The organism is Rhodococcus sp. NPDC003383 (assembly GCF_053589115.1).
Genome location: NZ_JBSFRG010000005.1, coordinates 1 through 56,500, shown reverse-complemented (window position 1 = coordinate 56,500; position 56,500 = coordinate 1). Strand labels below are relative to the sequence as shown.

The 56,500-nt window shown below is 68.9% G+C and carries 55 protein-coding genes, 2 tRNA genes and 1 pseudogene (1 of these 58 cut by a window edge); 35 read left to right on the top strand and 23 right to left on the bottom strand.

The window, feature by feature from the left end; genetic code table 11:
* Positions 1-53, bottom strand: partial view of a hypothetical protein gene (locus tag ACWDTS_RS06440; RefSeq protein ID WP_450108045.1) — the beginning only. The gene continues 292 nt to the left of window position 1, outside the view; the window shows 53 of its 345 coding nt (coding positions 1-53); the start codon lies at positions 51-53; the stop codon falls past the left edge of the window.
* A 78-nt stretch (positions 54-131) separates the two neighbouring features.
* Between ACWDTS_RS06440 and ACWDTS_RS06435 the strand changes: the two genes are divergently transcribed.
* Positions 132-425, top strand: a complete 294-nt coding sequence (locus tag ACWDTS_RS06435; RefSeq protein ID WP_450108046.1) for an antibiotic biosynthesis monooxygenase family protein — start codon at positions 132-134, stop codon at positions 423-425.
* Between the two features lie 90 nt (positions 426-515).
* Here the strand turns inward: ACWDTS_RS06435 and ACWDTS_RS06430 are convergent, their stop codons facing one another.
* Both ACWDTS_RS06430 and ACWDTS_RS06425 read right to left on the bottom strand, forming a co-directional pair.
* Positions 516-1,211 carry an SDR family oxidoreductase gene (locus tag ACWDTS_RS06430; RefSeq protein ID WP_450117833.1) on the bottom strand — a complete coding sequence of 232 codons (696 nt, stop codon included), beginning with the start codon at positions 1,209-1,211 and terminating at the stop codon, positions 516-518.
* A 35-nt stretch (positions 1,212-1,246) separates the two neighbouring features.
* Entirely contained in the window at positions 1,247-2,416 is a 1,170-nt protein-coding gene (locus ACWDTS_RS06425; protein ID WP_450108048.1) for a thiolase family protein, read from the bottom strand.
* Positions 2,417-2,553: 137 nt separating this feature from the next.
* On the opposite strand from ACWDTS_RS06425, the gene ACWDTS_RS06420 reads away from it, so the two are divergent.
* From ACWDTS_RS06420 to ACWDTS_RS06405, 4 genes are all read left to right on the top strand, one after another.
* Complete coding sequence (locus ACWDTS_RS06420; protein WP_450108049.1) at positions 2,554-3,063, top strand: winged helix-turn-helix transcriptional regulator; 510 nt, start codon at positions 2,554-2,556, stop codon at positions 3,061-3,063.
* Positions 3,064-3,248: 185 nt separating this feature from the next.
* A complete protein-coding gene (gene lepA, locus ACWDTS_RS06415; RefSeq protein WP_450117832.1) occupies positions 3,249-5,093 on the top strand; it encodes a translation elongation factor 4 in 1,845 nt (614 codons plus the stop codon).
* Positions 5,094-5,130: 37 nt separating this feature from the next.
* Entirely contained in the window at positions 5,131-6,069 is a 939-nt protein-coding gene (locus ACWDTS_RS06410; RefSeq protein ID WP_450117831.1) for an NAD(P)H-dependent flavin oxidoreductase, read from the top strand.
* Positions 6,070-6,128: 59 nt separating this feature from the next.
* Positions 6,129-7,106 (top strand): ABC transporter substrate-binding protein, encoded by a 978-nt coding sequence (locus ACWDTS_RS06405; protein ID WP_450117830.1) that lies wholly within the window; start codon positions 6,129-6,131, stop codon positions 7,104-7,106.
* A 2-nt stretch (positions 7,107-7,108) separates the two neighbouring features.
* Here the strand turns inward: ACWDTS_RS06405 and ACWDTS_RS06400 are convergent, their stop codons facing one another.
* Entirely contained in the window at positions 7,109-9,076 is a 1,968-nt protein-coding gene (locus ACWDTS_RS06400) for a glycoside hydrolase family 15 protein (RefSeq protein WP_450117829.1), read from the bottom strand.
* An 87-nt stretch (positions 9,077-9,163) separates the two neighbouring features.
* On the opposite strand from ACWDTS_RS06400, the gene ACWDTS_RS06395 reads away from it, so the two are divergent.
* The 6 genes from ACWDTS_RS06395 to ACWDTS_RS06370 all read left to right on the top strand — a co-directional run bounded on the left by ACWDTS_RS06395 (position 9,164) and on the right by ACWDTS_RS06370 (position 13,510).
* Positions 9,164-9,385 carry a hypothetical protein gene (locus ACWDTS_RS06395; RefSeq protein WP_197252179.1) on the top strand — a complete coding sequence of 74 codons (222 nt, stop codon included), beginning with the start codon at positions 9,164-9,166 and terminating at the stop codon, positions 9,383-9,385.
* 123 nt (positions 9,386-9,508) lie between these two features.
* On the top strand, positions 9,509-9,601 hold the full coding sequence (locus ACWDTS_RS06390; protein WP_368862555.1) for an Ms4533A family Cys-rich leader peptide: 93 nt from the start codon (positions 9,509-9,511) through the stop codon (positions 9,599-9,601).
* Positions 9,602-9,780: 179 nt separating this feature from the next.
* Positions 9,781-10,812, top strand: a complete 1,032-nt coding sequence (locus ACWDTS_RS06385) for a sulfate ABC transporter substrate-binding protein (RefSeq protein ID WP_450117828.1) — start codon at positions 9,781-9,783, stop codon at positions 10,810-10,812.
* Positions 10,813-10,872: 60 nt separating this feature from the next.
* On the top strand, positions 10,873-11,697 hold the full coding sequence (cysT, locus tag ACWDTS_RS06380) for a sulfate ABC transporter permease subunit CysT (RefSeq protein WP_248673372.1): 825 nt from the start codon (positions 10,873-10,875) through the stop codon (positions 11,695-11,697).
* The gene (gene cysW, locus ACWDTS_RS06375) at positions 11,694-12,503 is read left to right on the top strand and encodes a sulfate ABC transporter permease subunit CysW (protein ID WP_248673312.1); all 810 of its coding nucleotides are present in this window, start codon (positions 11,694-11,696) and stop codon (positions 12,501-12,503) included. The genes cysT and cysW overlap by 4 nt, the downstream gene beginning before the upstream one ends.
* Positions 12,500-13,510 carry a sulfate/molybdate ABC transporter ATP-binding protein gene (locus ACWDTS_RS06370; RefSeq protein WP_197252175.1) on the top strand — a complete coding sequence of 337 codons (1,011 nt, stop codon included), beginning with the start codon at positions 12,500-12,502 and terminating at the stop codon, positions 13,508-13,510. The genes cysW and ACWDTS_RS06370 overlap by 4 nt, the downstream gene beginning before the upstream one ends.
* A gap of 19 nt (positions 13,511-13,529) precedes the next feature.
* On the opposite strand, the gene ACWDTS_RS06365 is transcribed toward ACWDTS_RS06370, so the two are convergent.
* The 7 genes from ACWDTS_RS06365 to ACWDTS_RS06335 form a co-directional block, all read right to left on the bottom strand.
* Positions 13,530-14,378: a universal stress protein gene (locus ACWDTS_RS06365; RefSeq protein WP_450117827.1), complete on the bottom strand. Its 849-nt coding sequence runs from the start codon at positions 14,376-14,378 to the stop codon at positions 13,530-13,532.
* Between the two features lie 76 nt (positions 14,379-14,454).
* Positions 14,455-15,345, bottom strand: a complete 891-nt coding sequence (gene ppk2 / locus ACWDTS_RS06360; protein WP_450108054.1) for a polyphosphate kinase 2 — start codon at positions 15,343-15,345, stop codon at positions 14,455-14,457.
* Positions 15,346-15,437: 92 nt separating this feature from the next.
* Positions 15,438-16,193 (bottom strand): sirohydrochlorin chelatase, encoded by a 756-nt coding sequence (locus ACWDTS_RS06355; RefSeq protein ID WP_450117826.1) that lies wholly within the window; start codon positions 16,191-16,193, stop codon positions 15,438-15,440.
* The gene (locus ACWDTS_RS06350) at positions 16,190-17,491 is read right to left on the bottom strand and encodes a sulfate adenylyltransferase subunit 1 (protein WP_450108056.1); all 1,302 of its coding nucleotides are present in this window, start codon (positions 17,489-17,491) and stop codon (positions 16,190-16,192) included. The genes ACWDTS_RS06355 and ACWDTS_RS06350 overlap by 4 nt, the downstream gene beginning before the upstream one ends.
* 2 nt (positions 17,492-17,493) lie before the next feature.
* Complete coding sequence (cysD, locus tag ACWDTS_RS06345; protein WP_450117825.1) at positions 17,494-18,438, bottom strand: sulfate adenylyltransferase subunit CysD; 945 nt, start codon at positions 18,436-18,438, stop codon at positions 17,494-17,496.
* Positions 18,435-19,160, bottom strand: a complete 726-nt coding sequence (locus ACWDTS_RS06340; RefSeq protein WP_197252169.1) for a phosphoadenylyl-sulfate reductase — start codon at positions 19,158-19,160, stop codon at positions 18,435-18,437. The genes cysD and ACWDTS_RS06340 overlap by 4 nt, the downstream gene beginning before the upstream one ends.
* Positions 19,157-20,878 (bottom strand): nitrite/sulfite reductase, encoded by a 1,722-nt coding sequence (locus tag ACWDTS_RS06335; RefSeq protein WP_197252168.1) that lies wholly within the window; start codon positions 20,876-20,878, stop codon positions 19,157-19,159. The genes ACWDTS_RS06340 and ACWDTS_RS06335 overlap by 4 nt, the downstream gene beginning before the upstream one ends.
* 371 nt (positions 20,879-21,249) lie before the next feature.
* Between ACWDTS_RS06335 and hemW the strand changes: the two genes are divergently transcribed.
* Positions 21,250-22,473, top strand: coding sequence for a radical SAM family heme chaperone HemW (gene hemW, locus ACWDTS_RS06330; protein WP_450108147.1), 1,224 nt, complete (start codon positions 21,250-21,252; stop codon positions 22,471-22,473).
* Positions 22,474-22,592: 119 nt separating this feature from the next.
* On the opposite strand, the pseudogene ACWDTS_RS06325 reads toward hemW, so the two are convergent.
* Positions 22,593-22,898: pseudogene (locus tag ACWDTS_RS06325) on the bottom strand (type II toxin-antitoxin system VapB family antitoxin); the annotation flags it as partial.
* Positions 22,899-23,072: 174 nt separating this feature from the next.
* Here ACWDTS_RS06325 and hrcA point away from each other — a divergent pair.
* Genes hrcA through ACWDTS_RS06305 form a run of 4 tightly spaced genes read left to right on the top strand, consistent with a single transcriptional unit; the run spans position 23,073 to position 26,853 of the window.
* Positions 23,073-24,116, top strand: coding sequence for a heat-inducible transcriptional repressor HrcA (gene hrcA / locus ACWDTS_RS06320; RefSeq protein ID WP_450117824.1), 1,044 nt, complete (start codon positions 23,073-23,075; stop codon positions 24,114-24,116).
* Between the two features lie 42 nt (positions 24,117-24,158).
* Positions 24,159-25,310, top strand: coding sequence for a molecular chaperone DnaJ (gene dnaJ, locus ACWDTS_RS06315; protein WP_450108057.1), 1,152 nt, complete (start codon positions 24,159-24,161; stop codon positions 25,308-25,310).
* Between the two features lie 9 nt (positions 25,311-25,319).
* Positions 25,320-26,081 carry a 16S rRNA (uracil(1498)-N(3))-methyltransferase gene (locus ACWDTS_RS06310; RefSeq protein WP_450117823.1) on the top strand — a complete coding sequence of 254 codons (762 nt, stop codon included), beginning with the start codon at positions 25,320-25,322 and terminating at the stop codon, positions 26,079-26,081.
* A gap of 10 nt (positions 26,082-26,091) precedes the next feature.
* Positions 26,092-26,853, top strand: a complete 762-nt coding sequence (locus tag ACWDTS_RS06305) for an alpha/beta hydrolase family protein (protein ID WP_450117822.1) — start codon at positions 26,092-26,094, stop codon at positions 26,851-26,853.
* Here the strand turns inward: ACWDTS_RS06305 and ACWDTS_RS06300 are convergent.
* The gene (locus ACWDTS_RS06300) at positions 26,844-28,439 is read right to left on the bottom strand and encodes an MFS transporter (RefSeq protein ID WP_450117821.1); all 1,596 of its coding nucleotides are present in this window, start codon (positions 28,437-28,439) and stop codon (positions 26,844-26,846) included. The genes ACWDTS_RS06305 and ACWDTS_RS06300 overlap by 10 nt on opposite strands.
* A 124-nt stretch (positions 28,440-28,563) precedes the next feature.
* On the opposite strand from ACWDTS_RS06300, the gene ACWDTS_RS06295 reads away from it, so the two are divergent.
* The 6 genes from ACWDTS_RS06295 to ACWDTS_RS06270 all read left to right on the top strand — a co-directional run bounded on the left by ACWDTS_RS06295 (position 28,564) and on the right by ACWDTS_RS06270 (position 35,753).
* The gene (locus tag ACWDTS_RS06295) at positions 28,564-29,229 is read left to right on the top strand and encodes a TetR/AcrR family transcriptional regulator (protein WP_450117820.1); all 666 of its coding nucleotides are present in this window, start codon (positions 28,564-28,566) and stop codon (positions 29,227-29,229) included.
* A gap of 93 nt (positions 29,230-29,322) precedes the next feature.
* The gene (locus tag ACWDTS_RS06290; RefSeq protein WP_450117819.1) at positions 29,323-31,332 is read left to right on the top strand and encodes a PhoH family protein; all 2,010 of its coding nucleotides are present in this window, start codon (positions 29,323-29,325) and stop codon (positions 31,330-31,332) included.
* A gap of 49 nt (positions 31,333-31,381) precedes the next feature.
* On the top strand, positions 31,382-31,924 hold the full coding sequence (gene ybeY, locus ACWDTS_RS06285; protein ID WP_248673304.1) for an rRNA maturation RNase YbeY: 543 nt from the start codon (positions 31,382-31,384) through the stop codon (positions 31,922-31,924).
* A gap of 24 nt (positions 31,925-31,948) precedes the next feature.
* A complete protein-coding gene (locus ACWDTS_RS06280; RefSeq protein WP_450108062.1) occupies positions 31,949-33,256 on the top strand; it encodes a hemolysin family protein in 1,308 nt (435 codons plus the stop codon).
* A 19-nt stretch (positions 33,257-33,275) separates the two neighbouring features.
* A complete protein-coding gene (era, locus tag ACWDTS_RS06275) occupies positions 33,276-34,193 on the top strand; it encodes a GTPase Era (protein ID WP_450117818.1) in 918 nt (305 codons plus the stop codon).
* Between the two features lie 132 nt (positions 34,194-34,325).
* On the top strand, positions 34,326-35,753 hold the full coding sequence (locus ACWDTS_RS06270; RefSeq protein WP_450117817.1) for a wax ester/triacylglycerol synthase domain-containing protein: 1,428 nt from the start codon (positions 34,326-34,328) through the stop codon (positions 35,751-35,753).
* A gap of 4 nt (positions 35,754-35,757) precedes the next feature.
* Here the strand turns inward: ACWDTS_RS06270 and ACWDTS_RS06265 are convergent, their stop codons facing one another.
* Both ACWDTS_RS06265 and ACWDTS_RS06260 read right to left on the bottom strand, forming a co-directional pair.
* Positions 35,758-36,336 (bottom strand): TetR/AcrR family transcriptional regulator, encoded by a 579-nt coding sequence (locus ACWDTS_RS06265; RefSeq protein ID WP_450108064.1) that lies wholly within the window; start codon positions 36,334-36,336, stop codon positions 35,758-35,760.
* A 2-nt stretch (positions 36,337-36,338) separates the two neighbouring features.
* Entirely contained in the window at positions 36,339-37,757 is a 1,419-nt protein-coding gene (locus tag ACWDTS_RS06260; protein ID WP_450117816.1) for an amidase, read from the bottom strand.
* A gap of 142 nt (positions 37,758-37,899) precedes the next feature.
* On the opposite strand from ACWDTS_RS06260, the gene recO reads away from it, so the two are divergent.
* Genes recO through ACWDTS_RS06240 form a run of 4 tightly spaced genes read left to right on the top strand, consistent with a single transcriptional unit; the run spans position 37,900 to position 40,562 of the window.
* On the top strand, positions 37,900-38,769 hold the full coding sequence (recO, locus tag ACWDTS_RS06255) for a DNA repair protein RecO (protein ID WP_450108066.1): 870 nt from the start codon (positions 37,900-37,902) through the stop codon (positions 38,767-38,769).
* Entirely contained in the window at positions 38,726-39,532 is an 807-nt protein-coding gene (locus ACWDTS_RS06250; RefSeq protein WP_197252153.1) for an isoprenyl transferase, read from the top strand. The genes recO and ACWDTS_RS06250 overlap by 44 nt, the downstream gene beginning before the upstream one ends.
* A complete protein-coding gene (locus ACWDTS_RS06245) occupies positions 39,529-39,951 on the top strand; it encodes a hypothetical protein (protein WP_197252152.1) in 423 nt (140 codons plus the stop codon). Before ACWDTS_RS06250 ends, ACWDTS_RS06245 begins: the two co-directional genes overlap by 4 nt.
* On the top strand, positions 39,948-40,562 hold the full coding sequence (locus ACWDTS_RS06240; RefSeq protein ID WP_450108067.1) for a T3SS (YopN, CesT) and YbjN peptide-binding chaperone 1: 615 nt from the start codon (positions 39,948-39,950) through the stop codon (positions 40,560-40,562). The genes ACWDTS_RS06245 and ACWDTS_RS06240 overlap by 4 nt, the downstream gene beginning before the upstream one ends.
* Before the next feature lie 22 nt (positions 40,563-40,584).
* Here ACWDTS_RS06240 and ACWDTS_RS06235 read toward each other — a convergent pair whose 3' ends face one another.
* Together ACWDTS_RS06235 and ACWDTS_RS06230 are read right to left on the bottom strand one after the other, a co-directional pair.
* Positions 40,585-41,013, bottom strand: coding sequence for a Fur family transcriptional regulator (locus ACWDTS_RS06235; RefSeq protein WP_450108068.1), 429 nt, complete (start codon positions 41,011-41,013; stop codon positions 40,585-40,587).
* Positions 41,014-41,020: 7 nt separating this feature from the next.
* Positions 41,021-41,344, bottom strand: coding sequence for an ArsR/SmtB family transcription factor (locus tag ACWDTS_RS06230; RefSeq protein ID WP_248676688.1), 324 nt, complete (start codon positions 41,342-41,344; stop codon positions 41,021-41,023).
* Between the two features lie 175 nt (positions 41,345-41,519).
* Between ACWDTS_RS06230 and ACWDTS_RS06225 the strand changes: the two genes are divergently transcribed.
* Together ACWDTS_RS06225 and ACWDTS_RS06220 are read left to right on the top strand one after the other, a co-directional pair.
* A complete protein-coding gene (locus ACWDTS_RS06225) occupies positions 41,520-42,911 on the top strand; it encodes a glycine--tRNA ligase (RefSeq protein ID WP_248676686.1) in 1,392 nt (463 codons plus the stop codon).
* Positions 42,912-43,060: 149 nt separating this feature from the next.
* Complete coding sequence (locus ACWDTS_RS06220) at positions 43,061-43,633, top strand: ester cyclase (protein WP_450117815.1); 573 nt, start codon at positions 43,061-43,063, stop codon at positions 43,631-43,633.
* Here ACWDTS_RS06220 and ACWDTS_RS06215 read toward each other — a convergent pair.
* Both ACWDTS_RS06215 and ACWDTS_RS06210 read right to left on the bottom strand, forming a co-directional pair.
* Complete coding sequence (locus tag ACWDTS_RS06215) at positions 43,630-44,961, bottom strand: cytochrome P450 (RefSeq protein ID WP_450117814.1); 1,332 nt, start codon at positions 44,959-44,961, stop codon at positions 43,630-43,632. The two genes, ACWDTS_RS06220 and ACWDTS_RS06215, sit on opposite strands and share 4 nt — an antisense overlap.
* 71 nt (positions 44,962-45,032) lie before the next feature.
* Complete coding sequence (locus ACWDTS_RS06210) at positions 45,033-47,063, bottom strand: TPM domain-containing protein (protein ID WP_450117813.1); 2,031 nt, start codon at positions 47,061-47,063, stop codon at positions 45,033-45,035.
* Positions 47,064-47,156: 93 nt separating this feature from the next.
* Here ACWDTS_RS06210 and ACWDTS_RS06205 point away from each other — a divergent pair, with 93 nt between their 5' ends.
* Genes ACWDTS_RS06205 through dnaG form a run of 3 tightly spaced genes read left to right on the top strand, consistent with a single transcriptional unit; the run spans position 47,157 to position 51,087 of the window.
* Positions 47,157-47,849, top strand: coding sequence for a YdcF family protein (locus ACWDTS_RS06205; protein WP_374068734.1), 693 nt, complete (start codon positions 47,157-47,159; stop codon positions 47,847-47,849).
* Between the two features lie 25 nt (positions 47,850-47,874).
* Positions 47,875-49,146: a deoxyguanosinetriphosphate triphosphohydrolase gene (locus tag ACWDTS_RS06200; RefSeq protein WP_248676726.1), complete on the top strand. Its 1,272-nt coding sequence runs from the start codon at positions 47,875-47,877 to the stop codon at positions 49,144-49,146.
* A 27-nt stretch (positions 49,147-49,173) separates the two neighbouring features.
* Positions 49,174-51,087: a DNA primase gene (dnaG, locus tag ACWDTS_RS06195; protein ID WP_450108073.1), complete on the top strand. Its 1,914-nt coding sequence runs from the start codon at positions 49,174-49,176 to the stop codon at positions 51,085-51,087.
* A 4-nt stretch (positions 51,088-51,091) separates the two neighbouring features.
* Here dnaG and ACWDTS_RS06190 read toward each other — a convergent pair whose 3' ends face one another.
* A complete protein-coding gene (locus ACWDTS_RS06190; protein ID WP_197253597.1) occupies positions 51,092-51,337 on the bottom strand; it encodes a hypothetical protein in 246 nt (81 codons plus the stop codon).
* 151 nt (positions 51,338-51,488) lie between these two features.
* Between ACWDTS_RS06190 and ACWDTS_RS06185 the strand changes: the two genes are divergently transcribed.
* Positions 51,489-51,561 (top strand) — tRNA-Asn (locus ACWDTS_RS06185).
* Positions 51,562-51,622: 61 nt separating this feature from the next.
* Here the strand turns inward: ACWDTS_RS06185 and ACWDTS_RS06180 are convergent.
* A complete protein-coding gene (locus ACWDTS_RS06180; protein WP_197253599.1) occupies positions 51,623-52,384 on the bottom strand; it encodes an SDR family NAD(P)-dependent oxidoreductase in 762 nt (253 codons plus the stop codon).
* A 199-nt stretch (positions 52,385-52,583) separates the two neighbouring features.
* Here ACWDTS_RS06180 and ACWDTS_RS06175 point away from each other — a divergent pair.
* Positions 52,584-52,657: transfer RNA gene (locus tag ACWDTS_RS06175), tRNA-Ile, on the top strand.
* Positions 52,658-52,701: 44 nt separating this feature from the next.
* Here the strand turns inward: ACWDTS_RS06175 and ACWDTS_RS06170 are convergent.
* A complete protein-coding gene (locus tag ACWDTS_RS06170) occupies positions 52,702-53,877 on the bottom strand; it encodes a site-specific integrase (RefSeq protein WP_450117812.1) in 1,176 nt (391 codons plus the stop codon).
* The gene (locus ACWDTS_RS06165; protein WP_450117811.1) at positions 53,864-54,439 is read right to left on the bottom strand and encodes a hypothetical protein; all 576 of its coding nucleotides are present in this window, start codon (positions 54,437-54,439) and stop codon (positions 53,864-53,866) included. The genes ACWDTS_RS06170 and ACWDTS_RS06165 overlap by 14 nt, the downstream gene beginning before the upstream one ends.
* 113 nt (positions 54,440-54,552) lie before the next feature.
* On the opposite strand from ACWDTS_RS06165, the gene ACWDTS_RS06160 reads away from it, so the two are divergent.
* Together ACWDTS_RS06160 and ACWDTS_RS06155 are read left to right on the top strand one after the other, a co-directional pair.
* Entirely contained in the window at positions 54,553-54,747 is a 195-nt protein-coding gene (locus ACWDTS_RS06160; protein WP_450117810.1) for a helix-turn-helix transcriptional regulator, read from the top strand.
* A 285-nt stretch (positions 54,748-55,032) separates the two neighbouring features.
* Positions 55,033-56,500, top strand: a 1,468-nt coding sequence (locus ACWDTS_RS06155; protein WP_450117809.1) for an AAA family ATPase, incomplete at its 3' end; no start/stop codon positions are given.

The window sequence follows — 56,500 nt, the reverse complement described above, 5'->3', positions numbered from 1 at the left end:
GCGCGCAGGCCGGCGAGGAGGCGGTCGAAGGCGGGGGTGTCGTCGCTGTACACGACCTCGAGCGTAGGGCCCGGAGCGGGCCGACGGTCGTTGCACACGCCCGGCGCGGTCGGGAGCACTACGCTGCGCAGGTGATTCTCGAACACGCACCGCTGCAGGTGAAACCGGGCATGTCCACCGAGTTCGAAGCAGCCTTCGCTCAGGCCCGGCAGATCATCGCCCGGATGCCCGGCTTCCGCCGGCTGAGCCTGTCCCGCTGCATCGAACGGCCCGGCGCCTACCTGCTGCTCGTCGAATGGGACACCCTCGAGGACCACACCGAGGGATTTCGCGGATCGGCGGACTACCAGCAGTGGCGTCGGCTGCTGCACCACTTCTACGACCCGTTCCCGACCGTCGAACACTACGAGCAGGTCGACGCCTGACACAGACGTGCCCGTCATGACGGTTGGTGTATCGGAATACCGGTACACCAACCGTCGTTTCGGGCGGTATCGACCGAACCGGACGGCTCGTCAGGCGCGGCTCGGGACCCGGCCGGTGGTGGCGGTCGAGAGCACTGCCCTGAACCCGGTCGTCACCTCGTCGGCGAGCGCCTCGTCCACGCCGTCCTCGAGAGCGTCGAGGATGCGGGAGACGACGACGGCGGGGTCGGACTTGGGGACGTCGAGGTGCGCGATCATCGGGGTGTCGGTGTAGGCGAGATGAGCGCCGACCACCTGGGTTCCCTGTCCCGCCAACTCGAGCCGCAGCGTGTTCGTCAGACCCCAGAACGCGGCCTTGGACGGGCTGTACGCCCCGGGCGCCGCCAGCCAGCTCAGCACCGAGTGCACGTCGATCACGGCGCCGCCGCCGCGCCGCGCCAGGGTGGGCGCGACGGCGCGGACGAGTTCGAGCGGCCCGAAGACATTGGTCTCGAACGTGGCCCGGATCTCGTCGATCGGGGAGGTGAGCAGCGAGGATGCACCGGTGATCCCCGCGTTGTTCACGACCACATCCACATCGGTCGCCGCGGCGGCCGCCGCCCGGATCGAATCGGGGTCGGTGACGTCGAGGTGGATCGGGACGACGCGTTCGTCGTGCCAGTCGTGATCGCGCCGCGCTGCGGCGTACACGCGGTGAGCTCCGCGAGCGAGGAACTGGCGGACGAACTCCCGGCCCAGCCCTCCGGTTGCGCCCGTAACGAGCACGGTGCGTCCTTGGATGTTCATGATTCGTTCCTTCGGTGGGTCGGTAGTTTCGGTGGTCACAGCCGTTCGATGACGGTGGCGTTCGCCAATCCTCCGGCCTCGCACATCGTCTGGAGTCCGAAGCGACCGCCGCGCTCATGCAGTGCGTGAATCAGCGTGGTCGTCAGGCGGGCGCCGCTGGCCCCGAGCGGGTGCCCGAGCGCGATGGCACCGCCGTGGACGTTCACCTTGTTCAGGTCTGCGCCGGTCTCCTGAGCCCAGGCGAGCACCACCGACGCGAACGCCTCGTTGACCTCGAACAGGTCGATGTCGTCGAGGGTCAGTCCGGCGCGCGCCAGCACCTTGCGGGTGGCGGGAACGACGGCGGTCAGCATCAGCAGCGGGTCGTCCCCGGCGACCGCGACGCTGTGCACCCGGGCGAGCGGCGTCAGCCCGAGCTGTGCGGCCCGCTCGCTCGTGGTGACCAGCAGCGCCGCGCTGCCGTCGGTGACCTGACTGGCGTTGGCGGCCGTCACGTTCCACTCGATCCGCGGGAACCTGCGCGCCATCGCCTCGTCGAAGTAGGCGGGACGCAACCCGGCCAGGGTTTCCAGGGTGCTGCCGACGCGGATGCCTTCGTCGGTGCGAACCTCGCCGACGGGGCTGATCTCCGCGTCGAACAGACCGTTCTTCGTGGCGGTCGCCGCCCTCGCGTGGCTGCCGAGCGCGAACTCGTCCATCTGCGTGCGGGAGATGCCCCAGCGCGCGGCGATCAGCTCGGCGCTGATGCCCTGGGGCACCAGGCCGTCGGGGTAGCGTTCGGCGAACGCGACGCCGCTCGGATCGGTCGTCCCGAGCATGCTCGATCCCATCGGCACCCGGCTCATCGACTCGACCCCGGCCGCAACGGCGATGTCGTATGCGCCGGCGATCACTCCCTGTGCCGCGAAGTGCAACGCCTGCTGGCTGCTGCCGCACTGCCGGTCGACGGTGGTGGCCGGCACCGATTCCGGATACCCGGCGGCGAGTGCCGCGCGCCGGGTGACGTTGGCGCCCTGCTCGCCGACGGTGCTGACGACGCCGCCGATCACGTCGTCGATCAGGTTCGGGTCGACGCCGCTGCGGTCGACGACGGCGCGGAGGCTGTGGGCCATCAGGTCCACGGGGTGCACGTCGTGCAGCGCACCGGTTTCCCGGCCCCGGCCCAGGGGACTGCGGACGGCCTCGACGATCACTGCGTCTCTCATCGGAGTCCTTCTCGTTCGTGAGCGCCGGGTCGGATCCCGGACGCTCGGTCTGCTGACTGCAACCATCTAGCTATGCAAAACCATACCCAGCAACGACGGATCTGACTATAGCGGCCGAAAGTCAGTATTCTGAGGGCATGGCGATGAAGCTCGAAGGACCCCTCGCGGACCGGTCGGCGTGGGAAACCGGTGAGCACTGCTCGATCAGCCGCGCGATGCGGATCGTCGGAACCCGATCCGCGATGCTGCTACTGCGGGAGGCGTACTACGGCACCACCCGGTTCGACGACTTCGCGCAGCGGGTGGGCATCACCGAGGCCGTCGCCTCGGCGCGGCTGAAGGAACTCGTCGAAGCCGGATTGCTCGCCAAGAGCCCGTACCGGGAACCGGGGCAGCGCACGCGCTACGAATACGTGCTCACCGACATGGGCCGTGATCTGCTGCCCGCAGTGCTCGCGCTCATGCAGTGGGGCGACAAGTATCTGCACGACGACGGCGGACCGCTGCAGCTCGTCGAGGACGCCACGAGCGCGCCGGTCCGGGTGCAGATCCGCAGCGAGGACGGCCACGAGGTCGGGCTCGACGATCTGCGCGTGCGCATCAACCGCCACGGCAAACGGGACGCCCCGAAGCCGTCTGCGTCCTGAGCGAAGTACCGAGCAGAGTCTCGGGCGGACCCCGCCGCGACCCTGGATGTGCCTGCCGAGCGGGGTCCGGGGGATGATGGGAAGGCGCGGATCGTGGCTGATGCGATCCTGTAGCGGGACGAGAACGGGACCGGTCGCGACGACCCGGTCGGTGTCGGTGTGCGAGTGAGACGAGGGAACAAGGCTTGAGCAGCAACTTTGCGGAAAAGACGTTCACGGATCCGTCGAAGATCCGGAACTTCTGCATCATCGCGCACATCGACCACGGCAAATCCACCCTCGCCGACCGGATGCTGCAGCTCACCGGTGTCGTCGAGGAACGCGCGATGCGCGCGCAGTACCTCGACCGGATGGACATCGAGCGCGAACGCGGCATCACCATCAAGGCACAGAACGTGCGGCTGCCCTGGAAGGTCGGCGACGAAGAGTACGTCATGCACCTGATCGACACGCCCGGGCACGTCGACTTCACCTACGAGGTGTCCCGCGCGCTCGAAGCCTGTGAGGGCGCGGTGCTGCTCGTCGACGCGGCGCAGGGCATCGAGGCACAGACCCTCGCGAACCTCTACCTCGCGCTCGACAAGGACCTGACGATCATCCCGGTCCTCAACAAGATCGACCTGCCCGCCGCCGATCCCGACCGCTACGCCGCGGAGATCGCCAACATCATCGGCTGCGAACCCGACGACGTGCTGCGCGTGTCCGGCAAGACCGGTGTGGGTGTGGCGGAACTGCTCGACGAGGTGATCCGGCAGGTCCCGCCGCCCGTCGGGGACCCGGACGCGCCGGCCCGCGCCATGATCTTCGACTCGGTGTACGACACCTACCGCGGTGTCGTCACGTACGTTCGTGTCGTCGACGGCAAGATCGTGCCGCGCGAGAAGATCAAGATGATGTCGACCGGTGCGACCCACGAACTGCTGGAGGTCGGCATCGTCTCGCCCGAACCGAAGGCGACGGCCGGTCTCGGCGTCGGCGAGGTGGGCTACCTCATCACCGGCGTGAAGGACGTGCGCCAGTCGAAGGTCGGCGACACCGTGACGACCGCGCGCAACGGCGCGACCGAACCGCTCACCGGCTACCGCGAGCCGCGCCCGATGGTCTACTCGGGTCTGTACCCGGTGGACGGCTCCGACTACCCGGACCTGCGCGATGCCCTCGACAAGCTGCAGCTCAACGACGCGGCGCTGACCTACGAGCCGGAGACCTCCGTCGCGCTCGGCTTCGGCTTCCGCTGCGGCTTCCTCGGCCTGCTGCACATGGAGATCACCCGCGAACGGCTCGAGCGTGAGTTCGGCCTCGACCTGATCTCGACGGCACCGAACGTCGTGTACCGCGTCGTCCTCGAGGGCGGCCAGGAACACATCGTCACCAACCCGTCCTACTGGCCCGAGGGCAAGGCCCGCGAGATCTACGAGCCGATCGTCAAATGCACGATCATCGCGCCGAGCGAGTTCATCGGCTCGATCATGGAGCTGTGCCAGAGCCGCCGCGGCGAGCTCGGCGGCATGGACTACCTGTCCGAGACCCGCGTCGAGCTGCGCTACACGCTGCCGATGGCCGAGATCATCTTCGACTTCTTCGACTCGCTCAAGTCCCGGACCCGCGGCTACGCGAGCCTCGACTACGAGGAGGCCGGCGAGCAGCAGGCCGCGCTGGTGAAGGTCGACATCCTGCTGCAGGGCGAGGCTGTCGACGCGTTCAGCGCGATCGTGCACAAGGACGCCGCGGCCGCATACGGCAACAAGATGACCACGAAGCTCAAGGAGCTCATCCCGCGCCAGCAGTTCGAGGTGCCGGTGCAGGCCGCGATCGGATCGAAGATCATCGCGCGCGAGAACATCCGCGCCATCCGCAAGGACGTGCTCGCCAAGTGCTACGGCGGCGACATCAGCCGTAAGCGCAAGCTGCTCGAGAAGCAGAAGGAAGGCAAGAAGCGCATGAAGACGATCGGTCGCGTCGACGTGCCGCAGGAAGCGTTCGTCGCGGCGCTGTCGTCGGAGGCTGCATCCGACAAGCCCAAGAAGTAGCCCGAGAAGTAGGTCCGGCCGACGGAAGGAACCCACCGTGCTCGACACCTGGCTCACCCGTGAACTCGGAATCACTGTTCCGCTCGTCGGGGCGCCGATGGTGGGGCGGGCCGGTGGGGCCCTCGCCGGGGCGGTCACCCGCGCCGGCGGCATCGGCCTGATCGGCGCGGCCCGCTTCCACACCGCCGAGTGGCTCGAGGCCGAAGCGCAGACGGCGCGGGAGATCGGTGGGGGGCTGCTCGGGTTCGGCCTGATGACCTGGGCCCTGGCCGACGACGCCACGCTCCTCGGTACGGTGCTCGACCTGCGGCCGCGGGTGGTGTCGCTGTCGTTCGGCGATCCCGCGCCCTACGTGCAACGCGTGCACGACGCGGGGGCGCTGGCCATCTCGCAGATCAACTCGATCGACGATCTGCGGGTCGTCGAGGCGGCGGGAGTCGACGCGGTCGTCGCGCAGGGCCACGAGGCGGGCGGACACACCGGCCGGGTCGGCACGCTGCCGCTGCTGCAGGAGGTTCTCGAGTCGACGTCGCTGCCGGTGCTCGCGGCGGGCGGGATCGCATCGGGCCGCGGTCTGGCGGCGGTGCTCGCGGCCGGCGCCGAGGGAGCGTACGTCGGTACGGCCCTGCTGGCGAGTCCGGAGACCGTCGGGCCGGCCTATGCCCGGCAGAAGCTGGTCGACGCCGGCAGCGGCGACACCGTCTACACCGACATCTTCGACAAGGCGCGGCACATGCCGTGGCCGGAGCGGTGGGGCGGGCGTGCGCTCACCAACGACTTCACCGCGAACTGGCACGGTCGCGGCGCGGACGAGCAGACCCTCGCCGACGCGTACGTCGCCGACGATCCGGACGTCGGGGTCGTGTACGCGGGGGAGGCGGCCGGTCTCGTTCGGGAGCAGCGGCCGGCCGGGGACGTCGTCCGGGACATCGCGACGCAGACGGAGGCGCTGCTCGCCCGGTTCGGCAAGCAATAGCAGCTTCCGCGCTATGTAAGGTAGCCTTCCCTAAATTCGCGAGTACGGGGGAGGGCTTCATGAGGGTTCGATTCGCACTGGCCGCCGCCGTCGCGACCGTCCTCGTCGCAGGTTGTGCGAGCGACGAGGACACGACCGGGACGACCTCGGGGGAGTCCGTCACCGTCGAGCACGTCTACGGCACCACGGCCGTCGACGGCACCCCCGAGCGCATCGTCGCCACCTCCGGGCAGTGGGTCGATGCACTGCTCGAATTCGGGGTCCAGCCGGTGGCGTACCTCAGCGCCGGCAGCATGGGCGACGAGCGCGGCCTGTTCCCGTGGCAGCAGGACGTCGCCGCCGACGCGGTCGCACTCGACGCCGCCTCCCTCCTGACCGGCGGCGACCTCCCCGTCGAGCAGATCGCTTCGCTGCAACCCGATCTCGTACTCGGATCGTGGCTCGTCGATTCCGAGGCGGATTTCGACACGCTGTCCGCCGTCGCGCCGACGGTCGCGCCGCTCGGCGACACCGGCGTCGACCGCTGGGACGAGCAGGTCCGCGTGCTCGGCGAGATCCTCGGGCGCAGCGACGACGCGGAGAAGATCATCTCCGATCGTGAGGCCGAGATCGCGGAGGCCGCACTGCCGGGGCTCGCGGGCCGGACCGGGGTGCTGTCCCAGTATGTGGTCGGGCAGGGACAGTTCGTCGTCGTCGCGGACCCCGAGGACGGCGCTGCCGCGCTGTTCGAGCAGCTGGGCATGACGCTGCCGCCGTCGCTCGTGGAGGAGGCGGGGGTCGGCCAGGGCCGCCTGATGTTCAGCCCGGAGCGGGTCGACGCGCTCGTCGCGGATCTGCTGATCATCCTGCCGAACGGCGGAACCGAACAGGATCTGATGGCGCTGCCCGGCTTCGCCGATCTGCCCGCGGTCACCGGTGGGGGTCTCGCCGTCGTCGACTACCCGACCGTCGCCGCGTTCAACACGCCCTCGTCGCTGTCCATCGGCTACGCGCTCGACACGATCCGGCCGCAGCTCGAGGCGATCGCCGGCGCCTGAGATCAGGACGGGTGGAGATGGGCGGGGTGGAACGCGCCGGTCTGGATCTGCTCCTCCGCGCGGATGACGTGCACCACCGCGTTGATCTGGGCCAGGTGGGTGAACGCCTGCGGGAAGTTGCCCAGGTGACGGCCGGTGTGCGGATCGATCTCCTCGGCATAGAGTTCGAGCGGGCTGGCGAAGCCGAGCAACCGCTCGCACAGCGCGCGGGCCCGCTCCACCTCGCCGATCTCGACCAGTGCCGACACCAGCCAGAACGAACAGATCGTGAAGGTGCCCTCCTCGCCGGCAAGACCGTCGTCGGTGGTCTCGACCCGGTAGCGCAGCACCAGGCCGTGTTCGGTGAGTTCGTCGGCGATGGCGAGCACCGTCGCGCGGACCCGCGGATCGTCGGCCGGCAGGAACCGTAGCAGTGGAATCAGCAGCGCCGACGCATCCAGAGACGGATGCCCGTACCGCTGGGTGAACACCCCGCGTTCGTCGACGCCGTGCGCGAGGACGTCGGCCTTGATCTCGTCGGCCATCTTCTGCCACTGCATCGCGTAGCTCTTCTCGCCCTGCATCACAGCGAGTTTCGCGCCGCGGTCGAGGGCGACCCAGCACATCACCTTCGACGAGACGAAGTGCTGGGGTTCGCCGCGTACCTCCCAGATTCCGCGGTCGGGTTCCCGCCAGTGTTTCAACGCCTCCTCGACCTGGAGTTTCAGCAACGGCCACAGCGAATCGGGTACGTGCTCACGGGATTTGACGTGGAGGTAGACCGAATCGAGCATGGTGCCCCAGATGTCGTGCTGCGACTGGTGGTAGGCGCCGTTGCCGATCCGCACCGGCCTGGCCTCGTCGTAGCCGCACATATGGTTGAGTTCGGATTCCTCGAGGGTACGTTCCCCGCCGACCCCGTACATCACCTGGAGCGGACGGGGAACGCCGTGCTGGTCACGGCTCGCGTCGGAGATGAACGAGAAGAAGTCGTCGGCCTCCCGGTCGAGTCCCAGCGTGTACAGGCCCCACAGAGCGAACGTCGAATCACGCACCCACGCGTAGCGGTAGTCCCAGTTGCGTTCACCGCCGGGAGTTTCCGGCAGCGAGGTGGTCGACGCCGCGAGCAGTGCCCCGGTCGGCGCGTAGGTCAGGCCCTTCAACGTCAGCGCACTGCGCTGCAGATAGCTGCGCCACGGATGATCCGGGAATCGGCCCGTGGTGATCCACTCGCGCCAGAAGTCTGCGGTGGCAGCCATTTTCGCGGCCGCCTCCGCGAACGTCTTCGGAGCCGGGTGGTCGGACCACGACAGGGCCACGAACACACTGTCACCCTTGTACATCCGGGTGCGAGCGCGCGCCTCACGTCCTTCGAGACCCAGGCGCATATCGGTCGTCAGGCGAAGTTCCGGATGCGAACCGGCCGTTTCCGGCCGGCAGCGCGCGGTCGCCTCCTCGTACACCTTGCCGGTGTACTCCCACATCGTGGACTCCCGGTTGTAGTCGAACGCAGGCTCGCAGCTCATCTCGAACTCCACGGTGCCGCTCACGCAGCGGATCGTGCGCAGCAACACGTGCTCGGCATCCCAGTCCGGCGGCGTCCGGCGATGCGTGCGCGACCGGTCGTCGACCGCGTGCCACGGACCCATCACCAGCGCGTCGCGTACCACGATCCAGCCGGTCTCGGTCTGCCAGGTGGTCTCGAGAATCAGCCCACCGGGAAGGTAGCGGCGCGCTGCGGGCACGGTGTGTCCGTGCGGGCCGATCCGGAAATGCCCCGCGCTGCGGTCGAGGATCGAACCGAACACGCTCGGCGAATCCGGCCGGGGCAGGCACATCCACTCGACGGCGCCGTTGCGGGCGACCAGGCAGGTCGTCTCGCAGTCCGACAGGAACGCGTAGTCGTCGATCGGCGGATACGGGCTCCGGTGGAGTATCGGCGGCGGCCGGTCGTCGGGATCGGGGTCGTCGAAGTCGATCGTGGCTCCCATCACACAATTCTCGGTCCGGCGCGCTCCGCCTGCACGGGGAACGGCCGAGGATTCGGTGGTCGTGGAGCCGCCGTCTAAGGTGGGTGCGTGGACCGGGTGGCATCGTGGTGGGACGGATTCGAGCTGTGGCTCGCCGGACTGTCCTTCGTGCCGCAGGCCGCATTGGTACTGCTCGTGATGGTGCCGCTGTGCGCCGGCGCGGCCTGGCTGCTCGACCGCGTTCTCGCAGGGGTGTTCGCGGCCGTCGGACGCCGCGAACACGATGTGCCCGTCCCCGCCACGACCGAACCGACGACGAAGGACCGCTGACATGCCGCGCTCACGCGTGACCCTGGCGCTGATCGCGCTGCTCGCCATCGTCGTCGTCGCCTGGTTTCTCACCCGCTGACCGCGCGGTCGGGCATGATCGGCGGCTCTGCTAGAGTCTCCGGCGTGTCCGTAACCACACTGCCCCGCGTGCGCCACGAGCTGGCGCTGATCGCTGTCGGCAGCTTGTCGGTTGCCGACGTCAGCTGTTGTCGCTGATCGATCCTTCCCGACCCGCGGCATCGCCGCACCGGCTTCCGGGCAATCTCGATCGATCTTCCGTGTGCCGATCCCCGGTATCCGCCGGACGCCTCGGGTAGTGCGCACGGAGCCTTCCGGTGCCGATTTCTGCGGGTCACCACCTCCGTACACCGCTCTTGTAGGAAGGCCCCTGTCCCATGAAGAAACGTTCTGCCCTCGTGTTCGCGGCCCTCGCGGCAGCCACCGCGACCGCGCTGTCCGCTTGCGCGGGCGGCGCGAGCGACACCGTCGGCGGTGAGGACAGCGCGGCGGACGGCTCCGGCGGCACCGTCAACCTGTACGCCTACGCGGTCCCGAAGCCCGGCTTCGACCTGATCATCCCCGCTTTCAACGCCACCGAAGAGGGCGAGGGCGTTGCCTTCCAGCAGTCCTACGGCGCCTCCGGCGACCAGTCGCGCAAGGTCAAGGACGGTGCGGCCGCCGACTTCGTCAACTTCTCCGTCGAACCCGACATCACCCGCCTCGTCGACGCGGGTCTCGTCGACGCGGACTGGAACACCGGTGCCTACAACGGCATTCCCTTCGGCTCCGTCGTGACGATCGTGGTCCGCGAGGGCAACCCGAAGAACATCCAGGACTGGGACGACCTGCTCCAGCCGGGTCTCGAGGTCGTGACCCCCAATCCGTTCAGCTCGGGATCGGCCAAGTGGAACCTGCTCGCGCCGTACGCCGCGAAGAGCGAGGGCGGGGCCAACCCCCAGGCCGGCCTGGACTTCGTCAACCAGCTCGTGACCGAGCACGTCAAGATCCAGCCGAAGTCCGGCCGCGAAGCGACCGAGGCGTTCCTGCAGGGCTCCGGTGACGTTCTGCTCAGCTACGAGAACGAGGCCCTGTTCGCCGAACGCAACGGGGACCCCGTCGAGCACGTCACCCCGCCGGTCACGTTCAAGATCGAGAACCCGGCCGCGGTGCTGACGAACTCCCCGAACGCGGACAAGGCCCAGGCGTTCAACGACTACCTGTACACCACCGAGGCGCAGCGCCTGTGGGCGCAGGCCGGATTCCGTCCGGTCGACCCGGCCGTCGCCGAGGAGTTTGCGGCCGACTTCCCGCAGCCGCAGAAGCTGTGGACCATCGCAGACCTCGGCGGCTGGTCTGCCGTCGACGCCGACCTGTTCAAGCAGGGCACCGGCTCGATCGCCGTGATCTACGACAACGCCACGAAGTAGGCCCGTTCCGTGAGTACCACCGAGACACGCCCCGGGGCGGGAGCACCAGCTCCCGCCCCGGTGGCGCGCCGCCGGAAGCCGCTGTTCGCCTTCACCGGAACGGTCGGCCCACTCGGCGTCGGCGTCGCCACCCTGTGGCTGAGCATCATCGTCCTGCTGCCGCTCGCGGCACTGACCACCCACGCGTTCGCCGACGGGCTGTCCGGCTTCGTCGACGCTCTCACCGCCCCGGCCGCGCTGGCCACGCTGCGGATCACCGTCGTCGTGTCGGTGATCGTCGCGTTGATCAACGCGGTGATGGGAACCCTCATCGCCTGGGTGCTGGTGCGCGACGAGTTCCCGGGCAAGAAGGTCGTCAACGCGCTGATCGACCTGCCGTTCGCGCTGCCCACGATCGTCGCCAGCATCGTGCTGCTGTCGCTGTACGGGCCGATGAGCCCGATCGGCCTGCACCTGAACGCAACCCAGCCCGGTCTGATCATCGCGCTCGCGTTCGTGACGCTGCCGTTCGTGGTCCGGGCCGTGCAACCGGTGCTGCTCGAAACCGATCGGGAGGTCGAGGAGGCGGCGGCGTCGCTCGGTGCCGACAACTTCACCATCTTCCGTTCCGTCGTCCTGCCGACCCTCGGGCCCGCCATCCTCGGCGGTGCCGGTCTCGCATTCGCCCGCGCCATCGGCGAATACGGCTCGATCGTGCTCATCGGCGGCAACATCCCGTACAAGACGCAGATGGCGTCGCAGTACATCCAGCAGCAGATCGAGATCGACCGGCCGGTCAACGCCGCCGCCGTGTCGGTCGCTCTGCTGTTCATCGCGTTCGTCGCGCTGTTCGTGCTGCGGGTCGTCGCGAACCGCGGCCGGCGCCGAGAGGAGAACGACGCGTGAAACTCTCCGCGTTCACCCGGATCTCCCTGCGCACCGTCGCGCTGGGTTACCTCTTCTTCCTGTTGCTCGTGCCGATCGGCGTCATCCTGTACCGCACGTTCGAGAACGGCATCATGGCGTTCGTCGAGTCGATCAGCACGCCGGCCGCGATCTCGGCACTGAACCTGTCGCTGCTCATCGTCGCGATCGTGGTGCCGCTCAACGTCGTCTTCGGCATCGTCGTCGCGCTCGCGCTCGTGCGCGGCCGCTTCCCGGGTCGCGGTCTGCTGCAGTCGGTCGTGGACCTGCCGTTCGCGGTGTCACCGATCGTGGTCGGTGTCGCCCTGATCATGTTGTGGGGCGCCGGCGGCTGGTTCGGCGGCCTCGAGTCCCTCGGACTCAAGGTGATCTTCGGCCTGCCCGGCATGGTGATCGCCACGATCTTCGTGACGTTGCCGTTCGTGGTGCGGGAGGTCGAACCGGTCCTGCACGAGATCGGCGAGGAACAGGAACAGGCCGCCGCCACCCTCGGTGCGAACGCGTGGCAGACGTTCTGGCGGATCACGCTGCCGGCCATCCGCTGGGGCCTGACCTACGGCATCGTGCTCACCGTCGCCCGCGCACTCGGCGAATTCGGTGCGGTCATCATGGTGTCGTCCGGGTTCCCCGGTGTCTCCCAGACGTTGACGCTGCTGGTGCACGCCCGGTACATCGATGACCACAACACCTTCGGTGCCTACAGTGCCGCGACCCTGCTCATGGCCATCGCCGTGCTCGTGCTGCTGCTGATGACCCTGCTCGACCGCAAGAGGAGTGCCGACAAATGATCACCGTCACCGGGGCCCGCAAGAACTACGGGGATTTCGCGGCGCTCGACAACGTCGACATCGAGATTCCCTCCGGTTCGCTGACCGCGCTGCTCGGCCCGTCCGGCTCCGGCAAGTCGACGTTGCTGCGGTCGATCGCGGGTCTCGAGACCCTCGACTCCGGCACCGTGCACATCGCGGGCAAGGACGTCACCGACGTGACGCCGCAGAAGCGCGACATCGGGTTCGTGTTCCAGCACTACGCCGCGTTCAAGCACATGACCGTGCGGGAGAACGTCGCGTTCGGCCTGAAGATCCGCAAGCGCCCGAAGGCCGAGATCGACAAGAAGGTGGGGGAGCTGCTCGAAATCGTCGGGCTCGACGGATTCCAGCAGCGCTACCCGGCGCAGCTGTCCGGTGGTCAGCGTCAGCGTATGGCCCTGGCCCGCGCGCTCGCCGTCGACCCGCAGGTGCTGCTGCTCGACGAGCCGTTCGGCGCGCTGGACGCGAAGGTCCGCGCCGATCTGCGCACCTGGCTGCGCCGGCTGCACGACGAGGTGCACGTGACGACCGTGCTGGTCACCCACGACCAGGAGGAAGCGCTCGACATCGCCGACCGGATCGCGGTCCTCAACCGTGGCCGGATCGAGCAGGTCGGGACGCCCGAGGATCTCTACGATCGCCCCGACAACGACTTCGTGATGTCGTTCCTCGGCAGCGTCTCCAAGCTCAACGGGCAGCTGGTGCGGCCGCACGACATCCGGCTCGGTCGCACCCCGGAACTCGCCGAGGCTCGGAGCGAGGGCACCGCCGAGTCGCTGGGGATCACCCGCGCGACTGTCGAACGGGTCGTGCACCTCGGATTCGAGGTGCGGGTGGAGCTGCACAACGAAGCCACCGGCGAATCGTTCACCGCGCAGGTCACGCGCGGCGACGCGCAGGCCCTGGGGCTGCGTCCGGGGGAGACCGTCTACGCCCGCGCCACCCGGCCGCCCGCCCTCGACGAGGTCGTGGTGACCGGCGTCTGACGATCGCCGCCCGGTCCGGTCAGCTCTCCCGGGCGACCAGGACCGGGCACAGCGCGTGATGCAGCAGCGACTGGCTGGTGGATCCGAGCACCGCGGCGGTCATCGGGCTGCGGCCGTGGCTGCCGACGACGACCAGCTGCGACCGCGCGGAATGCTCGAGCAGCGCCTCCTCCGGCTTGCCGCGCTCGACGCTGTGCGTGACCTCCACGTCGGGGTAGCGGCTCCGCCATCCGGCGAGGCTCTCGGCCACCATCGCGGTCTGCTGTTTCACGTAGTCCTCCCAGTCGATGAACCGGGAACCCTCCCCGTAGGTGAGGGTGGACTGTTCGGTCCAGCTGTGGACGGCGACCAAGGGGGCACCGACGAACGCCGCGAACTCGAAGGCGTGCTCGATCGCCTTGACGCTGAGTTCACTGCCGTCGACCCCGACGGCCACGGGACGGCCGTTGACCGCCTCGGGGGGCGGTTCGCCGCGCCACGACACGACCGGGCACTTCGCGTGATTGGTCGTGTACACGACGTCGGAGCCGTGGAACATCGACTGCCACTCCGTGGTCGTCAGGTGACCGAGCACGATCATCCGGGCCGTTCCGGACTTCTCGACCAGCACCTTCTGCGGTGTGCCGTGTTCGATGTCGCGTTCGATCTCGACCCCACCCGGTCCGGCCCGCACCGCGGTCTCGGCGACGTCGAGGAGTCCTTCGGGGTCGCCGTAGTCGCCCCCGGATCCGTTCGGTTGCACATGGAGCAGGTGGAGAGGCTCGCCGAACCGTTGCGCGACGGAGGCTGCCCAGCGCGCGGCACCCAGCGCGCTGTCCGATCCGTCGATGCCCGCCACGATTCCGCGTCTGATCGATGCTGTGCTCATGGTGGTGACTCCTTGGACTCCCATCCAGTGTGAGCCAGATCCCACGATCTTGTCAGCATTCCGCACGCGAGGCGGATCAGTCTCCGACGGCGTGCTTTCCGCGTTGCACGATCTTCGGGTCGGGGTCGAACACCACCTGCCGGTCCTTGTCGTCGTAGTCGAACCTGTTCAGGAAGTGCCGCATCGCGTTGATGCGTGCGCGCTTCTTGTCGTTGGATTTGATCGTGGTCCACGGCGCGTGGTCGGTGTCCGTCCGTCGGAACATCTCCTCCTTCGCCTCGGTGTACTTCTCCCACTTGTCCAGTGACTCGAGGTCCATGTTCGACAGCTTCCAGCGGCGGACCGGATCGAGCTGGCGGATCGCGAACCGGGTGCGCTGCTCGTTGCGGGTCACCGAGAACCAGAACTTGGTCAGGGAGATCCCGGCGTCGATGATCAGCTGCTCGAACAGCGGCACGTGCGTCATGAAGTTCTCGTACTCGTCGTCGGTGCAGAAGCCCATCACCCGTTCCACACCGGCGCGGTTGTACCAGGACCGGTCGAACAAGACGAGCTCACCGGCCGTGGGGAAGTGGGCGATGTATCGCTGCAGGTACCACTGACCGCTCTCGCGTTCGGACGGTTTGCTCAGCGCGACCACCCGGGCGTGCCGCACGTTGATGTACTCCTGGAAGCGTTTGATCGTGCCGCCCTTGCCGGCGGCGTCACGGCCTTCGAACACGATGATGTGCTTGGAACCGTTCTCGAGCGACCAGGACTGGAACTTCAGGAGCTCGATCTGCAGCAGGTACTTCTCGACCTCGTAGGTCGCGCGGTCCATGCGGTGGTCGTACGGGTAGTTCTCCCGCCAGGTGTCGACGGCGCGGCCGTCGATGTCGATGAGATCGGGGTCTTCCCCGTGGTCGTCGCGCACGGAGAACCCCTCGGTGCGGAGCCGGTCGATGTAGTGGCGCAATTCGCTCTGCACGGGAGTCTCCTGGTCCTCGGTGCAACGGGGAACGGCATCCGTTGTAACCGTTGCAGATGAACCAGGGTAGAACGACACGCGGCCGCGCGGGCTCAGGCGCTGCGCAGTACCCGGGTGCGCTCGGTGTCCGCGAGTGCCTCGTGGTACCGGCGCTCGACGAGGAATCCGACGGCGTCGCCGGTGGCGAGGGGAGCGGCGAACCGGACGTCGGGGAAGGCGGACCGCGCGGCGTCGCAGGTGCGGTCCCACAGGAGACCGGGAGCGAGCAGCCACGGCGCGACGACGAGCCGGCGGGCACCGGCCTCGCGGAGTTCGGTGAGCGCGTCGACGACACCGGGGGCCGACGTCGCGAAGCATGCCCGCACGTGGGTCCAGGAGGTGCCGTCGAGCAGTCGTGGCGCGACGGCGGCGGTTGTCGCGTCGGCGCCGGGTCGCCGGGAACCGACCGCGCACATCGCGATTCCCACGGACGGGTCGAGGCGCGAGACGCCGGTCGCGGCCACGTGGTCCCGTGCCGCCGCGGTCAGCAGACGGTCGGCGCCGAGGACGTCGGTGCACACCACATCGAGACGGGGGTGCCGGACGCGGGCGTCGGCGAGGATACCGGGCAGATCCACGCGCGCGTGGAATGCGCTGCCCAGCAACAGCGGAACGACGACCACGCGCCGATGCCCCTCGGCGGCGACGGCGTCGAGGGCCTGCCGCACCGAGGGCGCGTTGAGATCCAGGAATGCCAGGCGCACGGACCAGCCGGGTCGTCGCGCCCGCAACGCCGCGAGCGCGGCAGCCATGGCCTGCGCGGAGCGCGGGTCACGGCTGCCGTGCGCGACGGCGATCACCGGGATCATGCCGGGACGGATTCCCCGAGCTCGATCTGAGCCAGACCGTTGCCCACCAGGCCGGCGGCGAGCGTGTTCCCACCCGCCGGATCGACGAGCAGGAAGCTGCCGGTGCGGCGGTTCACGGTGTAGTCGTCGGCCGGGATCGGCTCCGCGACGCGCACCGAGATGCGGGCGATCTCGTTGAGCTCCACCGTGTCCGGGTGGGGGATCGACGTCAGGTTCTGCTCGTCGAAACGCTCCTCGAGCGCGCCGACGATGGCCTGGGTCGTGCGGGTGCCGTGCTTGAGCAGCAGCCGGGCGCCGGGGCGCAGCGGCTTCTCGGCGAGCCAGCACACGGTCGCCTCGAACTCGCCGAGCGGCTCGGGTGCCTTCTCGGGAGACGCGATGAGGTCACCGCGGGAGATGTCGACGTCGTCGGCCAGGATCAATGTGACCGAGCGACCCGCGTGCGCGACGTCGAGTTCGCCGTCCGCGGTGTCGATGCGCTCGACGGTGGTGCGGATGCCCGAGGGCAGCACGACGACCTCGTCGCCGGGACGCACCGAACCGGACGCGATCTGCCCGGCGTAGCCGCGGTAGTCGGGGTACTCGGCGGTGCGGGGGCGGATCACGTACTGGACCGCGAAGCGCAGGCCGGACTCGTGACGGCCGTGCACGTCGGCGTCGACGGGGACGGACTCGAGGTGCTCGATGAGCGTCGGGCCGTCGTAGTACGGGGTGTTCTCCGAGCGGGTCGCGACGTTGTCGCCGTGCAGTGCGGAGACCGGGATCTCCTGCACGTCCTCGGGCGCCCAGCCCAGCGACGAGGTCAGCTCGTTGAACTCGGCGGAGATCTGCGCGAACACCGTCGCCGGATCCTCGACGAGGTCGATCTTGTTCACCGCGAGCACCAGCTTCGGCACACCGAGCAGCGCGAGGACAGCGGCGTGCTTGCGGGTCTGCGAGATCACACCCTTGCGGGCGTCGACGAGCAGCACCACGAGCTGCGCGGTGGACGCACCGGAGACGGTGTTGCGGGTGTACTGGACGTGGCCCGGGGTGTCCGCGAGCACGAAGCTGCGCTTCGGGGTCGCGAAGTACCGGTAGGCGACGTCGATGGTGATGCCCTGTTCGCGTTCGGCGCGCAGGCCGTCGACGAGCAGAGACAGGTCGGGGGTGTCGAGACCCTTGTCGACCGAAGCGCGGGTGACCGCGTCGATCTGGTCGGCCAGGACGGACTTGGTGTCGTACAGCAGGCGGCCCACCAGGGTGGACTTGCCGTCGTCGACGCTGCCCGCTGTTGCGAGTCGAAGCAGGTCGCTCATGATCAGAAATAGCCCTCTCGCTTGCGGTCTTCCATGGCCGCTTCGGAAACTCGGTCGTCACCGCGGGTCGCACCGCGCTCGGTCAGGCGGGACGCGGCGACCTCGGCGAGGATCTCCTCGTTGGTCGAGGCCTCGGACAGGATCGCGCCGGTGGTGGACCCGTCGCCGACGGTGCGGTACCGCACCGAACGGGTCTCGAGTTCCTCGCCCTCGGCGGGGCCGCCCCACACGCCGGGGGTCATCCACATGCCGTCGCGCCGGTACACCGGACGCTGGTGCGCGTAGTAGATGCTCGCGAGCTCGACGTCGTCGCGGGCGATGTACCGCCAGATGTCGAGTTCGGTGAAGTTGCTGAGCGGGAACACCCGGACGTGCTCGCCGGGAGCGTGCTTGCCGTTGTACAGGTTCCACAGCTCGGGACGCTGACGCTTCGGATCCCACTGCCCGAATGCGTTGCGCAGCGAGAAGATCCGCTCCTTGGCGCGGGCGCGTTCCTCGTCGCGGCGGCCGCCGCCGAACACCGCGTCGAAGCGGTTCTCGGAGATGGCGTCGAGCAGCGGAACGGTCTGCAGCGGGTTGCGGATGCCGTCGGGCCGCTCGGAGAGGCGGCCGTCGGCGAGGTAGTCCTCGACCTTCGCGACGTGCAGGCGCAGGTTGTACTTCTCGACGACGTGGTCGCGGAAGGCCAGAACCTCGGGCAGGTTGTGTCCCGTGTCGACGTGCAGCAGCGCGAACGGCAGCGGCGCGGGCCAGAAGGCCTTGAGCGCGAGGTGCAGCAGCACCGTCGAGTCCTTGCCGCCGGAGAACAGGATCACCGGACGTTCGAACTCGCCGGCGACCTCACGGAAGACGTGGATCGCCTCCGACTCGAGCGCGTCGAGAGTGTCGAACTTGTTGCCGTCCAACTTGATTCGGGATTCCGAAAGGTTCGTGTCGATGAGTGTCATGAGGAGTGCAACCCGCATTCGGTCTTGGCTCGGCCGGCCCACCGTCCGCTGCGCGGATCGGCTCCGGGAAGTGGTTTGACGGTGCAGGGGGCGCATCCGATGGACGGATAGCCCTCGTCGACCAGGGGATTGACGAGAATCCCGTGCTCGTCGATGTAGTTCTGCATGTCCTCGTCCGACCACGCGGCGATCGGGTTGATCTTCACCAACCCGAACGCCTCGTCGAACGAGACGAGCGGCGCGTTGGCCCGAGTCGGGGCCTCGACCCGGCGGATGCCGGTGACCCACGCGCGGTAACCCTTCAGGGTTTCCTTCAGCGGCACCACCTTCCGCAACCGGCAGCACTCGTTCGGATCACGCGCGAACAGATCCTTGCCGAGCAACTCGTCCTGCTCGGCCACCGAGTGCGCCGCCTTCGCCTCGACGAGATTCACCCCGTACACCTGGGTGACGGCGTCCCGGGTGCCGAGCGTCTCGGCGAAGTGGTACCCGGTGTCGAGGAACAGCACGTCCACGCCCGGCCGCACCTGCGCGGCGAGATGCACGAGCACCCCGTCCTGCATGTTCGACGCGACGACGTAGCCGCTGCGGTCGCCGCTCACTGCGGAACCGAAGGTCTCCTCGGTCCATTGCAGCAATTCCAGTGCCGAGGCGCCTTCGAGGCTCGCAGCCCCCTGCGCGGCGAGAATTCGAAGGTCCTCGGTGGTCTCTGTGGTGGTCATCGAAGGTCCGCCTCCTCTGCGCGCACGGCCCACTGAGCGAACCGCTCACCCTCGGACCGCTGTTTGACGAAGTTGCGCACCACTCGCTCGATGTAGTCGCCGAGCTCGGTGCTGTTCACCTTGTGCTGCCGCAGTTTCCGGCCGAAACCGCTGTCCAGGCCGAGGCTGCCGCCGAGATGCACCTGGTAGCCCTCGACCTGGTTGCCCTCGCCGTCGTCGACGAGCTGGCCCTTGAACCCGATGTCCGCGATCTGCGACCGGCCGCACGAATTCGGGCAGCCGTTGATGTTGATGGTGATCGGGACGTCGAGCTGCGCGTTGATGTCCGCGAGCCGCTCCTCGAGTTCCGGTGCGAGCACCTGGGAACGCTTGCGGGTCTCGACGAACGACAGCTTGCAGAACTCGATGCCGCTGCACGCCAGCAGATTCCGCCGCCACGCGGACGGACGGGCCTGCAGGCCGAGCGGTTCGAGCTCGGCGATGAGCTCGTCGACCTTGTCGTCGGGGACGTCGAGGACGATCAGCTTCTGGTACGGGGTGAAACGGATCCGGTCCGAACCGATCCGCTCGACCGCATCGGCGACCTTCGTCAGGATGGTGCCGGACACGCGGCCCGCGATGGGGGAGAACCCGACGGCGTTGAGGCCGTTGCGCAGCTTCTGCACGCCGACGTGATCGATGGGGCGGGCGGGCTGTTCCGGCGCAGGGCCGTCGATCAGCGGGCGCTTCAGGTACTCCGTCTCGAGAACTTCGCGGAACTTCTCGATGCCCCAGTCCTTGATGAGGAACTTCAGGCGGGCCTTGGACCGCAGCCGGCGGTAACCGTAGTCGCGGAACACCGCGACGACGCCTTCCCACACGTCCGGAACCTCGTCGAGCGGGATCCAGGCGCCGACCCGCTGCGCGAGCATCGGGTTCGTGGACAGACCGCCACCGACCCACAGGTCGAAGCCGGGACCGTGCTCGGGGTGCTCGACGCCGATGAACGCGACGTCGTTGATCTCGTGCACGACGTCCTGCTGTCCGGAGATCGCGGTCTTGAACTTGCGCGGCAGGTTCGAGTACTGCGGGTCGCCGATGTAGCGACGGACGATCTCGTCGATCGCCGGGGTGCCGTCGATGATCTCGTCGAGGGACTCACCGGCGAGCGGGGAACCGAGCACCACGCGCGGGCAGTCGCCGCACGCCTCGGTGGTCTTCAGGCCCACCGACTCGAGGCGCCGCCAGATCTCCGGGACGTTCTCGACCTCGATCCAGTGGTACTGGACGTTCTGCCGGTCGGACAGGTCGGCGGTGTCGCGGCCGAACTCGGTGGAGATGCCGCCGATGGTGCGCACCTGCTCGACGTTGAGCGCGCCGCCGTCGCAGCGCACCCGCATCATGAAGTACTTGGCCTCGAGCAGATCGATGTTCTCGTCACCGGTGTAGGTGCCGTCGTAGCCCTGCTCACGCTGGGTGTAGAGACCCCACCAGCGGAACCGGCCGCGCAGATCGGACTTGTCGATGCTGTCGAAACCCTGGTGCGCGTAGATCTCCTCGATCCGGCGGCGCACGTTGAGCGGATTGTCGTCCTTCTTGGTCTGCTCGTTGGCGTTGAGCGGCTCGCGGTAACCGAGAGCCCACTGGCCTTCGGCCCGGCGCTTGGCCGGGCGTGCCGCCCGCGGCCGTGCGGGAGCGGCGGGATCTCCGGCGGGGGAGACGTCGGTGGTCGACGACATGCAGGGACTCCTGGGATTTGGCGAGGGACCGGGTCGGGGACGTCGCTGTGGGCTGTACTTCGCGCAGACATGCCTCGACCCGGCAGGATCTGGGGGCTTGCCGGGGGTGGTGCCGGCCGGCGGCAGTAGGTGACTGACTACCGACAGTCGGCGCAGGAACAGACGGCACAAGGCTGACAGCAGGACGCGCAGACGCGCTTGAAGTCGACGTGGCGGCGAGCCACGAGTCGCACTCCGAGTCCGGTCATGGCGACCATTGTGCCATGTCACGGGGGCGAAGCCGAATCCTGGACGACATTTCCACCCAAATCGCGGGAAATACCGAGGTCACCGCACCGCGGCCGGTCGGCGGCCCGCCCGGCTCTGGAACACTGGAAGCCGTGAGCGAGACGAGAACGGGCAACGCAACCGCGACCGACGACGGATTCGAACTCCCGGCCGCGGCCCGCGCCGGAGTCGGCAGCAGGCCGTTCGGGGTGTACGTGCACGTGCCCTTCTGCGCGACCCGCTGCGGCTACTGCGACTTCAACACGTACACCGCGGGCGAGCTGGGGTCGTCGGCGTCCCCGCAGTCCTGGCTCGCGGGCCTGCGGCGTGAACTCGACATCGCCGCGGACATGCTCGGCGCACCCGCCGCGGACACCGTGTTCGTCGGTGGCGGCACCCCGTCGCTGCTCGGCGCGGACGGCCTCGCCGACGTGCTCGGCGCCGTCCGATCCAGCTTCGGGGTCGCCCCCGGCGCCGAGGTGACCACCGAATCCAACCCGGAATCGACCGGACCCGAGTTCTTCGCCCGGATTCGCGACGCCGGTTACACCCGCGTGTCGTTGGGCATGCAATCCGCCGCCTCGCACGTACTGGCCGTGCTCGACCGCACCCACACCCCGGGACGGCCCGTCGCGGCGGCTCGGGAGGCCCGCGCCGCCGGGTTCGAGCACGTCAACCTCGACCTCATCTACGGCACCCCCGGCGAACGCGACGAGGACCTCGACCGGTCCCTCGACGCCGTGCTCGAGGCCGGCGTCGACCATGTGTCCGCGTACGCGCTGATCGTCGAGGACGGCACCGCCCTCGCGCGGAAGGTGCGCCGCGGGGAACTGCCCGCACCCGACGACGACATCCTCGCGGCCCGCTACGAACGCATCGATTCGCGGCTCGAGGAAGCCGGGCTGACCTGGTACGAAGTGTCCAACTGGGCGCGAGCCGGCGACCCGTCCGCGCGGTGCGCGCACAATCTCGGGTACTGGGACGGCGGCGACTGGTGGGGCGCGGGCCCCGGCGCGCACAGCCACGTCGGTGGAGTGCGCTGGTGGAACGTCAAACATCCCGCCCGCTACGCCGACACCCTCGCCCAGGGACGGCTACCGGTCGGCGGCAGCGAGCAACTCACCGCCGACGACACCCACACCGAACTCGTCATGCTCACCGTCCGGCTGCGCACCGGCCTGCCGTGGGCGGCACTGGGCGCGTCGGAACGGGACGCCGCACGGACGGTCGTCGCGGACGGGCTCGCCGATCTGCGCGGCGATCACCTGGTGCTCACCGACCGGGGCCGGCTTCTCGCCGACGCGGTGGTCCGCTCGATCCTCGTCTAGCTGCCGTTTCGCCCGTCGGGCAGGCCGGTGTCGAGGTCGATCCAGCTCGCCTCGGTGCTCGGAACCCCCGTGCCGGGAACTCCCGAACCCGGGATCTCGGCACCCGGACCGAGCGAACCGCCCGGAGTCAGCGCGTCGTAGTCGAACACCCGCGCGTGCATGACGGTGCGGTTGCGCAGCGCCGACCGCACCGCGCGATGCAGGCCGTCCTCGAGATACAGGACGCCCTGCCACTGCACGGCATGCGGGAACAGATCGCCGTAGAAGGTGGAATCCTCCGACAGCAGCCGATCGAGTTCGAGGACCTTCGTGGTGGTGACGATCTCGTCGAGCCGAACCTGCCGAGGTGGGATCCGAGACCAGTCGCGCAGCGACAGGCCGTGATCGGGATACGGTTTGCCGTCCCGGACACCCTTGAAAATCATGAATCCACAGTACGACGGACCCACGGCACCGCCGCGGCCTCGGGACAGTCCCTCGGGACAGTGCGCAGCGGCGACTAGACTGGAACGACGAGGCACACTGCGCGCGGCGCCGCGTGCGGGTAGCGCGTGGGCCCGAACCGTGAAGTGTGGCGACAGATACGGAGGTGGGCGGGGATGTCGAGCACCGAGGAACGGCGATTCCAGGTGTTGCGCGCGATCGTTGCGGACTATGTCGCCACCAAGGAACCCATCGGGTCGAAGACGCTCGTCGAGCGGCACAACCTCGGCGTGTCCAGCGCGACCGTCCGCAACGACATGGCCGTACTCGAGGCGGAGGGATACATCACCCAGCCGCACACGAGCTCGGGACGCGTGCCCACCGACAAGGGCTACCGCCAGTTCGTCGATCGGATCGCCGATGTCAAACCGCTCTCGACCGCCGAACGCCGCGCGATCCTCCAGTTCCTCGAATCCGGTGTCGATCTCGACGACGTGCTGCGCCGCGGGGTGCGGTTGCTCGCACAGCTGACCCGGCAGGTCGCGGTCGTGCAGTACCCGACGCTGTCGGCATCGTCGGTGCGTCACCTCGAGGTCGTCGCACTGACCCCGGCCCGGCTGCTGCTGGTGCTCATCACCGATTCGGGCCGGGTCGATCAGCGCATCGTCGAACTCGGCGATGTCGTCGACGACGAGGACCTGTCCCGACTGCGCGAGCTGCTCGGCTCGGCGCTGTGCGGCAAGCGGCTCGCCGCGGCGTCGATCGCCGTGTCGGAACTGGCCGAGGAGGCCCCCGACGATCTGCGCGACGCGGTGATCCGCTGCGCGACGGTCCTCGTCGAGACGCTCGTCGAGCATCCCGAGGAGCGACTGGTGCTCGGCGGCACCGCCAACCTGACCCGCAACGCCGCCGACTTCGACGGTCACGCGGGGGTGCCCGGGTCGCTGCGTGCCGTCCTCGAGGCCCTCGAGGAGCAGGTCGTGGTGCTCAAGCTGCTCGCGGCCAGCCAGGACGCGGGTCGGGTGACCGTCCGGATCGGCGAGGAGACGCAGGTCGCGGAGATGCGTGGGACGTCGGTGGTGTCCACCGGCTACGGCGCCGCCGGTACCGTATTCGGCGGCCTCGGTGTGCTGGGCCCCACTCGGATGGACTATCCGGGAACCATCGCGTCGGTTGCGGCCGTTGCGAGATACATCGGTGAGGTGCTCGGCGAACGCTGAGCACCGTTCATGTGTGTAGAGAAGTAAGGACGAGAACCTAACGTGGCACGGGACTACTACGCGACGCTCGGCGTGTCGAAGAACGCGACCGACCAGGAGATCAAGCGCGCGTACCGCAAGCTGGCGCGTGAGCATCACCCGGATGTGAACCCGGACGAGTCGGCGCAGAAGCGCTTCCAGGAGATCTCCGCGGCCTACGAGGTGCTGTCGGATCCGGAGAAGCGGCGCATCGTCGACCTCGGCGGCGATCCGCTGGCGTCCGGAGGCGGCGGTGCGGGCGGCTTCGCCGGCGCCGGGTTCGGTGGTCTCGGCGACGTATTCGAGGCGTTCTTCGGTGGCGGCGCGGGCGGCGGCGCGCGCGGGCCTCGCGGTCGCGTGCAGCCCGGTGCCGATTCGCTGCTGCGTACGCGCCTGACGCTCGAGGAATGCGCGACCGGTGTCACCAAGACCATCACCGTCGACACCGCGATCCTGTGCGACGGCTGCGCCGGATCGGGCACCAACGGCGATTCGAAGCCGGTCGTCTGCGCGACCTGTGGCGGCGCCGGCGAGGTCCAGTCCGTGCAGCGTTCGTTCCTCGGCCAGGTCATGACGTCCCGTCCGTGCCCGACCTGCCGCGGTGCAGGCGAGACCATCCCGGACCCGTGCCGCAAGTGCGGCGGCGACGGCCGCGTGCGGTCGCGCCGCGACATCACCGTCAAGGTGCCCGCCGGTGTCGGCAACGGCATGCGCATCCGCCTCGCCGCGCAGGGTGAGGTCGGTCCCGGCGGCGGCCCCGCCGGCGACCTGTACGTCGAGGTGATCGAGCAGCAGCACGACGTGTTCGTCCGCGACGGCGACGATCTGCACTGCACGATCCGGGTGCCGATGATCGACGCGGCGCTGGGCACCACCGTCACCGTCGACACGATCCTCGACGGCCCCACCGAGATCACGGTGGACGCCGGCACACAGCCCGGCTCGGTCGCGGTGCTGCGCGGACACGGCATGCCGAAGCTGCGGTCGGGCACCCGCGGCGATCTGCACGCCCACCTCGAGGTCGTCGTGCCGACCAAGCTGGACCACAAGACGACCAAGCTGCTCGAGGACCTGCGTCGCCACAACGAACGCGACCGCGCCGAGGTCGTGTCCAACAGCTCGCAGCACTCCGGGGGCCTGTTCTCCCGGCTGCGCGACGCGTTCAGCGCCCGTTAGGCGACGGCGGTGGCCGCGACCCTGTTCTATCTGGACCCCCTGCCCGGCACCGGTGAGGTCGCCGTGCTCGACGGCAAGGAAGGCCGGCACGCGGCGACGGTCCGGCGCATCGCGGTCGGGGAGCGGCTCGTGCTCTCCGACGGTCGCGGCGGTGTCGCCGACGTCGAGGTGAGTGCCGTGGCGAAGGACCGGCTCGAGGCGACCGTCCTGGATCGCCGGGAGCTGGCCGCACCGTCCCCGTCGGTCACCGTCGTGCAGGCGCTGCCCAAGTCGGAGCGGTCGGAGCTGGCCGTCGAACTCGCCACCGAAGCGGGCGCGGACGCGTTCGTGCCGTGGCAGGCCGCGCGGTGCGTCGCGCGCTGGGACGGCCCCAAGGCCGACAAGGGTGTGGCCCGCTGGCAGGCCGTCGCGGTCGCGGCGGCCAAGCAGTCCCGCCGGGCACACATTCCGCCCGTCGCGCCGGTCACCCGCACCGCCGGAGTCGTGGCGCTCGTCCGCGAGACGGTCGCGCGCGGCGGAGTCGTCGCGGTGCTGCACGAGTCGGCGACCGCACCGTTCGCGTCGCTGCCGCTCGCGGACGCGTCCGAGCTGGTGCTCGTCGTCGGGCCCGAAGGAGGTCTCGACGACAGCGAGGTCGCGACGTTGACGGAGGCGGGGGCGACGCCCGTGCTGCTCGGCCCGACGGTGCTGCGCACGTCCACGGCCGCCGCGGTGGCGCTCGGAGCGATCGGAGTGCTGTCCGGTCGCTGGGGCGCACGCCCGCTCGACTAGCGTTTCGGCCATGTCGCGGACCCGCATCGCCTACGGCTCGGAACCCCAGCAGTTCGGTCATCTCTACCTCCCGGACGGTGCGGCCGGGAACGGGCCGGTGCCGGTCGTGATGGTGATCCACGGCGGGTACTGGAACGGCAACTACCACCTCAACCTGGGCACGCCACTCGCGACGGAACTGGCCCGGCGCGGCGTCGCCGCGTGGAACATCGAATACCGCCGTCTCGGCGCGGGCGGACGGTGGCCGGAGATGTCCGCCGATGTCGTCGCTGCGCTCGACGCGACCGCGACGCTCGTGGCGGACCACGCCCGCGCCGCGGGCATCGAACTCGACCCGACGCAGGTGCGGGTCGTCGGGCACTCGGCCGGCGGCCAGCTCGCGGTGTGGCTCGCGGGTGAGGACACGACGGTGCGGCCGTCGCTGGTGGTCGGTCAGGCCGCGGCTCTGGACCTGGCGTCGGCGGGGGAGCGGGGGCGGCGCGTCGACTATCTCGAGGACCTGTTCGGCGAGCCGTTCGAGGACAACCCGCACGTGTATCGGTCGGCGTCGCCGCGGCATCGCGTGCCGATCGGCCGGCCGATCGTGCTGGTCCACGGATCCGAGGACGAGCAGGTGCCCGCGAAGGTCGCGGCGCGTTACGCCGACGCTGCCCGCGAGGCCGGTGACGAAGTGGCCCTGCACGTCGTCGACGGGGAGGACCACTTCGCGTTCCTGAACAAGGACAGCGTCTGCTGGAAGCTGTCGCTGGACCTACTGCTCGATCAGGCCTGACCGGTCCCGACGGGCACCCGCCCGGGCAGGATCACCGTGACGACGACGGTGCCGACCGCCAGCGCGATGCCCCCGACCAGCGCGGCGTCGACGATCGCGTGGGCGAACGCCGCGCTCGACGCATCGAGCAACGGCTGCGCGTAGGACTTCGCGAACGGATTCGCGGCCAGTTCCTCCGCGACGATCGCGGCACCACCGACCGAATCACCGGCCGCCTCGAGCGCGAGTGCCGCCTTGTCGGCCAGGTCGCCGGTGAGGTTGTTCAGCGGCAGACCGGACAGGAATCCGGCGATCTCGTCGTGGTACGACGTCGCGAGCACCGACCCGAGCAGCGCGATGCCGACGGATCCACCGAACTCGACGGCGGTGTCGTTGAGGCCGCCGGCCGCGCCCAGATCGGTGTCGGGGAATCCGCCCATGATCAGGTCGGTCGCGGGCGGGGTCGCCAGGCCGATGCCGAGACCGACGAGCAGCAGCGACGCCAGGAAGATGCCGTAGCCGGAGGTCGGTTCGAGCGCGGCGAGCAGCAACACTCCGGCGGAGGTCGCGACCATTCCGCATGCCACGAGGATGCGGGCACCGAACCGCGGAACGAGGCGACCGCCCAGCGCGGCGCCGACCGACACCGACCCCGCGAGCGGCAGCAGACGCAGGCCCGTCTCGAGCGGTCCGTAGCCGAGCACGAACTGGAACTGCTGGGCGACGAAGTAGATGAGCCCGAAGGTCGCGAAGAACAGCAGCAGCACCGAGATGCACGCGCCGCCGACCGCGCGGTCGGCGACCCGCCGCAGGTTCAGCAGCGGCTGCGGGTGCCGCAACTCCCACGCGACGAATGCGACCGCCGCGACGACCGACGTCCCGAGCGCCCCGAGTGCGGAGAGGCTCCAGCCGAAGTGGAAGCCGTCGATGATCGCGTAGACGACGCCACCGACGGCGACCACGGACAGGGCGCCGCCGATCCAGTCGACGCGGGTGAGGCCGTCGGCCTTCGAGGCCGGAACCAGCGCGAGGGATGCGACCGCGGCGAACGCGGCGATGGGAACGTTGATCAGGAACGTCGATCCCCACGAATGGCTCTCGAGGAGCCACCCGGCCAGCAGCGGCCCGAGTGCGATGGCGAGACCGGACGTCGCGGCCCATGCGGCGATCGCGCGTGCCCGCTCGGAAGCCGGGAACATGGCCACCAGCAGCGACAGGGTCGCGGGCATGATCACGGCAGCGCCGGTGCCCATGACGATGCGCGCGACGATCACCGCGGTCGCGCTGTCGGCGAGGCTGCCTGCGATCGCGCCGGCCGCGAAGATCGCCAGGCCGGCCAGGAGCGCGGCCCGGCGGCCGTAGCGGTCGCCGAGCACGCCGCACAGCAGCATCAGCGCCGCGTAGGGGACGGTGTAGCCGTCGATGATCCACTGCATGTCGGCGCTGGTGAGGGCGAGTTCGCGGAGCATGCTCGGCGCCGCGACGATGAGCGCGGTGTTGGCCATGACGACGATCAGCAGGCTCAGGCACAGCACCGCCAACCCGGCCCAGCGGCGTGGATAAGGCGGTGCGGGTGTGGACGCCGCGTGACCGGTGACTGTCGTCATGGACCTCTCCTCCGGGTGATCTCGAACACCAATTGCACAACTGTGTGCAACCTAGATTTCTGCACACGGGTGTGCAACTAAACTTGATCGAGGTCACAGATGTTCGGTGGAAGAGGTGTGCAACGTGCAGGAACCCGTCGCGCGACAGGCGAATTCGCACACGCCACCGGCACGGACCCGGACGAACGCCAACCGGCGCCGCATCCTCGACGCGGCGATGGAGTCCTTCGCAGCCGATCCCGACGCGAGTATGGACGACGTCGCCCGTGCCGCCGGCGTCGTCCGGCGCACGGTCTACGCGCACTTCCCGAACCGCGATGCCCTCGTCGACGGCATCGCCGCCGACGCCGCCGCGGAACTGGCCGCCGCGGTCGACCTCGCCGAACCCGAGGATCCCGACGTGGCGCTGGCGGTCGGTGCGCTCCGGACCTGGCCGGTCGGGGACCGGTACCGGTTGCTGCTGTCCTTCGCCCGCAAGGAAGTGGGCGAACAATGTATCGCCGACCTCGTCGCGCCGCTGCGCACCCGCACGCTCGACATCGTCGAACGCGGACGCGCCGCGGGGATTTTCTCCGACTATCTGCCGTCGGTGGTGCTGGTCGGGATGATGGAAGGCCTCACGATGGCGACCCTCGAACAGGCAAATCTGGGCCTGGTCCGCGACTCGGGCGAGAGCATCGCGCTGGGTGTGCTGGTGCTGGCCGGGGTTTCCCCGGAACGCACCGCCCGGGTCGTCGAACAGGCCCGCCGGTGGCTGCACGAGCATGCCCCCGACCAGGCCCGGGGGTAATGCGGTGAATGTCGGTACTGCCCAGGGCTAGACTGGCACGATCACGACGACCGTCGTGTGGGAGCCGAACGGAAAGCAGGCCGTACCGTCCACGTGAGTGAATCAGACGACATCCGCGACTCCGCGGAACCTGAACGGACCATCGTCCGATCCAGTCTCGACCTGCCGCCGGAAGCGGCGGCTCCGCTGCTCGGGGCGGCCGACGAGAATCTCGTCGCGCTCGAGCGCGTGCTCGATGCGGACATCCACGTGCGCGGCAATTCGGTCACCCTCACCGGGACTCCCGCCGAGGTCGCCCTCGCGGAACGGGTCCTCGGCGAACTCGTCACGATCGTCGGCCGTGGCCAGCCCCTGACCCCCGACGCCGTGCGCCGCACCGTGGGCATGCTCACCCAGGGGCTGTCCGAATCGCCGGCCGACGTGCTGAGCCTGGACATCCTGTCGCGGCGCGGCAAGACGATCCGGCCCAAGACGCTCAATCAGAAGCGCTACGTCGACGCGATCGATGCCAACACCATCGTCTTCGGCGTCGGCCCCGCCGGTACCGGCAAGACCTATCTCGCGATGGCGAAGGCCGTGCAGGCCTTGCAGACCAAGCAAGTCACCCGCATCATCCTGACCCGCCCGGCCGTCGAGGCCGGCGAACGTCTCGGATTCCTGCCGGGCACCCTGCACGAGAAGATCGATCCTTACCTCCGTCCGCTGCACGACGCGCTGCACGACATGATGGATCCGGAGGCGATCCCGAAGCTCATGCAGGCCGGCGTCATCGAGGTCGCGCCGCTGGCGTATATGCGTGGCCGGGCGCAGCCGTTGTCCACCAAGGTCCTCACGCCCGAGGGGTTCCGTCCGATCGGCGACGTGAAGGTCGGCGACGAGGTGATCGGTTCGGACGGTCGGCCGACCGAAGTGCTCGGCGTCTACCCGCAGGGATTCAAGGACATCGTGCGGGTGACCACCCAGGACGGGGCGTCCACCCTCTGCTCGACCGATCACCTGTGGTCGGTCTACACCCGTGCCGACCGGAGGCGCGGCAAGGGGCCGCGGGTGCTCGAGGCCAAGGAGATGATCGGCAATCTCCGTGCCGCGCACTACCACCGCTACGAGATTCCGATGCTCGCCGCGCCGGTCGAGTTCGCTCCCGTGCCGGTGCCGCTGGATCCGTACGCGCTGGGCCTGATGCTCGGGGACTGCTGCATGGCCGGCGTGGCTACGCCGAGCTTCACCACTGCCGACCCGGAGCTGGTCGAGGCAGTCTGGGGCACGAAGTCGCCGACCAAGTTCGTGCCGAAGGAGTACCTGCACAATTCGGCCGACGTGCGCCTCGCCGTCTTACAGGGTCTTCTCGACTCCGATGGTGGACCGGTCATTCAGACCGGTCGGACGTGCCGAGTGCAGTACGCGACTGTGTCGGATCAACTGCGCGACGACGTCCTCTTCCTCGTGCAGTCGTTGGGCGGCGTCGCATACAGCCGCACCCGGCCTGCCGAAGGTCGGAAGCCCGGAAACGCCCGCGGTCGCGACGTCGAGTACCGGCACGACGCGCACATCGTCGACATCCGTCTGCCCGAAGGATGCGTGCCGTTCCGGCTCCGAAGGAAAGCAGAGAAGTACGCGGAGAACAGCCCCAAGACACCTCGGCGGTACATCGAGAGCATCGAATCCGCCGGTACCGAGGAGGCGGTCTGCATCAGGGTCGCCGCTGCCGACTCGCTGTACGTCACAGAGGATTTCCTACTGACGCACAACACCCTGAACGACGCCTTCATCATCCTCGACGAGGCCCAGAACACCACCGCCGAGCAGATGAAGATGTTCCTGACCCGCCTCGGCTTCGGCTCGAAAATCGTTGTCACCGGCGACATCACCCAGGTCGACCTGCCCGGTGGTGCTCGTTCGGGCCTGCGCGCCGCCACCGAGATCCTCGACGACATCGACGGAATCCACTTCGCGACGCTCGACAGCAGCGATGTGGTGCGACACAAGCTCGTGTCCGACATCGTCGACGCCTACGGCCGCTACGAAGCCCAGCGTTCCGGCGAGGTCGCCCTCGGCAACCGGGCACAGCGGCGCGCCACGCAGCACCGGGTGCAGCGCCGATGAGCCACCCCCACTTCCGAATCCCGTCAGCAGTGCAGAAGGAACGACACCGATGAGCATCGAGATCTCCAACGAATCCGGGATGGACGTCGTCGAGGAGAACCTGCTCGACGTCGCCCGCTTCGTGATCGCGCGGATGGACGTGCACCCCGCGGCGGAGCTGTCGATGGTGCTCGTCGACTCCGATGCCATGGCCGATCTGCACATGCGGTGGATGGACCTGCCGGGTCCCACCGACGTGATGTCGTTCCCGATGGACGAACTCGAACCGGGCGGTCGCCCGGACGCACCCGAACCGGGTCCGTCGATGCTCGGTGACATCGTGCTGTGCCCGTCGTTCGCGGCGGATCAGGCCGCCAAGGCCGGGCATTCCCTCGACCACGAACTCGCCCTGCTCACCGTGCACGGCATGCTGCACCTGCTCGGCTACGACCACGCCGAACCCGAGGAGGAGAAGGAGATGTTCGGTCTCCAGAACCAGCTCCTCGAGGAGTGGTACGAGGAACTGCGCCGCGCCGAACACGAGGCCCGGCTCGCCGCCCGCGACCAGCAGCTGCTCGGCAAGGTCGGTCTGTCCGACAATCCCGAGCAGTAGCGGGGCCGTCGTGGGAGCAAACGCATGAGCGCCCTCGCACTCGTGGCGATCGCGGTCGTCCTGGTGCCGCTCGGCGGGCTGTTCGCCGCCGTCGATTCCGCGCTGAACACCGTCTCCGCCGCGCGCGTCGACGAACTCGCCAAGGACGAACGGCCGGGAGCACAGCGGCTGAGGCAGATCCTCGAGGATCGCCCCCGCTACGTCAATCTCATGGTCCTGCTTCGGATCCTGTGCGAGATCACCGCGACGGTGGTGCTCGCCGGGGCACTGCTCGAGGTCCTGGACCGCACGTGGGCGCTGGTCGTGAGCGCCACGGTCATGGTGCTCGTCGACTACGTCGTCATCGGGGTCGGGCCGCGCACGCTCGGCCGCCAGCACGCCTATCCGATCGCACTGGCCGCGACGATCCCGCTGCGGTTCCTCGGCGTGCTGTTCGGCCCGATCGGCCGGCTGCTCATCCTCATCGGCAATGCCCTCACCCCGGGCCGCGGCTTCCGGAACGGCCCGTTCGCCAACGAGATCGAACTGCGCGAACTCGTCGACCTGGCGCAGGAACGCGGCGTCGTCGCCGACGACGAACGCCGCATGATCCAGTCGGTGTTCGATCTCGGCGACACCACCGCCCGCGAAGTGATGGTGCCGCGCCCGGAGATGGTGTGGATCGAGGAGGACAAGACGGCGGGGCAGGCGACTTCGCTCGCCGTGCGCAGCGGTCACTCCCGCATCCCGGTCATCGGCGAGAACGTCGACGACATCCGTGGCGTCGTCTACCTCAAGGACCTCGTCCAGCAGACCTACTACTCGCGCGACGGCGGACGCAGCGTCAAGGTCGCCGACGTGATGCGGCCTGCGGTCTTCGTCCCGGATTCGAAACGGCTCGACGACCTGCTCGCGGAGATGCAGCGCGACCGCAACCACATGGCGGTGCTCGTCGACGAATACGGCGGCATCGCGGGACTGGTCACCATCGAGGACGTCATCGAGGAGATCGTCGGGGAGATCGCCGACGAATACGACGCCGACGAGACCCCCGATGTCGAGGACCTCGGCGACGGCACCTACCGGGTGTCCGCGCGTCTGCCCGTCGAGGACCTCGGTGAACTGTTCGACATCGAAATCGACGATGACGAGGTCGACACCGTCGGTGGTCTCCTGGGCTTCGAACTCGGCCGGGTGCCGCTGCCGGGTTCGGAGGTCACCACCCGCGGGCTGATCCTGCGTGGCGAAGGCGGTCCGAACGCGCGCGGTCGGGTGCGGATCAACACCGTGCACGTCCAGCGCGCCCCGGCCGACGAGCCCGAGCCCGAAACCGCCGAGGAATCCGAACGATGACCCACACCCAGGAGCTTGCATGACCGACACCGACTTCCGTTCCGGCTTCGTGTGTTTCGTGGGCCGTCCGAACACCGGCAAGTCCACGCTCACCAACGCTCTGGTCGGCAGCAAGATCGCCATCACCTCGTCGCGGCCGCAGACCACCCGGCACACCATCCGCGGGATCGTGCACCGCGACCACGCACAGCTGATCCTCGTCGACACTCCGGGTCTGCACCGGCCTCGTACGCTACTCGGGCAGCGGCTCAACGACCTTGTGCGCGATACCTATTCGGAGGTCGACGCGATCTGCCTGTGCATTCCCGCCGACGAGAAGATCGGCCCCGGTGACCGGTGGATCCTCGATCAGGTGCGCAACGTCGCGCCGCGCACGACGCTCATCGGCGTCGTCACCAAGATCGACAAGGTCGGTAAGGAACAGGTCGCCGCGCAGTTGCTGGCGGTGTCGAAGCTGCTCGGTCCCGACGCCGACGTCGTGCCGGTGTCGGCGGCGTCCGGGGAACAGGTCGAGGTGCTCGTCGACGTGCTCGCCTCGCACATGGAACCCGGCCCGGCCTTCTATCCGGACGGCGAGCTCACCGACGAGCCCGAGGAAACCCTCATGGCCGAGCTCATCCGCGAGGCCGCGCTCGAGGGCCTCGGCGACGAACTTCCGCACTCGCTGGCCGTCGTCATCGAAGAGGTGGTCGAGCGTGAAGGCCGCACCGAGAAGCAGGGCGAGATGCTCGACGTGCACGCCCTGCTGTACGTGGAGCGGCCGAGCCAGAAGGGCATCGTCATCGGCAAGGGCGGCGCGCGACTGCGCGAGGTCGGTACCGCGGCCCGTAAGCAGATCGAGAAGCTTCTCGGCGTGAAGATCTATCTCGACCTGCACGTGAAGGTCGCCAAGGACTGGCAGCGCGACCCCAAGCAGCTCGGGCGGCTCGGCTTCTGACACGCCCGGTCCGGCTCCGCCCCGCCCCGCTCGAACCCCGAGAAGGTACGGTCGTTCGGGTGCGTCACTAAATTTGACGCATCCGAGAGAACACCGATCAGTGACCGAAGTCGCTTCACGGGGGAAGAGACCATGGGCAGGAAATCGGGAACCGAGCTCGCGGCGCGTGACGCCGTGTATGTCTACGGGGACCGCGCGAACCGGGGAGACACTCCCAGCGTCATGACGCATTTCTACGTCTTCGACACACGGCAGGGGAGTACGCCGATCGCGACCCACGCCGAGGCCGTCGACTGGATCCTCGAGCGCACCCACCGGACCCCCGCGCTGCGCAGGCGCCTGCAGCGGGTGCCGTGGGACCTCGGCTATCCGTACTGGGTCGAGGCCGCCGTCGACCCGGATCACCACATCGACTTCCGCCGGATCGGGCACACGACCCGCCCCCACCTGCACCGGCTGTTCGCCTCGCTCGCGGAACAGCCCCTCGACTTCGGCCGCCCCCTCTGGAAACTCCACGTGCTGTCCGACGTGCGGGGCGTCGGCGCCCTCCCGGACCACGCGACCGTCGTCGTGCTGCGGGTCCACCACTCGATAGCCGACGGAAAGGGCGCGGTGCAGATCGCGCGCGCCCTGTTCGACGACCCGGCTGCGGAACCATCCCGGGGCGGCACCCCGGTCCCGGTTCCCGGCCCGGTCGCGGCGGTCCGGAAACTGCCCGGCGACTACGTGCGCTACGCGGGGGCGGTTCGCCGGTGGATGAGGGGCCGACGGTCGCTCCGTGCGCTGGTCGCCTCCGGTGAGATCGCCCAGCCCAGGACCCCACGCCCGCGCACCCGGTTCAACGTCGTGGACGACAGCACCCGCCTGTTCGGCCGGGTCCGGTTCGAGCTGCGGGACGTCCGGGCCCTCGGGCATGCCACCGGGACGACCGTCAACGACGTGATACTGGCGGTGGTCTCGGACGCGGTGGGCACCTACCTCGCGGAGCGGGGTGAGACGCCGGCGGCCTCGCTGGCCGCCCATGTTCCGATCTCGGTCGGGGCCAGGTCCGGTCTGGTGGCCGAGAACAAGATCAGCGATCTGCACGTCGATCTGCACACCGACCGGACCGATCCGCTGACGCGGCTGCATCTGATCCACGAGTCGGTGGCCCGCGAGAAGGACCGGGTGTGGCGACCGGAGTGGATCGCCGTCGAATCGTCACTCGACGCGGTGCCGTCCCTGTGCATGCGGTACTCGCTGTGGCGGGCCGTGCGCAAGGCGGTCGTGTCGACCTGCGGCCGTGCCGGGGCGACGAACACAGGCCTGTCGAACGTGCCACGCGGCTCCGCCGACGCCCTGCGGTTCGGGGACAGTCCCGCCGTGGGCGGATTCAGCGTGCCCTGCCTCAACCGGCTCGTCGGCCTGATGCACTCGGTCGTGACGCTCGGTGACGCACTCGACCTGACCTTCTCGACGAAGCAGGCGGTGATGCCGGACCCCGAGGCGTACGAGCATCTGCTGGAGGGCGCCTTCGACCGCCTGTGGTCGGCCGTTCCCGCGACCGCGTCGGCGTTGTAGCGGTCTACGACTGCGGGTGAGCCCCGCCGGTGAGGACGGCGCCCTGCAGCAGCAACAACACCGACGTCGACAGGTCGCTGCCACCGCCGGTCGACAAGCGCCGCAACTGAAGTCCGGCGACGGTCGCGACCAGGGTCGGCGCGACCGCCGCGGGATCCGGCAGCCCGAGTTCGGTGAGGATCGCGACCGTCAGCTCGTCGTACGCCGCCCAGCAGCGGTCCGCGGCGGCGCGGAGTTCGGGGTCGCGGCCGGCCTGGACGTACAACTCGAACGGCGCGATCCGCTCGGCGGAGAACGCGAGGTCCTCGGCGACGCGTTCGGCGAGTCCGGCGGCCTCGGCGAGCGAAACACCTTGATTGCGATGGGATTCGGCGATCTCGCGCAGCCGGGTCGTCTCCTCGGCGACGAACGTCTCGAGCGCCGCCCGCAGCAGGTCGGGCTGGCTCGGGAAGTGGTAGGTGATCGAGCCGAGCGAGACGTTCGCGTGCGCGGCGATGCGCCGGTTGGTGACTCCGGCGACGCCGTCGGTTCCGATCAGATGCAGGGTCGAGGCGACGATGCGGTCGCGGACGGACGTGGACACCGTCACCACCAGCGTTCCGGGATCGCCTCGTGCCAGCGCAGCGACGACTCCAATTGGGCGGCAAGGGAAATCAGCAGCGGTTCGGAGTTCGCGGGACCGAGCAGCTGGGCGCCGATGGGCAGGCCCGCGTCGGTGAAACCGGCCGGCACGTTGATCCCCGGCCAGCCGAGCACGTTCCACGGCCACGCGTAGGGGCATGCGGCGGTGATGACCTTGTCGGTCTGCCAGCCGCCGATGTCGTCGATCGCTTCGATCGGGAGCGGGGGCATCGCCGTGGTGGGGGCCAGGACCACGTCGAACCCGTCGAAGATCGCGCCGACCCGCCGTCGCAACCGCGGTTCGTAGGCGCGTGCCGCGCGCAGCGGTGCACCGCCGAGCAGGCGTCCGGTGCGGGCGTTGGCACGGGTGCGGACGTCGGCGAGGGACGGGTCGGGAAGCCGGTGCAGCCAGTCGTCGAGACCGGCCATCGAGCGGGGCAGGAAGTTCAGGCCGAACGTGATGCCGTAGTCGGGGTCGGCGACGGTGACCTCGTGGCCGAGGTCGCGGAGGGCCCGGGCGATCGAATCGACGCCGACGCGGACCTCGGGGGTGAGGTGGGTGCGTGTCGCGGTGAACGGGGTGCGCAGCGCCAGCGCGATGCGCAGACGTCCGGGGTCCCGGTCGACGGCGTCGGTGACGGTGACCGGATCGACGTGGTGGCGGTCGCCGGGGTGGTTGCCGGACACCGCGTCGAACAGCAGGGCGGCGTCGACGACGGTGCGCGCGAGGACGCCGTGGGTGGTCAGCCCGTTGAACGCCTCGGGGTCGGGCCACATCGAGATCCGCCCGCGTTGCGGTTTGATGCCGACCAGGTGGCTCCACGCGGCGGGGATGCGGACGGAACCGGCGCCGTCGGAGCCGAGGGCGGCCGAGACGAGCCCGGCGGCCACCGCGGCGGCGCTGCCTCCGGAGGACCCGCCCGGCGTGTGCTCGCGCGACCACGGGTTGCGGGTGTGCCCGAACGCGATGCCGCCGGTGAGCGGCCACTGGCCCAGTTCGGGCGAGTGGGTCTTGCCGACGATGACGGCCCCGGCTTCGCGCAGGCGTCGTACGACCTCGGCGTCGTAGTCCTGGGGCGGGAATTCGCCGGCGCAGCCGAAGGCCGTGGGTTCGCCGGCGATGTCGGTGTCGTCCTTGACCGCGATCGGCACTCCGAGCAGCGGGTGACGGTCGCCGCACGCACGTCGGCGGTCGGCCTCGGCGGCCTCGGCGAGCGCGGCTTCGCGTCGGACCACCCGGAACGCGTTGAGCGTGCCCTGCGTGGCCTCGATCCGCTCGAGCGCGGCCCGGGTCAGTTGCACCGACGTGACGGTGCCGTCCGCGAGCGCGGCGGCTTCGGCGGCGAGTCCGGCCGCGCGGGTGTCTTCCCTGGAAGTGGTCATCGAACGCCCCCTGTTCGTTCGAACGAACAATAACGCGTTCCAGTTGGGCGGGCAAGCCCGCCCGTGTGCCTTTGTGGCGGTCCCGGGCGCCGGAAAGGCGCACGACCCCTCGCCTGTCCGCCCCGCATGAAAGACTCACGGAGTGAGGTTGTATCGGGACAACGCGGTGGTGCTCCGCCAGCACAAATTGGGTGAGGCGGATCGCATCGTCACCCTGCTCACTCGCCGTCACGGGCTGGTGCGAGCCGTCGCGAAGGGCGTGCGCCGCACCCGATCGAAGTTCGGTGCCCGGCTCGAACCGTTCGCGCACATCGACGTTCAGCTGCATCCCGGCCGCTCGCTCGACATCGTCACGCAGGTACAGACCCTCGACGCCTTCGCGGCCGACATCGTCGACGACTACAGCCGGTACACGACCGCCTGCGCGATCCTCGAAACCGCCGAGCGGCTCGCCGGCGAGGAACGTGCCCCGGCGCCGCGCCTGCACGCGCTGACCGTCGGTGCGCTGCGTGCCCTGTGCGACCGGATCCGCCCACCGGAGCTGATCCTCGACGCCTACCTGCTGCGAGCCATGACCTACGCCGGTTGGGCGCCCGCGATCGGCCGTTGCGCCCGCTGCGACCGGCCCGGTCCGCACACCGCGTTCCACGTCGCCGCCGGGGGAGCGGTCTGCGTGCATTGCCGGCCGCCCGGCGCGGCTACCCCGGCACCGGGTGTCCTCGCCCTGATGGACGCCCTGAACCACGGGCGGTGGGACGGCACCGAGACCGCCGACCCGGCGGTGCGCAGCCAGGCCAGCGGCCTGATCGCCGCGCACCTGCAGTGGCACCTCGAACGGCGGCTGCGCACGCTACCGCTCGTCGAGCGTTCCACCGACCGTCCGGCAGCCGGTGCTGTAGGGCGTGACGCCGGTGCTGTAGGGCGTGACGCCGGTGCCGTGGGGCCCGACGCCGATGCTGTCAGGCAGGATGAAGACCGTGATTCGACGACGCGCCCCGCAAGCATCGCCTGACCGCGCGATCCGGCCACCGGCCCCCCACCCGTCCGGTGCCCGGCCCCCGATCCTGCAGCCCGAGTTGATCCCCCGGCACGTCGCGCTCGTCATGGACGGCAACGGCCGCTGGGCGCAGGAACGCGGACTGCCGCGCACCGCCGGACACGAACGCGGTGAGGCCGTGCTCATGGACACCGTCGAAGGCTGCATCGAGATCGGTGTCAAATGGCTCTCGGCGTACGCGTTCTCCACGGAGAACTGGAAGCGCAGCCCCGAGGAGGTGCGCTTTCTCATGGGCTTCAACCGCGACGTGATCCGCCGCCGCCGCGACGAGATGCACGAGATGGGCGTGCGGGTGCGCTGGGCGGGCCGCCGGCCCCGGCTGTGGCGCAGCGTCATCAAGGAACTCGAGATCGCCGAGGAACTCACCAAGGACAACGACGTGATGACCCTGGTCATGTGCGTCAACTACGGCGGACGTGCCGAGATCGCCGACGCCGCGCGCGAGATCGCGCGACGCGTCGCGGCGGGTGAGATCGACCCCGAGAAGATCACCGAGGCGACGATCGAACGGTACCTCGACGAACCCGACATGCCCGACGTGGACCTGTTCTTGCGCCCGTCCGGCGAGCAGCGCACGTCGAACTTCCTGTTGTGGCAGGCCGCCTACGCCGAGTTCGTGTTCCAGGACAAGAACTTCCCCGACTTCGACCGCCGCGACCTGTGGGCCGCGTGCGTCGAATACGCCTCCCGTGACCGCAGGTTCGGTGGAGTCAAGTGAACGAACTGCGGGATCGGATCGGCGCGGCCCTCGCCTCGTTCGTCGACTTGCACGAGCCGTCGGTCGACGGTGACGACTCGTTCGGATTCGACTACGCGGGCGTGCCCTGTGCCCTGCGGGTGGTCACGCTCACCGAGGGGCTCGACGTCGTGTCGCTGACGAGCGTGCTCGGGTGGGACCTCGCCCTCGACGACGATCTGCGGGCCCGCATCGCGTCCGCGGCGGACGCGGTGCAGTTCGGATCGGTGCACGCGGTCGAGCGGGAGACCGACGCCGACGTGGTGCTGCGCTATTCCTTCCCGGTGACCGGACTGGGCGACACGGCTCTGACGACGATGCTGCTGCTGGTGCTCGGCGGTGCGGCCGACGCGCGCACCGCGATCGTCGAACCCGAAGCCGGAACCGAGGGGGAGCGGTGAGCAAGAAGAACGGGCGCAAGAAGGGTGCGAACAAGAAGCGGGCGGGTGCCGAGGTTGTGAGCACCGGGACCGCGGGCGGCGCGCAGTCGCTCGAGGAATTGTGGGCCGTGCCGGTGGACACCGAGGACGACGACGCATTGCGCGACGCGGTTCGACGGATCCTGGCGGACGTGCTCGACGAGGCGCCGGAACCGGACGAGGACGGCGACCTACCGATCTGGCTCGGTGATGTGATCACCTACGCGTCCGTCGACGCCGAGGACGCCGTCGTGGAACTGCGCACGTTCCTGGCCGAAAGGATCGCCGGACGGACCCGTGCCGCCGAGGTGCTCGGCGACCTCCAGTCCGAGTGGCCGGACTTCAAGTTCGTGCTGCACAAGGACCGGGTGACGGCCGAGCAGCGTGTCCCCGCGTCGCCGTTGGTCCCGATGCACCTGATCCGTGCGGTCGGGGCGATCGTGCCGCTCGTCGAGGAGGCCCGCGTGCTGGCGTCCCGCCTCGGTGGCGAAGCGTGCGTGTTCGACGGCGAGGCCACCGGAACCGATCGTGCGGTCGGCGGAAACCTGCTCGCCGACGCCGGGTGCGACTGCGGAAACTGCGCCTGCGGCTGAGCCTCGGCCGGATACGTCCGGCTCAGCGCGACTGCTCGCCGTCCGCAGCGGCGCAGTCGCGGCACGTGCCGAAGATCTCGATGGTGTGGCTGACATCGGCGAACCCGTTGGATTCGGCGATCTCGTGGGACCAGCGCTCGACCTCCGGTCCGTCCACCTCGACGGTGAATCCGCAGGTGCGGCACACCAGGTGGTGATGGTGGCCCGACGAACAGCGCCGGTACAGCGACTCGCCGGTGTCGGTGCGCAGCACGTCGACGCTGCCGGCTTCCGCGAGCGACTGGAGGGTCCGGTACACGGTGGTCAGTCCGATGCCGTCTCCGCGCTTGCGCAGTGCGTCGTGCAGGTCCTGCGCCGACCGGAACTCCTCGATGTCCTCGAGCAGGGCCACGATCGCGCTGCGCTGCCTGGTGGAACGGACCCCGACGACGGGCTTGCGGGCAGAGGTCACGGCGAGGTCAACCTTCCTGAACGTGGGCGATGGCGTCGACGACGATGTGGGCGAGATGGTCGTCGGCGAGGCGGTACAGCACTTCGCGGCCGGACCGTTCCCCGCGCACGACCCCGGCCGACTTGAGCACCCGCAGGTGCTGGCTGATCAGCGGTTGCGTCACGCCGAGCGCCCCGACCAGTTCGTGCACGCAGCGTTCGGATTCGCGCAGTTGCAGCACGATGGCGATGCGGACCGGCGCGGACAGCGCGCGCAACAGTTCGCCGGCGAGCGTGAGCGTGTGGTGTGACGGAGGCGTGAGGTGTTCGTCCCGGCACTCGTGCTTGTCGATGGGGACGCTCAACGGTTCTCCTTCGACGGGCGGTAGTGTTAATGCAAACCGATTCCATTTTGATATGCACGAATGTGCATGTCAACCGGCTCGGAATTCGACCTGCAGGAGCGGAGCGATAGGCTTACCGGCGACGTATGTTGCGAACCACGCATCGAAGATGGAGAGAACCCGAGTGGCACCCAAATCCAAGATCGATACCGTCGCCAACCTCGCCAAGCGCCGGGGCCTGGTCTACCCGTGCGGTGAGATCTACGGCGGTACGAAGTCGGCCTGGGACTACGGGCCGCTCGGCGTGGAGCTCAAGGAGAACATCAAGAAGCAGTGGTGGCGCAACATGGTCACCAGCCGCGAGGACGTCGTCGGCCTCGACTCCTCGGTGATCCTGCCGCGCCAGGTGTGGGTCGCCTCCGGCCACGTCGGTGTGTTCAACGACCCGCTGGTCGAGTGCCTGAGCTGTCACAAGCGGCACCGGCAGGACCACCTGCAGGAGGGTTACGCCGAGAAGAACAAGCTCGACGATCCCGACTCGGTGCCGATGTCCGACATTCCGTGCCCGGACTGCGGCACCAAGGGTCAGTGGACCGAGCCGCGCGACTTCAACATGATGCTGAAGACGTACCTCGGCCCGATCGAAAGCGAAGAGGGCCTGCACTACCTGCGCCCGGAGACCGCCCAGGGCATCTTCGTGAACTTCGCGAACGTGCTCACCACCTCGCGCAAGAAGCCGCCGTTCGGCATCGGCCAGATCGGCAAGAGCTTCCGCAACGAGATCACCCCGGGCAACTTCATCTTCCGGACCCGCGAGTTCGAGCAGATGGAGATGGAGTTCTTCGTCAAGCCGGGCGAGGACGAGGAATGGCACCAGTACTGGATCGACTACCGGATGGACTGGTACACGGGGCTGGGCATCAACAAGGACAACCTGCGCCTGTACGAGCACCCGCAGGACAAGCTGTCGCACTACTCGAAGCGCACCGTCGACATCGAGTACCGCTTCCACTTCCAGGGCAGCGAGTGGGGTGAGCTCGAGGGCGTCGCCAACCGCACCGACTTCGACCTCGCGACGCACGCGAAGCACTCGGGCACCGACCTGAGCTACTTCGATCAGACGACGAACGAGCGCTACACGCCGTACGTCATCGAGCCGGCGGCGGGTCTGACCCGGTCACTGATGGCCTTCCTCGTCGACGCGTACACCGAGGACGAGGCTCCGAACGCCAAGGGCGGTGTCGACAAGCGCACCGTGCTGCGCCTGGACCGCCGGCTCGCTCCGGTCAAGGCCGCGGTGCTGCCCCTGAGCCGCAACGCCGACCTGAGTCCCAAGGCCAAGGACCTCGCCGCCCAGCTGCGCCGCAACTGGAACGTCGAGTTCGACGACGCCGGTGCCATCGGCCGCCGCTACCGTCGCCAAGACGAGATCGGTACCCCGTTCTGCATCACCGTCGACTTCGACACGCTCGAGGACCAGGCCGTCACGATCCGCGAGCGCGACACCATGGCGCAGGAGCGCGTCGCGCTCGATCAGGTCGAGGGCTACCTCGCCCAGCGCCTGATCGGCGCCTGACCCGCCGAGCGGGGACTTCGTGCCGGCCGGGCCGGGAGGTGATCGCACTCCCGGCCCGGTCCGGATGGTCGACTCGTCACGTGGGCGGCGGCGTGCGGCGTTAGCCTGAGGAGGCAACCGCCTCGTCGCACACCGTGCCTGGAGCAGAGATGCCCGATACCGGTAGTACCCCGACCACGAGCAGTACCCCGACCACGAGCCGTACCCCGACCACGACTGTCACCGACCCACCGACGGACGCCTCCAATGCGGATCTCGTCCGATGGGCGATCGGTCGAATCAACGCCGAGGACATCGACAGTCTGCGCAACCGTCTCTGGACGGCCGAGTCCGTCGTGTACTTCCCGACCGGGTCGTGTCGCGGTGCCACCGAGATCGGCGCCTACTTCGACCGCGTCTACTCCGCGGTGACCGACTTCGCCATGGAGATCTCGGCGATCGCCGAGTCCGGTGACGACGTCCTGGTCCACTGGCGTCTGAGCGGCCGCCACACCGGCACCCTCTTCGGGGTCGCCGGTACCGGGCGGCACGTCGAGCTCGAGGGTTTCGACCACTTCGTCCTCGCAGGCGGCAAGGTCGTCACCAACACGGTGCGCTACGACCAGATGGAGTTCGCCCGCCAGATCAAGATGTTGCCGCCCGACGGATCGATTCCGGATCGCGTGACGAAGGCAATCTTCAATGCCGCTACGCGGATAGCGCGTCTCGCGCGTCGCCGTTAGCGGCCCCGAGCAACCACCGGTTCGGCGAGACCCTGTCCCTCGCACACGGTCTGGAGCCGCGCGAGTGTCGCGTCGAGGCCGGGGCCGAGCCTCGGGCCGGGTGTGAAGGTAGCCGGGAGATGCCGCATCCCCTGGATGATGCCGATCGTCTCGTAGTGCACGGCCTCGTCTGCAGCGCAACGGAAGTCGGGAATCCGATCGAGGACGGCCAGAAGCATCCGCTTGAACACCGTGCGGGCCACGTTCGATCCGATGCATCGGTGGATGCCCAGCCCGAAACTGAAGTGCCGGTTACCTTTCCGTTCGAGGTCGACGGTGTCGGGATCTTCGAACAGCGACGGGTCGCGATTGGCCATCGCCCACGACAGCCACAGTCGCTCACCTTCGCGGAGGTCGACACCGGCGTATTCGTAGTCGGCGCAGATGGTTCGGCCGTCTCCCGGGGTCGGTGTGAAATACCGCAGGAACTCCTCGGTCGCCGAATCGAGCAGGGTGCCGCGCTCGCGGTCGAGACGGGCACGTTCATCCGGATGCTCCGAAAGCCACTCGAACGCATGGGCGGTCAGGGCCGTCGTCGTGTCGAATCCGCCGCCGATCAACAGGTTCAGCATCCCGAGGATCTCGATGTCCGGCGGCGTCTGCCCGTCGACCTCGGCGCGGACGAGTGCGTCGACCAGCCCCGGCCGCGGCGACTCCCGCACCTCGAGGATCGTGGCGAACAGATCCGTGCCCATCGCCCGGTGCAGTTCGAGGACCCGGTCGCGATCCGGCGAATCCGGCGGCGTGTACAGCGCCGCGTGGGCGGGTTCGCTGTAGACCTCCCACTTGTGCAGCGGAATCCCCAGCATCGCCAAGGTCAGCACGGCCGGAACGATGTTCGCGAGGTCGTCGACGAAATCGATGTGCCCGCTCGCGATCTTCTCGTCCATGCACGCGTGGGTGACCTCGTCGACGAACGGGATCCAGCGCGCGACCGCAGCCGGTGACAGATACGGGTTGAGGATCTGCCGGTACGCCTGGTGTTCGGGTGGATCCATCTCGAGGATGCCCGAGCGGATCGGGTTCTCCGCGTGCGGGATCGTGATACCCACATAGCCGCGCCGGACCCCGTTCACGTCGTTGTCGTTGGAGACGACCTGCGACCGCGCCAGGTGGAAGACCTCCTCGGCGCCCGCGGCGACCCAGTGCCCGCCGTGGGTGTCGGTCCACGCCAGGGGACAGTGCGCCTGCATCTCCTTGGTGATCGCTTCGAACCGGTCGCGGTACTCCGGCGCGTGCCGATCGAAATGGAACCGCTTCTTCCCCTGCTCGGTGTTCGTCACGACCACAGCCCCCCGTCGGCGATGGGCAGAAGGCTAGCAGTGCCGTCGCCGACGGGAACCGGATTCGCTGACTTCGGTCAGAAACGTCCGCCGCTGCTGCGGCCGATGCGGCCCGAGCTGCTGGGCCCGCCGAACGAACCGGGTCCGCGACCGCCGCCCCCGCGGTAGCCGCCGCGCCGCGAGTGGCCGCCCCCGCCCCCGCCGCGCAGGATGCTGTCGATCAGGATGCCGCCGAGGATCGCGCCGGTCATGTCGTTGCCCGAGCTGCGCGGCTGCTGACGCTGCTCCCACTGCCGCACGTCGCTCTGCGCGGCCCACAACGCCTTCGCGCCCAGCTGTGTCGCGGCCTGCGCGTGCTGCAACGCCTGCGCCGTATCGGTCGAGGCGAGCTGCTGCGCCGCCTGCAGGTGCCGTTGTGCCTCCGACAGCCGGGTGCGGGCCTCGGCGCCGACCGCGCCGCGCCGCGTGCCGATGAAGTCGGCCGCGGACGTGACCTGCGATTGCGCGGCCGTCAGATCCTGCTGCAGCTTCTGCCGGGTGCGCTCGGCCTGTTCCTGCGCCTCGCGGGTGCGGGCGAGCACCGCGTCGAGCGTGGCGTCGGCCTCGGCGACGCGGGTGAAACTGCCCAGGGGGTCGGACGCCTGCGCGGCACGCGCGTGGGCGAGAGCCTCGGTCGCCGCGGCCTTCGCCTTCGCCAGGTCCGCACCGCCGCTCGCCGCGAGCTGTTCGGCGGCGGCGACACCCTGCTCCAGGTCCGCGATCGCCGCGGGCAGCGTCGCCATCGCGTGCCGGATGTCGGCCTCCGCGTGATCGACACCGTCGAGCAGCGTCGACGCCTGCGTCAGCGCGCCCTCGGCCGCCCGGATCGCACCGACCGCCGGACCCTGCTTCCCGACCGGCAACGCGACAGCGTCGCGACCGTCGGCGATGGACTTCTCGGCGAACGCGAGCTGCTCACGCGCGAGCGCGGTGTTCTGCGCGACCGGCGCGAGCGTCTCGGCGGGGAACTCGGCGCGCAGCGCGGTCAGCACCGCCTCGGACGCGGGCACCCGCGCGGTGAGGGTCACGACCTGCTGGGTGAGCGCGTCGAGTCGGGCCGGGGCGTCGAGCAGCAGATCACGCATCCCGTCGAATTCGGTGACCCGCGCGTCGAGTTCGCGTCCGGCGCGCCCGCACGTGGAGATCAGATCGACGAGCATGTCGCGGCGTTGCTGCGGGGTCTCGGGAATCGCGTCGTCGAGGCGCTGCCGGATCTCGAAGGCTTTCGCGAGCGCGGCCTGGGCCTGGGCGAAGGCCGTCGCGAACGGGGCGACGGCCTGCTCGCCGAACTCGCCGCGCGCCAGTTCGAGTTCCTCGGCGCTGGTGCGCACTGCGTTGTCGGTGTCGACGAGGATGTCCTTCGCGCGGGCGTCGAGGACGTCGAGCGGCAGTGCCGCCAGAGCGGCGGTGTCGGTCGGGTCGATCCCGGCCGCGGCCTGGGCACCGGCCTCGGCACGCTTGCGCTTCGACCGCCGTGTGTACAGGTAGACGCCCCCCGCTCCGGCTACGACGACACCGCCACCGACGATCAGCGGCGTCATCGACGCAGGGGAGAGAGCGTCGTCCAGGCCCTCGGCCGCGGCGATGGCGGCACCGGCCCAGTCCTCCTCCACCAGTTGCGGCCGCACCTGGTTCGTGGCGATCGACTCGACCTCCGCGTCGGAGACGTCGGTCACGTCGTTCGACACCCAGAAGCTGTAATCGCGGTCGGTGGTGGCGACGGCCAACAGCGCCGTCTTCGGCCCGAATCCGCTCGCCTTCGCCGTGGCCTCGGTCCAGTCGGCGCCGGACATCCCGGAGAAGCTCGGTACGTACGCGACCCACAACTGCACCTGGTGCTCGCCGTACAACCGGTCCAGTGCCGACTGGACCTCGGCCTTCGCGTTCGCGTCCAGCACGCCGGAGGAGTCGGTGATCTGCCCGGGCAGGCGCAGCGGGGTGTCGGCGGACGCCGCCCCGGGCCACAACAACAGCACCAGCAGTGCCAGCACAGCGGGCACAGCCGCGAGGATCGGGCGGGGGACCGGTCGGGTGGGTGCCGCAGCGGCAGCGGACGAGTACACGGGCATGGCGTCGAATCTAACGGTCGCGGGAGCGGTGCGCGTGCGCGTGCGTGGCGCGTCGTCGGCCGAACCCGGCGCGGGCGCTGGCAGAATCGTGGGGTGAGTACCGCAGCCCGCCGATCCCGGCCGAACCCGCCGCCCGCCTCGCAGCGTCGCGGCGTCGGTGCGGGTTTCGCACGGTGGACCCGGCGGATCGTGGTCGGCGTGATCCTTGCCGCGATCGCGGTCGTCGCCGGCACCGCGGTGCGGGTCTGGCAGGTCGCCCGGATCGACGACTGGAGCCACGCCGACGCGATCGTCGTCCTCGGTGCCGCCCAGTACTCGGGGACACCGTCGTCGGTGTTCGAAGCCCGGCTCGAACAGGCCGTGCAGCTGTACGAGAACGGGGTGTCCGACACGGTCGTGACCGTCGGCGGCAAGCAGGAAGGCGACCTCTACACCGAGGCCGCGGCCGGCAAGAACTATCTGATGTCGCGCGGGGTGCCGGGCGAGGCGATCCTCGCGGTCGAGGAAGGCACCGACACGCTGCTCAGCGTCGAGGCGGTCAGCCGGGAGATGCACGAGCGGGGCATGTCGTCGGCGGTGCTGGTCAGCGATCCGTGGCATTCGCTGCGGACCCGCACCATGGCGCGCGACGCCGGGCTCGAGGCGTGGACCGCCCCGACCCGGACGGGACCGGCGGTGTTCACCCGCGAATCGCAGATCCACGGCATCGCCCGGGAAACCGGAGCCCTGGTCTGGTACCAGTTGACGCACGGCTCGGCGGACTTTCCCTACACCGCCGCGCAGTGAGTTCCGGCGCAGCTGAGGAGGGTGGATGCAGGGCTACACCGAACACGAACTCGAGCGCCGCGTCGTCGAGGCCCCCAAACGGTCGGGAATCGCCGGTGCGGAGGCCGCGGCCGCCGAACGCACCCCGTTCGCGCGGGACCGCGCGCGTGTCCAGCACTGCGCCGCGCTGCGCCGGCTGGCAGACAAGACGCAGGTCGTCGGGCCCCGCGACGGCGACACCCCGCGCACACGGCTGACCCACTCGATGGAGGTCGCGCAGATCGGCCGGAGCATCGCGGAGGGACTCGGTGCCGACCCCGACCTGGTCGATCTCGCCGGTCTCGCCCACGACATCGGGCACCCGCCGTACGGGCACAACGGTGAACGGGCCCTCGACGAGGTCGCGGCGAGCTGCGGCGGCTTCGAGGGGAACGCGCAGAACCTGCGCATCCTGACCAGCCTGGAACCGAAGATCCTGTACCCGGACGGGCACAGCGCCGGGCTGAACCTCACCCGCGCGACCCTCGACGCGACCCTGAAGTATCCGTGGACCCGCCCCCGGCCCGGCGCGAAGTTCGGTGCGTACGACGACGACGCCGAGGTCCTCGCGTGGATCCGGAAGGGCGCACCGGACCGGAAGAAGTGCCTCGAGGCGCAGATCATGGACTGGTCCGACGACGTCGCCTATTCGGTGCACGACGTCGAGGACGGTGTCATCGACGGCCGCATCGACCTGCGGGTGCTGTCCGACCCGGCGTCCGTGCAGGGACTCGTCGACGTCGGCATGCGCGAGTTCTCCGACCTGGTCCCGGACGAATTGGTCGAGGCCGCCGAGCGGTTGTCCCGGATGCCGGTGATCCTCGGCGTCGGCGTCTACGACGGCACTCTCGCCAGTTCGGTTGCGCTGAAGAGACTCACCAGCGAACTCGTCGGCCGCTACGCCACCGCCGCGATCAGCGGCACCCGCGAGGTCACGGGCGGGGAACCGGTCAGCCGCTACGCCGCGGACCTCGTGGTGCCGCCGCTCGTCGCCGCCGAGGTCGCGCTGCTCAAGACCATGGCACTGCAGTTCGTCATGTCCGACGGGGCGCACCGCAAGCGCCAGGAACGCCAGCGTGAACGCATCCACCGGGTCGCCGAATGGTTGCTGCGCACCGCCCCCGTCGGTCTCGATCCGCTGTTCGTCCCGGCATGGGAGGACGCGAAGGACGACGCGGCGCGCGTGCGGGTCGTCGTCGACCAGATCGCCTCGTGCACCGAGTCCCGGCTGGAGCGGATCGACAAGGACAGTCTGGCCGCGCAGGCGGGCTGGGGGTAGCGGTCGGCGAGCGCTTAGACTCGTCCCGTGGCCGGCCGAATTTCCGACAGAGACATCGCGGCCATCCGCGACCGCATTCGCATCGAGGACGTCGTCGGCGACTATGTCGCGCTCAAACGCGGCGGTGCCGACTCGATGAAGGGCCTGTGCCCGTTCCACGACGAGAAGTCCCCGTCGTTCCACGTCCGGCCCAACCACGGCCATTTCCACTGCTTCGGTTGCGGCGAGGGCGGCGACGTCTACTCGTTCCTGCAGAAGATCGAGCACATCAGCTTCGTCGAAGCGGTCGAGCAGTGCGCCGAACGGGTCGGCTACACCATCAACTACGAGGGCGGTGGCCCGTCCGTCCAGCGCGACCGCGGTACCCGTGCCCGGCTGATCGCCGCGAACGCTGCCGCACAGGCCTTCTACGCCGAACAGTTGCGCACCCCGGACGCGCAGGCAGCGCGCGACTACCTGACCGAACGCAACTTCGACGCTGCCGCCGCGCAGATGTTCGGCTGCGGCTACGCGCCCGCCGGGTGGGACGCGCTCACCAAGCACCTGCTGTCGAAGGGTTTCGAGTTCGCCGAACTCGAGGCGGCGGGGCTGTCGAAGCAGGGCCGCCGCGGTCCCATCGACCGCTTCCACCGCCGCCTGCTGTGGCCCATCCGCAATCTCGCCGGCGACGTCATCGGCTTCGGCGCGCGGCGGCTGTTCGACGACGACACCCTCGCCGCGAAGTACGTCAACACCCCGGAAACGGTGTTGTACAAGAAGTCCCAGGTGCTCTTCGGTCTCGATCTCGCGAAACGTGAGATCGCCAAGTCGCATCAGGCGGTGATCGTCGAGGGCTACACCGACGTGATGGCGATGCACCTGGCCGGTGTGAAAACCGCTGTGGCGTCCTGTGGTACGGCCTTCGGCGACGAACACCTGTCGATGCTGCGGCGACTGCTCATGGACGACAGCTACTTCCGCGGCGAGATCATCTACACCTTCGACGGTGACGCGGCCGGGCAGGCCGCGGCGATGAAGGCGTTCGAGGGCGATCAGAAGACCGCAGCCAAGACGTTCGTGGCGATCGCGCCGAAGGGCATGGACCCGTGCGAACTGCGCCAGGCCAGCGGCGACGGGGCCGTACGGGATCTGGTCGCCCGCCGCACCCCGATGTTCGAGTTCGTCGTCAGGTCGATTCTCGCCGAGCACGACCTCGACACCGCGGAAGGTCGCGTGGAGGCGCTTCGCCGCTGCGTGCCGGTCGTCGCCCGCATCAAGGACCGCTCGCTGCGCGACAACTACTCGGTGCAGCTCGCGCACTGGGTGGGCTGGGACGACATCCCGACCGTGCGTCGTCGCGTGCAGGAGGAAGCGCGGCGCGGTAGTCGAGCGCCGGAGGCGAGGACCCGTGCGGCTGCGGCATCGACTTCCGAGCCGCCGGCGTCGGTGCTGCGTCGCCCGCGGCCGAACGACCCGTCGCTGTGGCCGCAACGCGACGCGTTGAAGGCGGCGCTGCAGTATCCGGGGATCGCCGGCACCGTGTTCGACTCACTGCCGGGGGAGACGTTCACCGACCCCGCCTACGCCGCCGTGCGTGAGGCCGTCGCCGCCGCCGGGGGCACCGGAGCCGGGCTCGGGGGCGCCGAATGGGTCGACGCCGTGAGCCGGGCCGCGACCGACCCGGTCGCGCATTCACTGGTCAGCGAGCTCGCCGTCGAGCCGCTGCCCGCCGACGACGAGCGGATGCCGCGCTACATCGGTGGGGTGCTCGCGCGGCTGCAGGAGGTCTGGGTGGGCGAGCAGGTCGCCGAACTCAAGTCCAAGTTGCAGCGCATCTCGCCGGCCACCGAATCCGACGAATTCCACGCCCTGCTCGGCGATCTCGTGGCGCTCGAGCAGTACCGCCGTAGCCTGCTGGACCAGGCCATCGGCGACGCCACCGGCGAGGGGCTGGCCGGCTGAGCTCCTATCGCTTCAGCTGATCACGCGGAATCATGATCGTGGTCTGCTCGTCGATCGGCTTCATCGGTTCGAGCTTCGGTTGCGGATTGATGGAGTCGGCGAGCTTCTGACGGCCCACCTCGATGGCCTTCTTGGTGACGGGGCTCGCCGCCACGGCCCTGGCGGTCTTGCTGATCTGTTCGTACCGGGCTCGGCCGGCTCGTGTTCCGAGCACATATCCCGCCGCCACCCCGACCAACAATCCGATCAATGTGAGAGTCCTTTCCACCCGTGTCTGCGCGTCGCGTACATCCTGCCCGATCGGGCGCCGCATGCCCACATGCAGGCGATTTGGTACCGCGGAGGGTGAAACGCTACAGTTCTTCTCGCACCGAGGAAAACCGCGGAGCACCGCAGGACAATCCCCTGTAGCTCAATTGGCAGAGCATTCGACTGTTAATCGAACGGTTGCTGGTTCGAGTCCAGCCGGGGGAGCAGAGAAGACCCCCACCCGATCCGGGTGGGGGTCTTTTTCTTTTCAGGGCTCGCGCGACTCTCAGCGCAGAACGGTGCCGCCGTCGACGTTGACGATCTGCCCGTTGATCCACGAGCCCTCGTCGGACATCAGATAGGCGACCATGCTCGACACGTCGCGGGCTTCGCCGGCCCGAGTGCTGCGGGACCGGCCGATGAGGGCTTTCAGAAGGTCGGGGTCGGCGCCCGTGCGGATCTCGTCGGTGAGGATCAGACCCGGGGCGACGGCGTTCGCCCGGATGCCCTCGCGACCCCAGCGCGAGGCGACGTGCCGTGTGAGGGCGTTGATCCCGGCCTTGGTCGCGGCGTATGCGGGCCGCTGCGGATCGCCGGTGAACGACGCGATCGACGACGTGTAGACGATCGCGCCGCCACCGGCCGCGAGCAGGTGGGGAACCGTGTGCCGGGTGACGAGCATGTGGCCGCGCAGGTTCACGGCGATCATGCGATCCCAGATGTCCAGGTCGATGTCGACGACGTCGGTGTCCTTCGACACCGAGCCCATGTCGCCCGCGTTGATGTGGACCGCGTCGAGCTTTCCGTAGGTGTCGATCGCGGCGTCGACGAGCGCCCGCACCGACTCGTCGACAGAGATGTCGAACTGGACTGCGGTCGCGGCGCCGCCCGCCTCGCCGATGGCAGCGGCGGTCTTCTCGGCCCCGGCGCCGTCCAGGTCGCCCACGACGACCTTTGCGCCCTCCCGGGCCAGTCGGGCGGCGGAGTCGGCGCCCAGCCCGGTCGCGGCGCCTGCCACCAGGACGACCTTGTCTTTCAATCCCTCCATCGCACGCCTCTCGTCTGCGGGAATATCGCTGGAAACAATGATTTCAGTGGCGAGAATATCATTCTTTATTTCCCGACCGAGGTTCTGAAGTGGCGAGGAGTGCCCGCGGATCTCGTTGCGAGCCATCGGTGACCCGGTGTGCGAACCTCCCCGCGAAGACGGGTAGCATTCTGGGCGCGCAGCCGGAGACGGCCGTGATGGGGCGGTAGCTCAGTCGGTTAGAGCCGTGGACTCATAATCCATTGGTCGCGGGTTCGAGCCCCGCCCGCCCCACGTCAGAGGGTGTTTCGGTCCACTTCGATGGGCCGATCCATCGCTTATTCATCTTTTTCAGCCACGACGCGGTCCAACAACTGGGCCACCGCCGAGTGTGTTCGGCCCCGCGACATGTACCGATCCATGGTCATGGAGACGTGTCGATGTCCGAGATGATCGGCTCCGACACGGGGCGACAGGCCCTCCTCATCGATCAGGGTGGCGACGGACTTCCGGAAGCTGTGGGTCGTGGTGTCCTCGACTCCGAGATCGTCGCGGACCTTCCGCCACTGCTTGCCGAAGTTGTTCGGATCGCGCAATGTGCCGGCTGTCGACGGGAAGATCAGCCCCAGCGATCCTCGTTGCGGCTGAGCTGCGCGACGCTCGAGCATCTCCATCGCGAACATCGGCAGTGGGATGGTTCGTAGCCCGGCGGCGGTCTTCGCGGCCTCCACGCGCTGCAGGCCGACGCTCTTCGCGCGCACCACCTTGCCGGTCACCGTGACCGTTCCGGCTTCTTCGTCGACGTCTGTCCAGCGAAGCGCGAGCAGTTCCGAGCGACGGAGGCCGGTTGCGATGAGGAATGTGATCGGGTCGACGAGATCATTCGCCTTGCAGTACACGGATTCGCCGAGCGCGACCAGTAGTGCGCGGAGCTCGTCGGCGGTGAGTGCGCGAGCGCCGGACGGTGGCGTCTTGGACTTGATCGGGGAGACGTCTCGAACAGGATTGCTGTCGAGTGCGCCCGCAAGGACTGCGAGGCCCAGCGCGCCACGCAGAATCGTCTTGGCCTGTCGGGCCATCGTCGGCCCGTGCGCCTTGCTCATCGCCCGAATCGCGGTGTCCACGCGGCGAGCGGTGGCTTCGCCCACCCGGACGCCACCGAGCTTGCCTTCGAGCTTCCCTGCCGCGAACTTGTAGGTGTCGATCGTCGAGGCTGCTCGGCCTTCCTCCTCGAGGCGCGCAAGGTAGGTCCGAACCAGCATCGCGATCGTCGTCGCGCCGGTTATCTCGTCCTCACTGGGCGTACGTCGTGAATCGAGGTGTTCGAGCAGTTCGTTCTCAGCGAGCTTGCCGTACTGGTCGCGTTGACCGGGAGGGGTGCGGCGCTCGACGATGCGCACGACGCCGTCGTCGTCACGGAACCTGCATCGTGCGAGCCAGACTCCACGGCCGAGATCCTTGCGCGTGATCTTGCCGTGCTGTCCGATACGCAGCGGGGGCCTACCCGGCGCCATCGCCTTCTACCTTCCGATGTTCCTCGACGAGAATCCCGCGGCGTTTCGCGGTCGCGATCCAGCGGGAAGCCGTCTGCTTGGTGAGGCCGTATTCGCGCGTCAGCACAGCAATCGGCTTTCGTCCTGTCGCCATGCAGAACGCGAAGATCTGCGAAATTGATTCGAGTGCTTCCTCGGTCGGGCCATCGTCGACGAAATCCGCCGACGGCCAGGCGAAATCGATTGACCGAAAAGACTTTCCATCCGGATCATCTTCGATGGCTTGTACGACTCGAAGCTTCTCGGCGGCCAACTCGACCCAGCTGCCGACCGGAATTCGGCGCAGATGGTCCGAGGTGATCGGCGGACCGTCCTCCGTTCTGACGGCGCGAAGTTCGGTGCAGGCGAGGCGTCCGTCGACCACGTCGATCTCCAACTCGACGTGGTGTTCGACGGGCTCGACGTCGTCGTCGGTCGAGGTTGCGGTGATTCGCGCAGGCACCTGGGCGAACAGGCGGCCGCCGTACAGGGACCATCCGGAGTTCTCGGGGAGTGGACCGTTTGTTGTCGTGAAGCTCGGCATGGCGCCCAGTGTGACATATCGCGAACAGTCTCGACAGAGGGTCTTGTTCCTTGATTCTCATCGTGCTACTTCTGATTGGGACAGTTCGCGAATAGTCCCAACGAGGAGTTGAGATGCAGACAAGTGACGACAGGTGGCTCACCCGGCAGGAAGTTGCCGACCGTCTGAAGGTGCCCGCGAAGACGCTCGCGCAGTGGGCGAGTCAGGGGAGAGGTCCGCGGTTCGCGCGAATCGGCCGGCACGCGCGTTACAAGCTCAGCGATTGCGTGGCCTGGGAGAACGAGCAGTTCGCCGGCGGCTCCCATTGAGGACCACGCCACGAACATCGCCGCCGACGGGGGAGTTGGAGCTCCGAGTCCCGCCGACGGCGCATCGAACCGAACCGATCACCAGAAAGGCAGGTCAACCATGACGGTACCTGCGATGTACTCGCTGAACCAGCTCGGCCGGCGGCTGATCCAGTGATGAAAGTCGGCTGCCCGCAGCTTCAATGACCACCACCCCGAGGGGCCGGTATCCGATCGGTGCCGGCTCTTCGGGGGTGCCCGAAAGACGTGGATATGCACACGAATCGCAGATCGTCCGGCTCCACCATGACCGCGCTCGACCGACTCCGGGATCGCTGGCACGAACACGGCCTGGTGTGGCGAGACGGTCCCGATAACACCGCTGCAGCGCAGGCCCCCGGACACTCGGCCGCCGACAGGTCAGTGACCTTCCGGCAGATTGCGGGCCAGGTGCTCATGAACTCGCACGCCGACGACAAGGCAGCCGTTCTGGATGCATTGGGTCTGACCCTGTCCGACCTATTCGACAACCCTGCGGGTACTTCCTACACATACCGGGACGGCCGCACTGTCTTCCGCAGCTACGACGACCGAGGACGTAAACGATTCAGCCAATCCGGAAACACCAAGGGCCGCGACCTGTTCCGAGCTGAGCGTCTCGACGACCACCGAACCGGCGACCCGGTCTACGTGGTCGAGGGTGAAAAAGACGTGTTGGCAATGGAATCCGTCGGTGCCGCTGCGGTGTCCCCGGCGATGGGGGCTGGGAAGGCCGGCCTGTTCGATTGGTCCCCACTGGCCGGCCACACCGTGGTGATCGTCGCTGACGACGACGAGCCCGGCCGCAAGCATGCTCTGCAGGTGTATGAGGTCGTTGAGTCGATCGCTGCGGGCGTGGCGATTGTTCAGGCGGCGACCGGCAAAGACGCGGCAGATCACATCACGGCGGGTCATGGTCTCGACGAGTTCGTGCCGATCGACCTCGGAGGCAAGACGGGTCGGCGACTGAAGGTCACCCGCGGCTCGGACGTGAAGCTTCAGCGCGTGCGCTGGGTGATGGAGGACTGGATTCCTGCCGGTTCGCTGACGCTTCTTGCCGGTAGGGAGGGTCTCGGCAAGTCGACGATCGCCGCTGCTCTGTGCGCGCAGATTACCCGCGGCACCCTCGAAGGCGAGCTGTACGGGACACCTCGAAACGTCCTGTACGTCCACTCCGAGGACTCGCGGGAGTTCACGGTCGCACCGCGTCTCAAGGCAGCGGGCGCCGATATGGCCCGCGTCCTGTTCGTGGACGTGGAGACCGCGCATACCGATGCCGGCACACTCGTTCTCCCGCTCGACAATCTCGCGCTCGAACGGATCATCGCGGCGGAGCACGTCGCGTTCGTGGTTCTCGACGCAGCAACCTCATCGATGGCCTCGGAGTTGTCCGGTAGGGACGACCGGGCCGTCCGGCAATACTTGGAACCTCTCGCCCAGCTCGCTGCTCGACAGGGGTGCGTGGTCTTCGGCCTCTGCCACTTCGGCAAGCGAGACGGCGCGGATACGGGCAAGCTGATCCTCGGCTCGATCGCGTGGTCGCAGGTAGCAAGGTCGGTCCTTTCGATCGCGCAGGACAGCGATTCCGGGCGCCTCATCGTCACCAACACCAAGGCCAACCTGGCGCCGCGAGTGCGGTCGTTGGAAGGAGAAATCGTGTCAGCGACAGTCGCGACCGAAGACGGCGATACGGAGGTGGGAGTCCTCCGGTGGCTGGGGGAGACCAGCCGTGATG

What these genes read in the sequence shown, in the direction of transcription:
- ACWDTS_RS06430 (WP_450117833.1), bottom strand. Translation starts at nt 1,211, where the DNA reads ATGAACATCCAAGGACGCACCGTGCTCGTTACGGGCGCAACCGGAGGG.
- ACWDTS_RS06425 (WP_450108048.1), bottom strand. Translation starts at nt 2,416, where the DNA reads ATGAGAGACGCAGTGATCGTCGAGGCCGTCCGCAGTCCCCTGGGCCGG.
- ACWDTS_RS06420 (WP_450108049.1), top strand. Translation starts at nt 2,554, where the DNA reads ATGGCGATGAAGCTCGAAGGACCCCTCGCGGACCGGTCGGCGTGGGAA.
- ACWDTS_RS06405 (WP_450117830.1), top strand. Translation starts at nt 6,129, where the DNA reads ATGAGGGTTCGATTCGCACTGGCCGCCGCCGTCGCGACCGTCCTCGTC.
- ACWDTS_RS06400 (WP_450117829.1), bottom strand. Translation starts at nt 9,076, where the DNA reads ATGGGAGCCACGATCGACTTCGACGACCCCGATCCCGACGACCGGCCG.
- ACWDTS_RS06385 (WP_450117828.1), top strand. Translation starts at nt 9,781, where the DNA reads ATGAAGAAACGTTCTGCCCTCGTGTTCGCGGCCCTCGCGGCAGCCACC.
- ACWDTS_RS06370 (WP_197252175.1), top strand. Translation starts at nt 12,500, where the DNA reads ATGATCACCGTCACCGGGGCCCGCAAGAACTACGGGGATTTCGCGGCG.
- ACWDTS_RS06365 (WP_450117827.1), bottom strand. Translation starts at nt 14,378, where the DNA reads ATGAGCACAGCATCGATCAGACGCGGAATCGTGGCGGGCATCGACGGA.
- ACWDTS_RS06355 (WP_450117826.1), bottom strand. Translation starts at nt 16,193, where the DNA reads ATGATCCCGGTGATCGCCGTCGCGCACGGCAGCCGTGACCCGCGCTCC.
- ACWDTS_RS06350 (WP_450108056.1), bottom strand. Translation starts at nt 17,491, where the DNA reads ATGAGCGACCTGCTTCGACTCGCAACAGCGGGCAGCGTCGACGACGGC.
- cysD (WP_450117825.1), bottom strand. Translation starts at nt 18,438, where the DNA reads ATGACACTCATCGACACGAACCTTTCGGAATCCCGAATCAAGTTGGAC.
- ACWDTS_RS06340 (WP_197252169.1), bottom strand. Translation starts at nt 19,160, where the DNA reads ATGACCACCACAGAGACCACCGAGGACCTTCGAATTCTCGCCGCGCAG.
- ACWDTS_RS06335 (WP_197252168.1), bottom strand. Translation starts at nt 20,878, where the DNA reads ATGTCGTCGACCACCGACGTCTCCCCCGCCGGAGATCCCGCCGCTCCC.
- hrcA (WP_450117824.1), top strand. Translation starts at nt 23,073, where the DNA reads ATGTCGAGCACCGAGGAACGGCGATTCCAGGTGTTGCGCGCGATCGTT.
- ACWDTS_RS06305 (WP_450117822.1), top strand. Translation starts at nt 26,092, where the DNA reads ATGTCGCGGACCCGCATCGCCTACGGCTCGGAACCCCAGCAGTTCGGT.
- ACWDTS_RS06300 (WP_450117821.1), bottom strand. Translation starts at nt 28,439, where the DNA reads ATGACGACAGTCACCGGTCACGCGGCGTCCACACCCGCACCGCCTTAT.
- ybeY (WP_248673304.1), top strand. Translation starts at nt 31,382, where the DNA reads ATGAGCATCGAGATCTCCAACGAATCCGGGATGGACGTCGTCGAGGAG.
- ACWDTS_RS06280 (WP_450108062.1), top strand. Translation starts at nt 31,949, where the DNA reads ATGAGCGCCCTCGCACTCGTGGCGATCGCGGTCGTCCTGGTGCCGCTC.
- era (WP_450117818.1), top strand. Translation starts at nt 33,276, where the DNA reads ATGACCGACACCGACTTCCGTTCCGGCTTCGTGTGTTTCGTGGGCCGT.
- ACWDTS_RS06270 (WP_450117817.1), top strand. Translation starts at nt 34,326, where the DNA reads ATGGGCAGGAAATCGGGAACCGAGCTCGCGGCGCGTGACGCCGTGTAT.
- ACWDTS_RS06260 (WP_450117816.1), bottom strand. Translation starts at nt 37,757, where the DNA reads ATGACCACTTCCAGGGAAGACACCCGCGCGGCCGGACTCGCCGCCGAA.
- ACWDTS_RS06250 (WP_197252153.1), top strand. Translation starts at nt 38,726, where the DNA reads ATGAAGACCGTGATTCGACGACGCGCCCCGCAAGCATCGCCTGACCGC.
- ACWDTS_RS06220 (WP_450117815.1), top strand. Translation starts at nt 43,061, where the DNA reads ATGCCCGATACCGGTAGTACCCCGACCACGAGCAGTACCCCGACCACG.
- ACWDTS_RS06210 (WP_450117813.1), bottom strand. Translation starts at nt 47,063, where the DNA reads ATGCCCGTGTACTCGTCCGCTGCCGCTGCGGCACCCACCCGACCGGTC.
- ACWDTS_RS06200 (WP_248676726.1), top strand. Translation starts at nt 47,875, where the DNA reads ATGCAGGGCTACACCGAACACGAACTCGAGCGCCGCGTCGTCGAGGCC.
- ACWDTS_RS06180 (WP_197253599.1), bottom strand. Translation starts at nt 52,384, where the DNA reads ATGGAGGGATTGAAAGACAAGGTCGTCCTGGTGGCAGGCGCCGCGACC.
- ACWDTS_RS06170 (WP_450117812.1), bottom strand. Translation starts at nt 53,877, where the DNA reads ATGGCGCCGGGTAGGCCCCCGCTGCGTATCGGACAGCACGGCAAGATC.
- ACWDTS_RS06165 (WP_450117811.1), bottom strand. Translation starts at nt 54,439, where the DNA reads ATGCCGAGCTTCACGACAACAAACGGTCCACTCCCCGAGAACTCCGGA.
- ACWDTS_RS06160 (WP_450117810.1), top strand. Translation starts at nt 54,553, where the DNA reads ATGCAGACAAGTGACGACAGGTGGCTCACCCGGCAGGAAGTTGCCGAC.